Annotated in this window: 48 protein-coding genes (2 of these 48 running past the window's edge); 11 read left to right on the top strand and 37 right to left on the bottom strand. The window is 74.3% G+C overall.

What is annotated here, in order from left to right:
* A protein-coding gene (locus tag AC5K6T_RS08880; RefSeq protein ID WP_493207171.1) for an ROK family transcriptional regulator crosses the window boundary here: on the bottom strand, positions 1-19 show its 5' portion. Its footprint begins 1316 nt before the window's first position; 19 of the gene's 1335 nt are visible here — the first part of the coding sequence; the start codon lies at positions 17-19; the stop codon falls past the left edge of the window.
* A gap of 228 nt (positions 20-247) precedes the next feature.
* Between AC5K6T_RS08880 and AC5K6T_RS08875 the strand changes: the two genes are divergently transcribed.
* Positions 248-1576, top strand: coding sequence for an MFS transporter (locus tag AC5K6T_RS08875; RefSeq protein WP_493207169.1), 1329 nt, complete (start codon positions 248-250; stop codon positions 1574-1576).
* Here AC5K6T_RS08875 and AC5K6T_RS08870 read toward each other — a convergent pair.
* The 3 genes from AC5K6T_RS08870 to AC5K6T_RS08860 all read right to left on the bottom strand — a co-directional run bounded on the left by AC5K6T_RS08870 (position 1533) and on the right by AC5K6T_RS08860 (position 3594).
* Positions 1533-1994 carry an acyl-CoA thioesterase gene (locus AC5K6T_RS08870; RefSeq protein ID WP_493207167.1) on the bottom strand — a complete coding sequence of 154 codons (462 nt, stop codon included), beginning with the start codon at positions 1992-1994 and terminating at the stop codon, positions 1533-1535. The genes AC5K6T_RS08875 and AC5K6T_RS08870 overlap by 44 nt on opposite strands.
* Before the next feature lie 311 nt (positions 1995-2305).
* Complete coding sequence (locus AC5K6T_RS08865; RefSeq protein ID WP_493207165.1) at positions 2306-3202, bottom strand: hypothetical protein; 897 nt, start codon at positions 3200-3202, stop codon at positions 2306-2308.
* Positions 3203-3207: 5 nt separating this feature from the next.
* Positions 3208-3594 carry a hypothetical protein gene (locus AC5K6T_RS08860; protein ID WP_493207163.1) on the bottom strand — a complete coding sequence of 129 codons (387 nt, stop codon included), beginning with the start codon at positions 3592-3594 and terminating at the stop codon, positions 3208-3210.
* 67 nt (positions 3595-3661) lie between these two features.
* On the opposite strand from AC5K6T_RS08860, the gene AC5K6T_RS08855 reads away from it, so the two are divergent.
* Positions 3662-8176 carry a CHAT domain-containing protein gene (locus AC5K6T_RS08855; RefSeq protein WP_493207161.1) on the top strand — a complete coding sequence of 1505 codons (4515 nt, stop codon included), beginning with the start codon at positions 3662-3664 and terminating at the stop codon, positions 8174-8176.
* Positions 8177-8225: 49 nt separating this feature from the next.
* Here the strand turns inward: AC5K6T_RS08855 and AC5K6T_RS08850 are convergent, their stop codons facing one another.
* Entirely contained in the window at positions 8226-9371 is a 1146-nt protein-coding gene (locus tag AC5K6T_RS08850) for a glycoside hydrolase family 6 protein (RefSeq protein ID WP_493207426.1), read from the bottom strand.
* A gap of 173 nt (positions 9372-9544) precedes the next feature.
* On the opposite strand from AC5K6T_RS08850, the gene AC5K6T_RS08845 reads away from it, so the two are divergent.
* Complete coding sequence (locus AC5K6T_RS08845; protein ID WP_493207159.1) at positions 9545-10336, top strand: DUF5995 family protein; 792 nt, start codon at positions 9545-9547, stop codon at positions 10334-10336.
* A gap of 295 nt (positions 10337-10631) precedes the next feature.
* Here AC5K6T_RS08845 and AC5K6T_RS08840 read toward each other — a convergent pair whose 3' ends face one another.
* The 7 genes from AC5K6T_RS08840 to AC5K6T_RS08810 all read right to left on the bottom strand — a co-directional run bounded on the left by AC5K6T_RS08840 (position 10632) and on the right by AC5K6T_RS08810 (position 19399).
* Complete coding sequence (locus tag AC5K6T_RS08840) at positions 10632-12329, bottom strand: flavin monoamine oxidase family protein (RefSeq protein ID WP_493207157.1); 1698 nt, start codon at positions 12327-12329, stop codon at positions 10632-10634.
* Between the two features lie 167 nt (positions 12330-12496).
* Complete coding sequence (locus AC5K6T_RS08835) at positions 12497-13285, bottom strand: carbon-nitrogen hydrolase family protein (RefSeq protein WP_493207155.1); 789 nt, start codon at positions 13283-13285, stop codon at positions 12497-12499.
* A gap of 492 nt (positions 13286-13777) precedes the next feature.
* On the bottom strand, positions 13778-15337 hold the full coding sequence (locus tag AC5K6T_RS08830; RefSeq protein WP_493207424.1) for an HAD-IA family hydrolase: 1560 nt from the start codon (positions 15335-15337) through the stop codon (positions 13778-13780).
* A 124-nt stretch (positions 15338-15461) separates the two neighbouring features.
* On the bottom strand, positions 15462-16547 hold the full coding sequence (locus tag AC5K6T_RS08825) for an ABC transporter ATP-binding protein (protein WP_493207153.1): 1086 nt from the start codon (positions 16545-16547) through the stop codon (positions 15462-15464).
* A gap of 4 nt (positions 16548-16551) precedes the next feature.
* Positions 16552-17364 carry an ABC transporter permease gene (locus tag AC5K6T_RS08820; RefSeq protein ID WP_493207151.1) on the bottom strand — a complete coding sequence of 271 codons (813 nt, stop codon included), beginning with the start codon at positions 17362-17364 and terminating at the stop codon, positions 16552-16554.
* The gene (locus tag AC5K6T_RS08815) at positions 17352-18248 is read right to left on the bottom strand and encodes an ABC transporter permease (RefSeq protein ID WP_493207150.1); all 897 of its coding nucleotides are present in this window, start codon (positions 18246-18248) and stop codon (positions 17352-17354) included. Before AC5K6T_RS08815 ends, AC5K6T_RS08820 begins: the two co-directional genes overlap by 13 nt.
* Positions 18245-19399, bottom strand: coding sequence for an ABC transporter substrate-binding protein (locus AC5K6T_RS08810; RefSeq protein ID WP_493207149.1), 1155 nt, complete (start codon positions 19397-19399; stop codon positions 18245-18247). The genes AC5K6T_RS08815 and AC5K6T_RS08810 overlap by 4 nt, the downstream gene beginning before the upstream one ends.
* A 215-nt stretch (positions 19400-19614) precedes the next feature.
* Here AC5K6T_RS08810 and AC5K6T_RS08805 point away from each other — a divergent pair, with 215 nt between their 5' ends.
* Entirely contained in the window at positions 19615-20355 is a 741-nt protein-coding gene (locus tag AC5K6T_RS08805) for a GntR family transcriptional regulator (RefSeq protein ID WP_493207147.1), read from the top strand.
* 169 nt (positions 20356-20524) lie between these two features.
* On the opposite strand, the gene AC5K6T_RS08800 is transcribed toward AC5K6T_RS08805, so the two are convergent.
* The 4 genes from AC5K6T_RS08800 to rpe form a co-directional block, all read right to left on the bottom strand.
* Entirely contained in the window at positions 20525-20977 is a 453-nt protein-coding gene (locus AC5K6T_RS08800; protein WP_493207145.1) for an Lrp/AsnC family transcriptional regulator, read from the bottom strand.
* A gap of 243 nt (positions 20978-21220) precedes the next feature.
* Positions 21221-22672 (bottom strand): GuaB1 family IMP dehydrogenase-related protein, encoded by a 1452-nt coding sequence (locus AC5K6T_RS08795; protein ID WP_493207143.1) that lies wholly within the window; start codon positions 22670-22672, stop codon positions 21221-21223.
* 356 nt (positions 22673-23028) lie between these two features.
* On the bottom strand, positions 23029-24075 hold the full coding sequence (locus AC5K6T_RS08790) for a sugar-binding transcriptional regulator (protein WP_493207142.1): 1047 nt from the start codon (positions 24073-24075) through the stop codon (positions 23029-23031).
* Between the two features lie 113 nt (positions 24076-24188).
* Positions 24189-24875, bottom strand: coding sequence for a ribulose-phosphate 3-epimerase (gene rpe / locus AC5K6T_RS08785; protein ID WP_493207141.1), 687 nt, complete (start codon positions 24873-24875; stop codon positions 24189-24191).
* 157 nt (positions 24876-25032) lie between these two features.
* Between rpe and AC5K6T_RS08780 the strand changes: the two genes are divergently transcribed.
* Complete coding sequence (locus AC5K6T_RS08780) at positions 25033-27255, top strand: MMPL family transporter (protein WP_493207139.1); 2223 nt, start codon at positions 25033-25035, stop codon at positions 27253-27255.
* A gap of 44 nt (positions 27256-27299) precedes the next feature.
* On the opposite strand, the gene AC5K6T_RS08775 is transcribed toward AC5K6T_RS08780, so the two are convergent.
* Positions 27300-28727, bottom strand: a complete 1428-nt coding sequence (locus AC5K6T_RS08775) for an RsmB/NOP family class I SAM-dependent RNA methyltransferase (protein ID WP_493207137.1) — start codon at positions 28725-28727, stop codon at positions 27300-27302.
* A 610-nt stretch (positions 28728-29337) separates the two neighbouring features.
* Positions 29338-30270 (bottom strand): methionyl-tRNA formyltransferase, encoded by a 933-nt coding sequence (gene fmt / locus AC5K6T_RS08770; protein ID WP_493207136.1) that lies wholly within the window; start codon positions 30268-30270, stop codon positions 29338-29340.
* A gap of 339 nt (positions 30271-30609) precedes the next feature.
* On the opposite strand from fmt, the gene AC5K6T_RS08765 reads away from it, so the two are divergent.
* Entirely contained in the window at positions 30610-31143 is a 534-nt protein-coding gene (locus tag AC5K6T_RS08765; protein ID WP_493207135.1) for a hypothetical protein, read from the top strand.
* 380 nt (positions 31144-31523) lie between these two features.
* Positions 31524-32132: a DUF4158 domain-containing protein gene (locus tag AC5K6T_RS08760; RefSeq protein WP_493207133.1), complete on the top strand. Its 609-nt coding sequence runs from the start codon at positions 31524-31526 to the stop codon at positions 32130-32132.
* A gap of 260 nt (positions 32133-32392) precedes the next feature.
* Here the strand turns inward: AC5K6T_RS08760 and AC5K6T_RS08755 are convergent, their stop codons facing one another.
* The 3 genes from AC5K6T_RS08755 to AC5K6T_RS08745 form a co-directional block, all read right to left on the bottom strand.
* Positions 32393-34285 (bottom strand): ABC transporter ATP-binding protein, encoded by a 1893-nt coding sequence (locus tag AC5K6T_RS08755; protein WP_493207130.1) that lies wholly within the window; start codon positions 34283-34285, stop codon positions 32393-32395.
* Positions 34286-34352: 67 nt separating this feature from the next.
* Positions 34353-35930: an asparagine synthase-related protein gene (locus tag AC5K6T_RS08750; RefSeq protein WP_493207128.1), complete on the bottom strand. Its 1578-nt coding sequence runs from the start codon at positions 35928-35930 to the stop codon at positions 34353-34355.
* Positions 35931-36034: 104 nt separating this feature from the next.
* Positions 36035-36220, bottom strand: coding sequence for a hypothetical protein (locus AC5K6T_RS08745; RefSeq protein ID WP_493207127.1), 186 nt, complete (start codon positions 36218-36220; stop codon positions 36035-36037).
* Positions 36221-36311: 91 nt separating this feature from the next.
* On the opposite strand from AC5K6T_RS08745, the gene AC5K6T_RS08740 reads away from it, so the two are divergent.
* The 3 genes from AC5K6T_RS08740 to mihF all read left to right on the top strand — a co-directional run bounded on the left by AC5K6T_RS08740 (position 36312) and on the right by mihF (position 38411).
* Complete coding sequence (locus AC5K6T_RS08740; RefSeq protein WP_493207125.1) at positions 36312-37688, top strand: NsdA family TPR-like regulatory protein; 1377 nt, start codon at positions 36312-36314, stop codon at positions 37686-37688.
* A 123-nt stretch (positions 37689-37811) separates the two neighbouring features.
* Complete coding sequence (locus AC5K6T_RS08735) at positions 37812-37982, top strand: hypothetical protein (RefSeq protein WP_493207123.1); 171 nt, start codon at positions 37812-37814, stop codon at positions 37980-37982.
* A gap of 114 nt (positions 37983-38096) precedes the next feature.
* A complete protein-coding gene (gene mihF, locus AC5K6T_RS08730) occupies positions 38097-38411 on the top strand; it encodes an integration host factor, actinobacterial type (RefSeq protein WP_493207121.1) in 315 nt (104 codons plus the stop codon).
* Positions 38412-38475: 64 nt separating this feature from the next.
* On the opposite strand, the gene AC5K6T_RS08725 is transcribed toward mihF, so the two are convergent.
* The 15 genes from AC5K6T_RS08725 to pyrR all read right to left on the bottom strand — a co-directional run bounded on the left by AC5K6T_RS08725 (position 38476) and on the right by pyrR (position 56169).
* Positions 38476-38901 carry a hypothetical protein gene (locus AC5K6T_RS08725; RefSeq protein WP_493207119.1) on the bottom strand — a complete coding sequence of 142 codons (426 nt, stop codon included), beginning with the start codon at positions 38899-38901 and terminating at the stop codon, positions 38476-38478.
* A gap of 315 nt (positions 38902-39216) precedes the next feature.
* Positions 39217-41364: a primosomal protein N' gene (locus AC5K6T_RS08720; RefSeq protein WP_493207118.1), complete on the bottom strand. Its 2148-nt coding sequence runs from the start codon at positions 41362-41364 to the stop codon at positions 39217-39219.
* Between the two features lie 154 nt (positions 41365-41518).
* Complete coding sequence (metK, locus tag AC5K6T_RS08715; RefSeq protein WP_493207116.1) at positions 41519-42727, bottom strand: methionine adenosyltransferase; 1209 nt, start codon at positions 42725-42727, stop codon at positions 41519-41521.
* A gap of 232 nt (positions 42728-42959) precedes the next feature.
* Positions 42960-44174 carry a bifunctional phosphopantothenoylcysteine decarboxylase/phosphopantothenate--cysteine ligase CoaBC gene (coaBC, locus tag AC5K6T_RS08710; RefSeq protein ID WP_493207114.1) on the bottom strand — a complete coding sequence of 405 codons (1215 nt, stop codon included), beginning with the start codon at positions 44172-44174 and terminating at the stop codon, positions 42960-42962.
* A 150-nt stretch (positions 44175-44324) separates the two neighbouring features.
* Entirely contained in the window at positions 44325-44597 is a 273-nt protein-coding gene (gene rpoZ, locus AC5K6T_RS08705; protein WP_003977348.1) for a DNA-directed RNA polymerase subunit omega, read from the bottom strand.
* A 278-nt stretch (positions 44598-44875) separates the two neighbouring features.
* The gene (gene gmk / locus AC5K6T_RS08700) at positions 44876-45469 is read right to left on the bottom strand and encodes a guanylate kinase (protein ID WP_493207112.1); all 594 of its coding nucleotides are present in this window, start codon (positions 45467-45469) and stop codon (positions 44876-44878) included.
* Positions 45470-45531: 62 nt separating this feature from the next.
* Positions 45532-45855, bottom strand: coding sequence for an integration host factor (locus tag AC5K6T_RS08695; RefSeq protein ID WP_003977346.1), 324 nt, complete (start codon positions 45853-45855; stop codon positions 45532-45534).
* Between the two features lie 333 nt (positions 45856-46188).
* Complete coding sequence (gene pyrF / locus AC5K6T_RS08690; protein WP_493207108.1) at positions 46189-47043, bottom strand: orotidine-5'-phosphate decarboxylase; 855 nt, start codon at positions 47041-47043, stop codon at positions 46189-46191.
* Positions 47040-48146: a quinone-dependent dihydroorotate dehydrogenase gene (locus tag AC5K6T_RS08685; RefSeq protein WP_493207107.1), complete on the bottom strand. Its 1107-nt coding sequence runs from the start codon at positions 48144-48146 to the stop codon at positions 47040-47042. Before AC5K6T_RS08685 ends, pyrF begins: the two co-directional genes overlap by 4 nt.
* A gap of 56 nt (positions 48147-48202) precedes the next feature.
* The gene (gene carB, locus AC5K6T_RS08680) at positions 48203-51511 is read right to left on the bottom strand and encodes a carbamoyl-phosphate synthase large subunit (protein ID WP_493207106.1); all 3309 of its coding nucleotides are present in this window, start codon (positions 51509-51511) and stop codon (positions 48203-48205) included.
* Complete coding sequence (gene carA, locus AC5K6T_RS08675) at positions 51504-52661, bottom strand: glutamine-hydrolyzing carbamoyl-phosphate synthase small subunit (RefSeq protein ID WP_493207105.1); 1158 nt, start codon at positions 52659-52661, stop codon at positions 51504-51506. The genes carB and carA overlap by 8 nt, the downstream gene beginning before the upstream one ends.
* Positions 52658-53242 carry a PH-like domain-containing protein gene (locus AC5K6T_RS08670; protein ID WP_493207103.1) on the bottom strand — a complete coding sequence of 195 codons (585 nt, stop codon included), beginning with the start codon at positions 53240-53242 and terminating at the stop codon, positions 52658-52660. The genes carA and AC5K6T_RS08670 overlap by 4 nt, the downstream gene beginning before the upstream one ends.
* Positions 53239-54525, bottom strand: a complete 1287-nt coding sequence (locus AC5K6T_RS08665) for a dihydroorotase (protein WP_493207101.1) — start codon at positions 54523-54525, stop codon at positions 53239-53241. Before AC5K6T_RS08665 ends, AC5K6T_RS08670 begins: the two co-directional genes overlap by 4 nt.
* 4 nt (positions 54526-54529) lie before the next feature.
* Positions 54530-55510 carry an aspartate carbamoyltransferase catalytic subunit gene (locus tag AC5K6T_RS08660; protein WP_493207100.1) on the bottom strand — a complete coding sequence of 327 codons (981 nt, stop codon included), beginning with the start codon at positions 55508-55510 and terminating at the stop codon, positions 54530-54532.
* A gap of 86 nt (positions 55511-55596) precedes the next feature.
* The gene (gene pyrR / locus AC5K6T_RS08655; RefSeq protein WP_493207099.1) at positions 55597-56169 is read right to left on the bottom strand and encodes a bifunctional pyr operon transcriptional regulator/uracil phosphoribosyltransferase PyrR; all 573 of its coding nucleotides are present in this window, start codon (positions 56167-56169) and stop codon (positions 55597-55599) included.
* Positions 56170-56423: 254 nt separating this feature from the next.
* Between pyrR and bldD the strand changes: the two genes are divergently transcribed.
* Positions 56424-56924 (top strand): transcriptional regulator BldD, encoded by a 501-nt coding sequence (gene bldD / locus AC5K6T_RS08650; RefSeq protein ID WP_493207097.1) that lies wholly within the window; start codon positions 56424-56426, stop codon positions 56922-56924.
* Between the two features lie 602 nt (positions 56925-57526).
* Here the strand turns inward: bldD and nusB are convergent.
* Positions 57527-57671 carry the 3' portion of a transcription antitermination factor NusB gene (gene nusB, locus AC5K6T_RS08645; protein ID WP_493207096.1) on the bottom strand. Its footprint extends 284 nt past the window's final position, so only the last 145 of its 429 coding nucleotides appear in the window; the start codon falls outside the window, past its right edge; its stop codon occupies positions 57527-57529.

Below are 57671 nucleotides of genomic sequence, written 5' to 3'. Positions count from 1 at the left end.
TGCTCGGGGATGCGGCCATGCCGGGATCCTTCCAGACGCACGGGGCCGCGGGGATCACGGCCGACGGACAGGACGGGGGCGGACCGCGGACCGGAGTGCCGGCCGGACCGCCGACAGGGGCGGGCGCGCCCCTGCCCCACCGTCCCCGGCGGGTGTCCGGGAAGCCCACTACCTATCAGGCAGGCTCCCTGATAGTTTACGGCCTCGACGCCCGCCGCCGGGGCGCGCGTCCGGGGAGGGACAGCCGATGGGTGACGTGGTGTCGGGTGCCGGGGTGCCGGGCGCCGAAGGGCCGGGCGCCGAGGGGCCGGGCGCCGAGGAGGCCGGCGCCGGTGGTCCGGGCCACGGGGCGTCCGGGCACGGCGCGCCGGACGCCGTGGACCGACGCGCGGTGGTCCGCGCCCGCTACGGGGTGGCCGCCGTGTTCGCCGTGCACGGCGCGGCGACCGGCTCGTTCGCGACGCGGGTGCCCTGGATCCAGGAGCACGCCTCGGTCGGCCCGGGTCAGCTCGGACTGGCCCTCGCCTTCCCCGCACTGGGCGCGTCGGTCGCCATGCCGCTCGCGGGCCGGATCAGCCACCGCTTCGGTGCCCGCACCGCGCTGCGCGGGCTGCTCGCCCTGTGGACGCTGGCGCTGGTCCTGCCCTCCCAGGCGCCGGGCGTGGTGTCGCTCTGCCTGGCCCTGTTCGTCTTCGGTGCCACGGCCGGCATGTCCGACGTGGCGATGAACGCGCTCGGTGTGGAGACGGAGAACCGCCTGGGCCACTCGATCATGTCGGGGCTGCACGGCATGTGGAGCGCCGGCGCCCTGCTGGGCTCGGTGGGCGGCACCTTCGCCGCCCATCTCGGCACGGACGCCCGGGTGCACCACGCGGCGGCGGCGGCCGTGCTGACCGTGCTCGGCTTCGCCGCCTGCGCCGGGGTGCTGGACCTGCAGCCCACCGAGGACGAGGAGCCGCCGCCACGGTTCACGCTGCCGCCCCGGTCGGCCCTGCTGATCGGCGCCGTCGGCTTCTGCGCGGTGTTCGCGGAGGGCGCGAGCCTGGACTGGTCGGCGGTGTACCTCAAGGACCGGCTGGAGGCCTCGGCGGGGCTGGCCGCCGCCTGCACGACGGGCTTCACCCTGACCATGGCGGTGGCCCGGCTGGCGGGCGACGCGGTGGTCGACCGGTACGGCGCCGTCCGCACGGTCCGCGCGGGCGGGGTGCTCGCCGGGCTCGGCGGGGTGCTGATCGTGCTGGCCGGCCACCCGGCCGTCGCGATGGCGGGGTTCGCGCTGACCGGGCTGGGCGTCGCGGTCGTCGTCCCGCTCTGCTTCGCTGCGGCCGGCCGCAGCGGACCCAGCCCCAGTCAGGCCATCGCCGGCGTCGCGACCATCACCTACACCTCGGGGCTGGTCGCACCGGGGGCGACCGGCGGGCTGGCCGAGGCGACCAGTCTGACGGTGTCCTTCGCCGTGGTGACCGCGCTGGCGGGATCGCTCGCCCTGCTCGCGGGGGTACTGCGCACCGGGGACCGCGGCCGGCCGAAGGTCACGAGCCGTCCGGCCGAAGCAGTGTCCGGCCCACGGCCCTGAAGCGCTCGCTCCAGGGCGCCGGGCGCAGGGTGGCCGCGTCCAGCCGGACCAGCACACGGGTGCCGTGGGCGTAGGTCGTGGCGCCGTCGGCGGAGCAGAAGCGGAAGCCGTAGGTGAGGCCGGTGGTGCCCAGGCGCTCCAGCCACACGTGGACGGCGTAGGCGCCGGCGCGGGTGACGGGGGCGTCGTAGCCGATGGTCAGCTCCTTGACCGCGCTGCAGACGTCGCCGGCCGCCGCCCAGTCGCCGTCGAACACGAAGCCCTGGCTCTGCCACAGCTCGACCCAGGCCCGTTCGACCAGCAGCGGGTAGCGGGCGTTGTGCAGCAGGCCGAGTGCGTCGAGGTCGTCGAAGTGGACGGTGACCGGGATGAGCCGGCCGTACGAGAGGGCGGGCACGGTCGGGGCTTCGGCGGTCACGGGCGGAACTCCTGTGGTGGACGGATCAACCACCTCATCCTAAGCGGTCGCTCATCCGGTGGTCCGGGCGTCCGGCCGCACCAGGCGCACACTCCGGGCTCGCCCCCGGACACGCACCCCGGGCCCCGGCGAGCGGCCGCCCCGGGCAGCCACTGCGGGGCGCCGCCGCAGGCACCCGCCGCACCGCTCCGGGCCGGCCGCTCCGGGAACGGCTCCGCCGGACGGACCGGACGCACCGGACGCACCGGACGGACACCCGCCCGACACCGGCAGGACGGCACGGCCACCCGCACTCCGCAGGGCGCCGGCGCTCAGACCGGCCCCGCACCCCTCCGGCCCGCCCGGTCCGTCCCGTCCGTCCGGGGCGCCGCGTGGTCCGCCCGGTCCGCCCGGTCCGGGTGAGCTGCCCGGTCCGCCTCGCGCAGGGTGAACGCCGCCTCGGTCGTCCGGCACAGCGTGTGCACCGCGAGCCGCAGGGAGCGCCAGGAGGCCAGGCCGAGGACGGCGCCGGCCGGCGCCGCGGGCCACCACCAGGCACCCAGCACGGTGAAGGCCACGCCCCAGGCGAGTGCCTCGCAGGCCGCGTCGTAGGCGTCCCGGGCCTCGGCCAGCGCGGCCCGCGGCGGATCCTGGGCGCCGAGCAGCAGCGCGGTCCACCCGGCCGCGACATCGCCCCCGGTGTCCCGGGTGACGTTCGCCTCGGTGCGGCGCAACCGGTCGCCCGACCACGTCGGGCAGCACGGCGGGCCGGCGGAACGCGCCAGGGCGGCCCGCGAGTCGAGCCGGTCGGCGCGCAGCCCGCGGCCGTCGGCGCGGGCCCGTACGGCACGCCGGGCCAGCGTGTCGGGCTCCGCCCAGCGCCGCTGCCGCCACGCGGTCACCCGGCGGCCCAGCGGCATCAGCCACCACGGCCAGGCCCCCGACGCCAGCGTGCCGAACGCGGCCCCCGCATACGGCACGGCGAAGGCGGCCGCGACCACCGGCACCGCGAACAGCACGAGCGAGGCGGCGGCGTCCGCGGAGGGGCCGCCGCCCGCCCGCAGCGCGGCGGCGATCCGCTCGTGCGCGAGGGAGACGTCGTTCCAGCGGGACTGGCCGAGCTCCCCGCCGCCGACGGCGGCGACGGTGACGAACAGCGCGGCGGGCAGCAGCCGGCGCAGGAACCAGCCGTCGGGTATCCGCTTCTGGAACTCGATCAGCAGGCCCACCGCGGTCAGCCGTCCACCCGCCGCATGGGCCCGCCGTCCAGCGCGCAGACCGGGTCCGGGGACGCGGCGCCGTCGCGCAGCTCCACCCGCGCGCAGCGCCGCCCGGGGCAGACCCAGCCGGACGACCGCGGGGCGGGGGCGCCGGGCCAGTCACCCACGCCCATGGCGGCGGGCAGCCCGAGCCCGCCGGGCACCCCGGCCGACTCCACGGCCTCGTGCAGCGCGCGTACCGCCTCCCGCCAGGCGGCGTCCGCCGGGTCGGCGTCCCGGACGACGGGGGCGGCCGCGGCCCAGACCCCGGGGGCGATCAGCGGCCGCAGTTCCCCGGCATGCCGGCACAGGTACTCCACGGCGTCCTCCTCCGCCCGGCGCGCCTTCGCCCCGTCCCCCACCACGGCCTCCCCGGACTTCCCCTGAAACCCTGCTCCCTGACTTCTGGTCAGACTAATGTAGGAGGCGATGTCCGAGCTTCGGGAACGCGTGGTCGAACGTCTCGTCGCAGCGCACGGGGCCCGCGACCGTGCGCCACTGCGCACCGCGGACGCGGTGGCCGACGCCCTGTCGCTGCTGCGGGAGGCGACCCCGGACCCGGACGGCCCGGTCGACCTCGCCGCGCTGACGCCGGTCTTCTGGACGTTCTGGCTGCGCCACGAGGGCGCCGGGGATGCGGACTCCGTACTGAACGTGGCCGTCGTGACGGGAACCTTCGGCTTCCTCCAGCCGCGGCTGGAGGAGGACGCGGGCCTCCCCGACCTGCTCAAGGAGGGCTTCGACCCGGCCGACCCCGCCCACGAGGCACGGTTCGCCCACCTGGTGAGCTCGGCGCACGCCGAGACCGCCGGCCCGGCACGGACCGGCCCCCTGCGGACCGCGGCCGCCTGGTCGGACTCCGCCCTCGAACACGTCGCGGCCGAGGACCATGTGGGCTTCGTGGAGCTGGCCGGGCACGCCCACGACGTGCACCTGGGCCGGCTGACCCTCGACGCCGACCCGGACGGGCTGCTCACCGCGGCCCGCTACGGGCGGGCGGTGTGCCTGCGGATCGCCGCCCACCCGGAGCTGTTCGACCCGGACGCGGCGCGGACCACCGCCGCGGCCACCCTGCGCACGGTGGTGGACTGCGCCCGGCTGCTCGGCACCCCCTCCCTCGCCCGCGTCGAACGGCTGGCCGCGGCCGCCCCCGAGGGCAGCGTCACCGAGGAGACCGCCGACGGGCTGCGCTCGCTGCGCCTGCTGGCCGCGCAGCCCGTCGCCTGGCCCGGGGAGCGGGACCTGCGCATCGGCGCGGTGCTCGCCGAGGCGGGTGCCGCCGAGCACGACGCGGGCCGCCTCGCCTGCGCCGTACGGCGGCTGCGCGCGGCCCTGGAGGCGACGCCCGTCGGCCACCTGGAGCACACCGCGGTCACCGTGGCCCTCGGCCGGGCGCTCGCCACGCTCGCCCGCGAGCGCGACGACCCGGACTGCGCCCTGGAGGCCGCCGAACTGATGGCCGGCACGGGGCAGTTGAGCGAGGAGCAGAGCGAGCTGCTGGCGGTCTGCCGCGAACTGCAGGCACTGAGCCGCAGCGACGACCCGGACCGGCTCCGGCGGATCGCGCCGCTGCTCGGGCAGTTCGAGCGCCGGGCCGGGCTGCTGCCCGCTGGTGAGGGGGCTCCGGCCCGCATCGATCTCGAAGTCCTCGCCCTGGCCGCCGGGTTCGAGCCCGACAACAGCGCCGACGGGCGGATCGCCCGCTACCGCGACGCGCTGGCCGCCCTCCCCGCCGGCCGGGCCGGCCGGGCCGCGTATGTCGCCGTCCTGGCGGCCCTCACCGGGCTGCGGGCCGAGGCCCTGCGCCCGGCCGCGCCCGCCCGCGCCGGTCTGCTCGACGCGGAGTGCCGCGACCTGACGGCCGAGGCCGCGGACGGCGCCCCGCCCGGGTCCCCGCTGACGGACCTGCTGCACCGCGGTCTGTTCGCGGCGGCGCTGCCCGTCGCGCTCGCGTCGGCCGTCGCCGCGGGCGGCGAGGACGCGGAACCGCAGGACGGCCTGCCCGACGACCTGGGCACGCTGGTGGCGCAGTTGACGCGCCTGAGTGACATCCGCCTGGACGGCCCCGAGCACCTCGACGCCGACATCGCCGCGCTGCGGGAGCTGCTCGCGCAGACCGGCGAGGACGACAGCGGCGTACGGCCCTACCTGGCGGGCGTGCTCGGCACCGCCCTGTCCGCCCGCACCGGGCACCGTCCGGACCCCGCCGGGCTGCGGGAGATCGTGGAACTGCTGCGCTACGCCCGCGCGCACACCCCCGACCTGCCCGGCGGGTTCGACCGGATCCTCGCCGACGCCCTCACCGCGCTGTCCACCGGCACCTTCGACGCGGAGGACGCGCGGGAGGCGGCGGCCCTGCTCGCGTCCGCACCCGCCCCCGGCCCGCTCGGCCCCGAGGAGAGGGTCCCCTTCGGCGGCACGGCCGTCACGGACACCGACCGGCTGCTGCTGTCGACGCGCACCGAGCTGCACAACGCCCTGCAGAACTACCTGCTCGGCCATGAACCGGCCCAGCTCGAACGGGCCCGCCGGGCCGCCCGCAGCCTGCACGAGACCATCCGCGCCGCGCCCGCGCCCGCCGGCGGGGAGCGGCCGTGGTACGACCTGCTGGGCGAGGCCTGCATCGACCTGGTCGAGACGGTCGGACCGGGCGGCGGCCCGCGCCCCGACCTCGGGGACGACGTGGTCGAGCAGTGCCGCCGCACGTACCGGGCGTGTCCGGACGGGCACCCGATGCGGGCCGTGGTCGCGACGACGCTCGCCCGTGCCCTGTTCCAGCGCGCTCTCGTCCTGCGCGACGGCGAACCCGACCGGGCGCGGGAGCTGTTGACCGAGGCGGAGGCCCTGAGCGCCGAGGTGGCGGCGGTGACCGCGGACGGCTCCCCGCTGAGCGCGGCCGGCCTGCTGGGCGAGGTCGCCCGCATCGCCCGCCTCGGCCGCCTGCCCGAGGCCGTCGAGAGGGCCCCGGCCGTCGGCCACCGCGCCCCGGCCGGCGCGGAGCCGACCGGACCGGACCAGGCCGCCGGGCCCCGGCCGGCCGCCGCGGACGCGGTTCCCGCGGACCCGGTCGGCGCGCTGTTCGGACCCGTACTGGCCCGTCTGCAAGGGCGGGCGGACCCGGACGCCTGGAACGACCCCGCGATCCCGGTGTGGATGCGCGCACACGGACAGATCGGTGCCGCGGCGGGGGCGCTGACCCGGCGGCCCCCGCGGGTGGACGTGGCGCTGGAGCACCTGGAGGGGGCCGTCGAGGCGATGGCCCGCGTCACCGACCGGGGCAGCGACCAGGCCTCCGCGGAGCACGGCCTGTCGACGTTCGAAGGGGACATCCGGTCGGTCGTCGACCTGGTGCTGACCCACCTGGAGGTCCGCGCGGGCATCGCGTGGATGTCCGGGGTGCGGCAACGGCTGGAGGAGGTGCGGCGGAGGGCCGGGTCCGGGCGGTCCCTCGACGGCCTCCCGGGCCTCGCCGCCCCGGACCGCACCCTCACCGGACCCGAGGTCGACCGGACGGCGGAACTGCTCGAACGCGGCCGGGGACTGCTGCTGGCCCGCCGTATCGAGGCGCGCGCCGACCTCGGCGAGCTGTACACCGCGCACCCCGGGCTGGCAGCCGAGTTCGAGCGGCTCACGGACCTGCTCGACACGGCACCCGGGACGGGCGCCGTGACGGGGTCCGGGACAGGCACCCCCGGGGACGCGGAGTGGGCGCGGCTGGCCGGGCTGCGGGCGTCGAGGGAACTCGACGACGTCGTCCGCCGCGTCCGGTCCCGGCCCGGCTTCGAGGACTTCCTGCGGCCGCTGACCGCCGAGCAGGCGAAGGCGCTCGCGGCCGACGGGCCGGTCGTCGTCCTCAACCACGGCAAGCGCTTCTGCCACGCCCTCGTCGTCACCGGCCGCTCGGTCTCAGCGGTGCGGCTGGACGCCGGTGCCGACGAGGTCGCCGGCACGGCCCGGCGGCTGCGGGACGCGGTGGACGCCGTCAACGCCCGGGGCGCCGACCGGCCCTCCCCGCTCCGGCTGGTCGCGGCCGGCGAGGAGGTCCGCTCGGTCCTGGCGTGGACCTGGCACCGGGTCGTACGGCCGGTGCTGGAGTCTTCCGGGCTGCCGGCCGGGGCCGGGCCGCGGGAGGGCGGGTGGCCGCGCGTGTGGTGGGTGCCGACCGGTCCGTTCAGCGCCCTGCCGCTGCATGCCGCGCAGTGCACGGCGGCGGACTGTACCGAGGGCGGCTGCGGAGCCGCCCTCGACTCGGTGGTGTCCTCGTACGTGCCCGGCCTGCGTGCGCTGGCCTACGCCAGGGCGCGGGCCGGGCGGCGCGAGGGCGGCGGCACCGGGGGCGGCACCGGGGGCGGCACCGGGGGCGACGGCCGCGGGGACGGCGGGGAGGCGCTGCTGGTGGCCGCGCCCGAGGAGGACCTGCCGGGCATGGCGGCCGCCGCCGGGCACGCGGCCGGACTCCTCGGCGCGCACCGGCTGCTGATCGGCGCGGCGGCCACCCGGGAGGCCGTGCTGGCCGCGCTGCGGGACGCCTCCTGGGCCCATTTCGGCTGCCACGCGGCGACCGACCCGGCGGAGCCCTCCGGCGCCCTGCTGCATCTGCCGGGCGGGGAGCAGGTCTCGGTGCTGGAGATCTGCCGGGCCCGCCCGCGGGCCGCGCGGCTGGCCTTCCTGGCCGCCTGCGGCACCGCGCGCACCGCCGAGCGCCTCACCGACGAAGCCCTCCACATCACGAGTTCGTTCCTGCTGGCGGGTTTCCCGGCCGCGATCGGGACGCTGTGGACCATCGACAGCACCCACGCGGAGGAGGTGACGCGGGACTTCTACCGCCGGGCGACGGCCGGCCCCGGCGCCGCCCACGCCCTGCACGCGGCGGTCCGCCGGCTGCGCGAACGCGCCCCGGACCGGCCGCATCTGTGGGCGGCCTACGTCCACGCCGGGGCGTAGGCCGGGCCGCAGCGGGAGTCCGGCCCGCCCGGGACCCTGCCGGGCCGGATCAGCGTGCCAGGTCGTAGGCGTACGAGGGGCTGAACGTGCCCGGCTCGCCCCTGCAGCCGTCCGACTCCCCGGGCAGTTTGACCCACAGGTAGGCGTGGATCCGGGCCTCGCCGGTGGCCAGGGTGGGCGTCCGGCCGAGCGTACGGCCGTCGGGGTCGCACCACTCGCCGTCCGGCGGGGCGCCGTTGCCGTTGCGGCTGGTGTCGATCACGGCGCCGAGGCCCGCCGGGCCGCCGAGGGCGTCCAGCACCCGGCGGTCGTAGGCGGCCTCGTCGGCGGTGGCGTGGAAGTTGGACACGTTGCTGAACACGCCGTCGGAGGAGGCCGCCGAGGCCGCGCCCGCCCGGCGCAGCAGGGCCGCCTGGGTGCTCGCGTCGTGCCAGCCGGAGTGGCCCGCGTCGAAGTAGACACGGGCGCGCGGGTTGGCCGCCTTCAGCACGCGTCCGGCCCGGGCGAGCGAGGCGAACCGGCCGGCCCGGGCGGTCTCGGAGAGGCACTCGGACTGGGCGACCGAGTCGGGCTCCAGGATCACCACGACCTCCGCGGAGCCGAGTCCGGCGGCGAAGGCGTCGATCCAGGAGTCGTAGGCGGCCAGGTCAGGGGCCCCGCCCTCGGAGTAGCCGCCGCAGTCGCGGCCCGGGATGACGTACGGCACGACGACCGGAACCCGGCCCTGTGCGGCCCCGCCGGAGGTGACGGCGGCGACCCGGGAGGTGATGCCGCCCGGCGCGTAGTCCGCGAACCAGACGGCCGCCGGGTGTGCGGCGATCCTCGACTCGATCACCGGGCGGCGCGGGTCGCCGGGGTTGTCGCGCACCCACGCGAGCACCTGGGAGTCGGGATGGCGGTAGAGGTCTCCGGACGGGGCCGGTGCGCCGGCGGTCCGGGCGGGGGCGGGGGCCTGGGCGGGGGCGGGCTCGCTCGCCCGCTGCGACGGCCCGGCGGTGGTCGGCGACGGGTCGGGGGACGGCGACGGCACGGAGCGGGACGGCGAAGGCGACGGCAGGAGCGGGATCCGGTCCGGCCGCGGCGACTCGCCGGACGGGGCGGGCCGGGCGTCGTCGGAGGCGGACCGATCGTCGAGCGCGGACACCAGGCCGGCGACGGTGCCGACCACCGCCACCACCGACGCGGCCGCCGCCACGGCGTTGCGCCGGGCGGCCCCTCTGCGGTCGGCGCGGCGCGCGGCCAGTCGGCGGGCGCGATTGCCTGCCACGGTTGTACTCCCCTCCCTGCGCGGCGGGCGCGTTCCCCCGTTCTGGGGAAGCGTCGGGCCCGTCGGCACCGCGGCCAGCCTAGGGCTGGGACGCTGCCGTCATGGCGCAGTTGGAACAGTTGACCACACCCGTCGGCGCACCCGTCACCGCACCCGTCGCCGCACCCGTCGCCGTGTACGTCGATCCCGTCGACGCGCCTGTGGACGCAGCCGCGGGCACCTCCGTCGACGAGGTCGTCCGGCGGATGCGCGCACTGGAGGGCACACTGCCCGCGCGGGACGGGGTCGCCGTCTTCAACCGCGTCTATCTGGCCGTGACCGAGGAGGTCGACCGGCAGATCGACGCGGGCCGGTTCCCCGATCCGGAGGCGGCGGTGACGCTGGACGTGCGGTTCGCGGAACGGTATCTGGCGGCCGTGGACGCGGCCGGCGGAGACGGCCGTCCACCCGCCTGCTGGCGGCCGCTGTTCCAGCTCCGCCGGCATCCCGGCGTACGTCCGCTGCAGTTCGCCCTCGCGGGCATCAACGCGCACATCGGTCACGATCTGGCGCTGGCGGTGGTGGACGCCTGTCGTAGCCTGGGCTGCGAACCGGCCGACCTGGAGGACGAGTTCGACCGGGTGGGCGATCTCCTCGTGGCGCTGGAGGAGCGCATCCGCGAGGACCTCATGCCGGGCCCCGACCTGCTGCAGATCGCCGATCCGCTGACGCATCTGCTGGGCTCCTGGAGCCTGGAGCGCGCCCGGGACGCCTCCTGGGCCGCGGCCCGCGCGCTGTGGGCGCTGCGCGGACTGCCCGACGTCGCCGAGGGGTTCGCGGAACGGCTGGACTCCGCGGTCGGCTTCGCGGGACGCATGCTGCTGACACCGCTGCCGGACCGAGCGCTCCGCTGAGGGTGCCGGGGTATCCGGGGTATCCGGGGTATCCGGGGTATGACGCCGTCCGGTCGCGGCGCCGCCGTGGCCGGTCGCGCGGTTCCCCGCGCCCCTTCAGGGCCCTGCCGGACCGCACTCGGCCTCGCCGGCCTGCTCGGGGCGGTGCGGGGCCGGGGTGCGCAGTGAGCGGCACCGGCCGTGCGGGGCGGGACACGGGCGAGGGCGGGCAGAGTCCCGCTCCGCCCGCCCGTGGGTGCCGTCCGGCCGCGGCCCGTCCGCCGGCCGCCGTGCGCCCGCCTGACGTGTCGCCCGGTCAGTCCTCGGGCAGTTCGACCGGGGCGATCTCGTCGAAGACGTCGCCGGGACCGGGGTTGGTCGCGTCGGTCCGCCCGCCGAAGTGGTGCATGACGCCCCACACGGCGTTGAGCGCGGTCTGGACGGCGCCCTCGGCCCAGCCGGCCGTCCAGGAGATGTCGTCGCCGGCGAGGAAGACGCCGCGCTTGTCCTCGGGCAGCGCGTCCTGCATGAAGTGCGTGTACAGGCGGCGCTGGTAGCGGTAGTGCCCCGGCAGGTTGGCCTTGAAGGCGCCCATGAAGTAGGGCTCGTTCTCCCAGGACACCGTGACCGGGTTGCCGATGACGTGCTTGCGGATGTCGACGCCGGGGTAGATCTCGCCGAGCGACTTCAGCATGACCTCCATCCGCTCGTTCGCGGACAGCGGCAGCCACTTCAGGCTGTCGTCGCACCAGGTGTACGACAGGCAGATCACGGCGGGCCTGTCGGGGCCGTCGTCGAGGAGGTAGGTGCCGCGGGTCATGCGGTCGGTGAGCGTCATCGACATGACGTCCCGGCCCGTCTCCTCGTCCTTGTCCAGCCAGAACGGCCGGTCGACGGGCACGAAGAGCTTGCTGGACTCCATGTAGTGGGTGCGCTCGATCGCCGTCCAGTGGTCGATCGGGAACAGCGCGTCGTCGCAGTCGATCTTGGACAGCAGCATCCAGGACTGGGCGGTGAAGACGGCCGCCGGGTAGGTGCGGATGTCGCCGTTCGCGTCGGTCACCGTGATCCGGTTGCCGGCGGTGCGGTGCAGCCGGGTCACGGCCGGGCGGGGCTCGCCGTCCGGGTGCAGGGACTGCAGCGAGGTGCCGTACGGCCAGTGGACGATCTTCTCCGGCTCGCGCTCCCAGAGCCTGAGCGGCAGTTGCTGGGAGCCGCCGACGATGCCGCGGTGGTGGTCGTCGGCCTCGGTGTAGACGACGCGGAGGATCTCCAGGATGGAGTTCGGGAAGTCGGTGTCCCAGCCGCCGGTGCCGAAGCCGACCTGGCCGAAGATCTCACGGTGCCGGAAGGACCTGAACGCCTCGGAGTCGCACAGGAAGCCGTAGAAGGTCTGGTTGTCGAGCTTCTCGACGAGCCTGGCCCAGATCTCGCGGACGCGCGGCACGTCCCGCTCGCGCATGGCGCGGTTCATGTCGGAGAAGTCGGCGCCCTCCTCCAGGCAGCGGTTCCAGGCCTCGGCGACGTCGCGGTAGACCTGCGGCAGGTCGTCGACGGTCTCCGCGTAGTGGGACTCGCCCTTGAGGTCGACGACGGTGGACGGGGTGGCCTCGGCGAGCGGGTTGGGGAACGGCCGGGTCTCCAGGCCGACCAGGTCGATGTAGTGCTGGAGGGCGGTGGAGGACGGCGGGAAGCGCATCGCGCCCATCTCGGCGGTGAGGGAGGGGTCGCAGCCCTCGAAGCCGACCGTGCGCAGCCGGCCGCCGATCCGGTCGGCCTCGTAGACGACGGGCTTGAGACCCATCTTCATCAGCTCGTAGGCGGCGACGATCCCGGACAGGCCGCCGCCGATGACCGCGACCTCGGTGCCGTGCTCGGTCGCGGGGATCTGGCCCAGGCCCGCCGGGTGCGCGAGGAAGTCGTCGTAGGCGTACGGGAAGTCCGGGCCGAACATGGTGATCGGCGGCTGCTGCTCGTCGGCGTGCTCGACGGCGTTGGGCACGGTGGACGTCATGGGGGTGCGGACTCCTTGCACGGTGCGGTACGGGGCGGGCGGGACGCGGGCGGGGGCGGGACGGGGGCGGGGACGCGGGCGGGGGCGGGACGGGGGCGGGGGCGGGACGGGGGCGGGGCGGCGGCGCGGGCGGGAGGCCCGGGGCGGGAGGGGCGGCGGGGTACGGCTCAGAGCAGGGAGCCGTAGAGGCGGGGGCGGCGGTCCCGCAGATAGGGGTTGTGCTCGCGGGAGGCGGCGAGCAGGGCCGGGTCGGCGTCGGCGAGGACGAGTTCCTCGGTCCGGCCGGCCCGGGTGCGGGCGACGCCGTCGGGTCCGGCCAGGGTGGACAGCCCGACGAACTCGAACTCGCCCTCGACGCCGACGCGGTTGACGTAGGCGACGTACATCTGGTTCTCGAAGGCGCGCGCCGGCACGAGCGTCTCGGCGACGAACTGGAAGGGGTGCATCTGCGCGGTGGGCACGAGCAGCAGGTCGGTGCCGGCCAGCGCGTGGGCGCGGACGTTCTCCGGGAACTCCACGTCGTAGCAGATCATCAGGCCGACGGTGAGGCCGCCCAGCTCGGCCTGTACGACCGGAGTGCCACCCGGGGCGAAGTGCTCGCGCTCGAACGGGCCGAAGAGGTGGGTCTTGCGGTAGTTGGCCAGGCGGGTGCCGTCGGCGGAGATCAGCTGCACGGCGTTGTGGACGGTGTCGCCGTCCCGCTCGGGGTACCCGTAGGCGACGGCCACGCCGTGCCGGGCGGCGAGTCCGGCGATCGCGTCGGCGGACTCGCCGTCCGCGGGCTCGGCGAGCCGGGCGATGTCGTCGCCGATGGCGTAGCCGGTCAGGAACATCTCCGAGGTGACCACCAGCCCCGCGCCCGCGGCGGCGGCCCGGCCCGCGGCGGCGTCGAGGACCCTGAGGTTCTCGGCGGGCGAGCCGGGGCGGCCGGAGCTCTGGAGCAGGGCGGTACGCATGGGTGTTCCTCACCGGGGGGCGGAAGAGTGTGGGGGCCACCTAGACGGTACGGGCGGCCGGACGGCCCGGACAAGGAGAAGCCGTTGCGCGCCGGTGCGCTGATCGTTGCGTGCGGACGCCGCCCCGCGGCGATTCGTTGCGCCGCCCCTTCGCCGTGCCGCACGGCCCGCGCGGGGCCCCTCGGAAGCCCCCCGCGCCCGGGAAACGACCCGCGCCCGGCCCTGCCCGCCGGAACCGCCGGCGAGGCCGGCGCGGCCCGCGGTGCTCCGCCGCACCGGACCGGAGCGTCCGCCGCGGTACGGAGTACCGGGCACCGGCCGGGGAACGCTCCCGGCCGGGGCGGCCCGGCCGAGCCCCGCCGGACGGGAGCCGGGCGGGAGCCGGACGGGAGCCGGACGGGAGCCGGGCGGGAGCCGAGCGGGAGCCGAGCGGGCGGCCCCGAGAGGAGGGAGGACACCGGCGGGCGCCCGGAACGGGCGGGTGACCGGGGCTCACCCCTGGGCGGTGTGTGCCGCGCCCCCGTCGCGGCGGTCCCCGGCGGCCCGTCCCCGGGCCGGTACGGAGCCGGGCGCCGCGCCCCCCGCGGTGGGGAGCGCGAAGCCGGTGATCACCGCCGCGTGGTCCGAGGGCCAGTCGTTGTCGGCGACGTCCGGCCAGAGCCGGGGCGTGCCGAGGACCAGGGTGCGCGAGTCCAGCACGGTCAGGCCGCGGTGCAGGACGAAGTCGATACGGTCCTGCGGTTCGGGGCGGCCGCTGCCGTCCTCGTGCAGGACGTGCACCGGGGACCAGGTGTGCCCGGGGTCGGCGACCGGGTCGGGGTGGGCCTCGCGGTAGGAGTCGCGCAGGCCCGCCTCCTCGGCGGCGAGGGTGACCGGCCACCTCACGTCGGGCCGGTCCAGATGGGAGGGGCAGTTGAAGTCGCCGACGAGCACCACCGGCACGTCGGAGCCCGCGGCGGCGTCGATGCGGCGCAGCGCGTCCCGCATCTGACCGAGCCGGACCTCCTCGTGGGCGACCAGGCCGGACGCGGGGAGCCGGTCGAAGGCGGCCTCGTAGGGCCCGTACGGCGTGTAGTCGAGGTGGGCCGTCCAGATGTCGACCGGGAGGCCGTCGACGTCGATGCGGACGCCGGCGGCGCCGTAGAAGCCGACCTCGGGGTCGCCGAGGCGGTCCGTGATCGGGTGCCGGCTGATGACGCCGAGGTTCTCGCCGGCCCGGTGGTGGTGCCAGCCGAGCGCCTCGGCGAGCTCCTGGGCCGCCGTGCCGGACGTCTCCTGGAGGCCGACCACGTCCGCTCCGCTCTCGGCGACGGCGGCGAGCTGCTTGGCGCGGTGGTCGCGCACCCGGGTGCCGCCCCACCACAGGTTCCAGGTCATCACCCGCAGTGCGCGGGGCAGCAGCGCGCGCAGCCGCTGCGGGGTGACGTCCTCCAGGGTGTCCAAGACGGTCCGTCCCGGTGCGCCGTCGACCGGGGCGAGGGAGGGCACGGCGAGCACCGTGCAGCCCGCCGCCTCCGCGGAGGCGACCCCGGTCTCGGTGTCCTCCACGGCCACGCACTGCGCGGGATCGACGCCGAGGGCGTGGCAGGCGGCGAGGTAGGGGTCCGGGGCGGGCTTGGTGCGGCGGGTGTCGTCGGCGGTGACGGACACCTTGAAGCGGCCGGTGCCGCCGAGGGCGTCGATCACCGTGTCGGCGACCTCCCGCGGGGAGGCGGTCACCAGGGCGGTGGGGATGTTCTCGCGGGCCAGGGCGTCGAGCAGGCCGAGCGCGCCGGGCCGGGGCACGATGCCGGTGCGGACCCGGTCGGCGAACTCCCGGTGCAGGGCGTCCGCGAGCCGGCCGGCGGTGGTTCCGGGGTCCGCAGCGGGCGAGGTGCCGGGGATGCCGGAGGCGCCGGAGGCTCCGGAGGCGAGCCAGGCGGCGGTGTCCTCGACCGCCCGGCCCAGCACCTGGGGGCGGTCCGCCTCGGTCAGCGGCCGGCCCGCCACCCGTTCCACCGCCTCCCACCACAGCCGCTCGGTGTCGACGAGCGTGCCGTCCATGTCGAACAGGACGGCCTGGAGCGGGAGCCGGGTGTCCGGAGCGGAGGAGGCAGGGACGGCGTGGGGGGTGCGGGGGGTATGGGGGGTGCGGGGGGTGCGGGGGGTCACGTAGGTCTCTTTCTTCACTTGTTCTTCACTTGGCGGCGGGGGCGGCCACCAGTACCGGGCGCTCGGGCAGGGAGACGTGCACGGGGGTGCCGGCGGTCAGTCCGGCGGCCCGGTGCGTGGGCAGGTCGGCCTTCACCTCGGTGCCGTCGGCCAGGCGTACGGTCATCCGGACCACGGCGCCGTGGAAGGCGGTGGCCGCGACCCGGGCGCGGCCGTCCTGCGCGGCCCGCACCTCCACGGCCTCGGGCCGGACCAGCACATCGGCGGCGCCGTCGGCCGGGGCCGGGCCGTCGATGGGCAGCCGCTGCCCGAGCACCTCGGCCTCGGCGCCGTGCACGGTGCCCGGGATCCGGCTCATGGTGCCGACGAACTCGGCGACGAACGCGGTGGCCGGCCTGCCGTACAGCTCGGCGGGGGCGGCGCACTGCTCCAGCCGGCCGGCCCGCATCACCGCGACCCGGTCGGCCATGGACAGCGCCTCCTCCTGGTCGTGGGTGACGAACAGGGTGGTGATGCCCAGTTCCTGCTGCAGACGCCGGATCTCCTCGCGCAGCGTGAGCCGCACCTTGGCGTCCAGCGCCGACAGCGGCTCGTCGAGCAGCAGGACCCGTGGGCGCAGGGCCAGGGCGCGGGCCAGCGCGATGCGCTGCTGCTGGCCGCCGGAGAGCTGGTGCGGGTAGCGCTCGCCCTTGTCGGCCAGGCCGACCAGGTCCAGCAGTTCGGCGGCGCGGGCCCGGCGTTCAGCGGTGCGCACCTTGCGCATGCGCAGCCCGAAGGCGACGTTGTCCAGCGCGTTGAGGTGCGGGAAGAGGCTGTAGGACTGGAAGACCATGCCGGCGTCGCGCCGGTGCGCGGGGATGCCGGTGACGTCCTGGCCGTCCACCAGCACCGCTCCGGCGTCGGGGTGTTCGAACCCGGCGAGCATGCGCAGTGCGGTGGTCTTGCCGCAGCCGGACGGGCCGAGCAGGGCGAGGAGTTCGCCGGGGCGGACGGTCAGGTCGAGGCCGTCGAGGGCGAGGGTGGTGCCGAACGCGCGGCGCAGCGCCCGGAACTCGACGGTGGCGGCCTCGGCGTCGGAGGCCTTCTCAAGCGTGGTGGCGGTGACGGTCATGGGTTCATCCCCGGGAGGAGGTACGGGTCCGCCCGCCGAGTCCGGCGAGCACGAGGAGCAGGGCCCAGGTGACGAGCAGGCTGAGCACGGACACGGCGACGGACAGCTGGGCCTGCGAGCCGCTGATGTTGACGATCCAGACGGCGAACGGCCGGAACCCCAGCAGCTGGGCGACGGTGAACTCGCCGAGCACCAGGGCGAGGGTGAGGAAGGAGGCGTTGAGCAGGGCGCCCCGCAGGTTCGGCAGCACGGCCCGGAGCAGGGCCTCGGGCCAGCCGGCGCCGCAGCTGCGGGCCGCCTCGACGAGGGTGCGCACGTCGACCGCGCGCAGTCCCGCGTCCAGGGCCCGGTACGCGAACGGCAGCGCCATCACCACGTAGGCGAGGACGAGCACGACGGGGAAGTCCGGGTTCTGCACGGCGACGAAGGTCTGGAACAGCGGGGTGCGGGACAGGTGCTCGGGGCCCCACTTCAGGACGGTGCCGAGGCCGGCGACGAACGCGATCGGCGGCACCACCAGGGGCAGCGAGCACACCACCTCGACCACCGGCCGGAGCCGGGGCGCGCCGAGCCGCAGGGCCACCATGGCGGGCACCATGAGCAGCAGCACCGCGGCGATGGTGGCGGCGGCCAGGCCCAGCGAGAGCAGCAGGCTGGAGACGAAGCCCTCGGTGGACAGGATCCGGGTGTAGGCGTCGAAGGTGACGCCCTGTCCGGGGACGTCGAGGGTGAAGACCACGGACGCGGCGAGCGGCACCAGGAAGTACAGGGCGGCGAGGCCGAGCACGCCCCACCGCCACAGGTTCAGGCGAGCCATCGGGCACTCCGTCGTTGCAGGGGCAGGTACACCGCCATGACGAGGCCGGCGACCAGGACCATGTCGAGGCTGAGCGCGAGCGCCACGTTCTCCTGGCCGACCAGGACGTTCCCGGAGATCGCGTCGGCGATCTGGAGGGTGACCAGCGGGATGGAGCTGCCGACCATGGCGGCGGCGGTGGCGTACGCGGCGAACGCGCTGCCGAACAGCAGTACGAACCCGCCGAGCAGGGTGGGCAGCAGCACGGGCAGGCCCACGTGGCGCCAGTACTGCGCGGGGGTGGCTCCGTTGTTCTGCGCGGCCTCGCGCCACTGGGAGCGCAGGCCCTGGAGGGCGGGGGTGATGGTGAGCACCATCAGCGGGATGAGGAAGTACAGGTAGACGAGGACGAGTCCCCAGAAGCTGTACAGGTCCCAGCCCTTGTCGCCGAGGCCCAGGTGGCGGGTGAGGACGCCGGCGTTGCCGAGCGTGGCGACGAAGGCGAAGGCGAGGGGTACGCCGCCGAAGTTGGCGAGGACGCCGGAGGCGGTGAGGACGGCTTCGCGCAGCGCGCGGAACCGGGAGGTGACGACCGCCTGCGCCAGCGGCAGCCCGAGGAGCGCGCCGAGCGCGGCGGCGGTGGCGGACAGCCGGACGCTGCCGAGCAGGGCGGTGAGGTAGGCGCCCTGCAGGGAGTGCGTCAGGTTGCCGGTGGTGTACGAGGTGGCGCCGGTGGCGGGGTCCTTGACGGTGAAGGCGCCGTTGAGCATGGCCAGGGCGGGCACCCCGAAGGCGAATGCGGTGAAGGCGAGGAGCGGGACGACGGCGACCCAGCCGAGGGAGCGGCGCCGCCGCCGCGGAGCGGCGGCGGACACCGTGTCGACCCTGGTGAGGGCGGTCGTCATCCGGCGATGGCCTTCGCCCAGCCCTCGCCGAGGACCGTCTTGGCCTCGCCCTGCTGCTCCTCGGTCGGGAAGCTGGGCGTGCCCAGGACCTCGGGCAGCTTGGCGGCGGCGGCCGCGTCGAGGGTGCCGGCCTTGTCCAGCGCGGGCATCAGGACGGGCCGCGCGTAGCCGGCCAGCCACAGGTTCTGGCCCTCGGCGCTGTAGAGGTACTCCTGCCAGAGGCGGGCGGCCGCGGGGTGCGGGGCGTCCTTGTTGATGGCCTGGGAGTAGAACTGGGAGAACTGTCCGTCCTCGGGCACCGACACCTTCCAGTCGACGCCCTTGGAGGCGAACTCCTCGGCGTAGCCCGCGTTGAGGTAGTCCCAGTCGATGCTGATGGGCGTCTCGCCGTTCTCGACGGTGGCCGGGGTGGACTCCACGGGCGTGTAGTTGCCGTTCTTCTTCAGCTCGGCGAAGAAGTCGAGGCCGGGCTGGATGTCGTCGAAGGAGCCGCCGTTCGCGAGCGCGGCCGCCCAGACGCCGCCGAAGGCGGAGCCGGACTTGGTGGGGTTGCCGTTGAGGGCGACCTGGCCCTTGTACCGGGGCTTGAGCAGGTCGGCGAAGGTCTCGGGGCACTCCTTGACGCGGGCGGCGTCGCAGCCGATGGAGATGTAGCCGCCGTAGTCGTTGTACCAGCGGCCCTGGGCGTCCTTCTGGCCCTCGGGGATGTCGGCGAAGGCGGTGACCTTGTAGGGGGCGAGCAGGCCCTGCTGGGCGGCGCTCAGGGCGAAGGAGCTGCCGAGGTCGAGGACGTCGGGGGCGCGGTCCTGGCCCTTGCGGGAGGTGACCGCGTTGATCTCGTCCTGGCTGGAGCCGTCGGGGTTCTCGACCTCCATCTTGATGCCGTACTTCTTCTGGAAGCCGTCGATGAGGGCGCCGTAGTTGGCCCAGTCGCGGGGCAGCGCGATGGCGTGCAGCGTGCCTTCCTTCTTGGCCGCCTCCACGAGGCCCTCCATGCCGCCGAAGTCGGCGGCCGAGGTGGCGGTGGCGGCGTTCTTGCCGTCGGGGGTGGTGGAGGCGTTGTCGGAAGCGGCGCCGCAGGCGCTCAGGGCGAGCGCGGCGACGGCGGCCAGCGCGGCGGTCGGCGCGGTTCTCGACAGGGACACGGTCACGGTTTCTCCAGGGGACGCGCGAGGGTGCAGGAGATCTACAGAACAAACTTGTCTGAACAAGTCGACCTCAGTACGCCCGGTGCGAGTGTCCGGTCGGTGAACGCAGCGGTAACCCCGAACCCAGTTTGCGTGCACACTCTCAGCCGTCCCGAGGCACTCGGAGCTCTCGTTTAAGCTGGTCACGCTGTGCACAGCAACCGACTCAGAGGGGACGCATGGCGGCACGACATGAGGAGATCGCCGAAGCGCTGCGCCGGGCGATCGACCGCGAGGAGTACACCGTGGGCAGTCTGCTGCCCGCCGAGACGGACCTCGCGGCCCAGTACGGTGTCTCGCGCGGCACGGTCCGCCAGGCGGTGGCCGCCCTCACCTCCGAGGGCCTCATCGGATCCCGCCAGGGCGCCCGGCGCGTGGTGCTGGCCGGCCGCCGCAGCCAGAGCTTCGCGGAGCTGCGCAGCTTCGCCCAGTGGGCGCGCGCGATGGGCCGGGAGGCGACCGGCCGGGTGGTCGCCCAGGGGTACCGGCCCGCGTCGAAGGAGGACGTCGTGCGCCTGCAGGTGCGCGAGGGCACGCCGGTGCTGCACGTGCTGCGCGTGCGCGGCCTGGACGGTGAGCCGGTGCTGCTGGAGCGCACGGTGTACGCGGACTGGATCTCCCCGGCCGTGGAGGTGATCGAGCCCGGCTGTCCGTCGGTCACCCAACGGCTGTACGACGACACGGGGCTGGTCTTCGCCTACGGCGAGCACGTCATCGACGCGGTGGCGGCGGGCGCTCAGGACGCGGAACTGCTGGGCATCCGCCGCACCAGCCCGCTGCTGCGGGTCCGCCGGGTGACCACCACCCGCGAGGGGCGGCCGGTGGAGTGGTCGGACGACCGCTACCGCTCGGACGCGGTGAGCTTCAGCGTGCACAACTCCATCGGGAACAACGCGCTGGCCCGCAAGACGGCCGGCTGACGCCGCTGCGGGTGAGCCGGCCCCGCCCGGCCTCCCGCCGCACCGCCGGCCCGCGCCGGGGCGCCGGCGCCGGCCGGCCCCACCGGCGACCGCACCGGCCCGGCGGGCGGCGCGTCACCGGCGCGACGGCGGCGGACCAGCGGCGGATCAGCGGCGGTCCGGCTGCGGATCAGGTCGGCGAGCCCGAGGAGAACCGTCGCAGCAACGGCGACAGCACCAGTACGGACTTGGTGCGCTCCACGAAGGGCTCCCCCGCGATGCGTTCCAGGACGCGTTCGAAGTGGCGCATGTCGGAGGCGAAGACCTGGGCGATCGCGTCCGCCTCGCCGGTGACCGTGGAGGCCGCCACCACCTCCTGGTAGCGCTCCAGGCCTCGCTGGATCGTCTCCGGCGAGGTGTTGCGCCGGCAGTGGATCTCGACGAAGCCCTCGGTCTCCCAGCCCAGCGCCGCCGGGTCCACGCGCACGGTGAAGCCGGTGATGGCTCCGGTGGCGCGCAGCCGGTCCACGCGCCGCTTGACGGCGGGGGCGGACAGGCCGACGAGCTGCCCGATGTCCGCGTAGGAGCGGCGGGCGTCCTCGGCGAGGGCGTGCACGATGCGTTCGTCGAGTTCGTTCAGCACTGCGGGCGGTTCACTTCACTTCCACGGACGCCTCGGGCGTCGCGAGCCGGGAACGGCAGAGGCCGTACAGGAAGTAGACCACGGGACCGGCGGCCGTCCGGCACCCGAGGGCCCGCCGGTGGGGCGGTGTCGGGGCGGTCGTACGCCGGCCGCGGTGCCCGGTGCCCGCCCCCGCCGGTGGGGCGTGCGCCGGGCACCGCGGCCGCGGGAACCGGCGGACCGGGCCGTCGGGCCGAGCGGGTGTCAGCTCCAGCTGGCGTGCAGCGGCTTGCCCTCGGCGTAGCCGGCCGCGCTCTGGACGCCGACGATGGCCTTGTCGGCGAACTCCTCCAGGGAGTTGGCGCCGGCGTAGGTGCAGGAGGAGCGGACGCCCGCGATGATCGAGTCGATCAGGTCCTCGACGCCCGGGCGGGCCGGGTCGAGGAACATCCGGGAGGTGGAGATGCCCTCCTCGAACAGCGCCTTGCGGGCGCGGTCGTAGGCGGACTCCTCCGAGGTGCGGTTGCGCACGGCGCGCGCGGAGGCCATGCCGAAGGACTCCTTGTAGGCGCGGCCCTGGGCGTCGTGCTGGAGGTCGCCGGGCGACTCGTAGGTGCCGGCGAACCAGGAGCCGACCATCACGTTGGACGCGCCCGCCGCGAGGGCCATGGCCACGTCGCGCGGGTGGCGGACGCCGCCGTCGGCCCACACGTGCTTGCCGTACCTGCGGGCCTCGGCGGCGCACTCCAGCACCGCGGAGAACTGCGGCCGGCCCACGCCGGTCATCATCCGGGTGGTGCACATCGCGCCGGGGCCGACACCGACCTTGATGATGTCCGCGCCCGCGTCCACGAGGTCCTTCACGCCCTCCGCGGAGACGATGTTGCCCGCGACGACCGGCACCTGCGGGTCGAGGGCCCGCACCACCCGGATCGCGCTGATCATCGACTCCTGGTGGCCGTGCGCGGTGTCGATGACGACGGTGTCGACACCCGCGTCCAGCAGTTGCTTGGCCTTGCCGGCCACGTCGCCGTTGATGCCCACGGCGGCGGCGATCCGCAGGCGGCCGTGCGCGTCCACGGCCGGCGTGTACAGCGTGGCCCGCAGGGCGCCCTTGCGGGTGAGGATGCCGGCCAGCCTGCCGTCGGCGTCCACGGCCGGCGCGTAGCGGCGGTTGGCGCCGTCGAGGATGTTGAAGGCCTCGCGCGGGTCGATGTCGGCGTCGAGCAGCAGCAGGTCCTTGGACATGACGACCTCCAGCTGCGTGAAGCGGTCCACGCCGGTGAGGTCCTGGTCGGTGACGACACCGATCGGGCGCTGCTCCTCGTCGACGACCACGCCCGCGTTGTGCGCCCGCTTGGGCAGCAGCGCGAGAGCGTCGGCGACCGTCTGGTGCGGCGCCAGCACGATCGGGGTGTCCAGCACGTGGTGGCGGCTCTTGACCCAGGTGATGACGTCGGTGACGACCTCGATCGGGATGTCCTGCGGCACGACCACCAGACCACCGCGGCGGGCCATCGTCTCCGCCATGCGGCGGCCGGCGATGGCGGTCATGTTGGCGACGACGAGCGGGATGGTGGTGCCCGTGCCGTCCGGGGAGCTGAGGTCCACACCCTGCCGGGAGCCCACCGCGCTGCGGCTCGGCACCATGAAGACGTCGTCGTACGTCAGGTCGTACGAGGGCTGGATGTCGTTGAGGAAACGCACGTGCTGCACATCCCAGTCGATCAGAAGCGGCCCCCGGACAGGTCAGCCGGGGGGAGGGAGCACGTACTTCATTGTCCCATGACGACCGGATCGTGATGCACGGTCCGTTCGTCCAGCGCGGCCGGACGGCGGTGGGACGATCCTCCAAGCGGCCCGGATCCGGCCGGTACGCCGCCCGCACCCGGGCAGGGACGCATGCGCCGGCCGCGCCCGGCCGCCGGCGCTGCGGCCACGGCCGGCCCGGGCCTGCACCGCACACGGGCACCGGCCCGGCAGGTGCCCGCGGCCGGGCACGGGCACGGCCCGACGCACGGAGGGCGGGCCGGGGCACCGTGCCGCGGTCCGCCCTCCGGGTGCGGGAGGGGTCAGACCCCGTCCGGGTCGGACCGGTTCAGGGCCGGCTTCGGAGCCGGGCCCGCCGCCATCAGGTGGTCCGCCGCCGAGGTGTCGGTGACCAGGGACGTGACCAGTCCGGAGCGCAGCACCGCGTCGATCGCGGCCGCCTTGCGCTGCCCGCCCGCGATCGCCACGACCTCCGGGATGCGGCGCAGCTGGTCGGTCTTGACCGTGATGCAGCGCTCCCCGAGGTCACGGCCGATGCGGCGGCCCTGCGCGTCGAACAGGTGCGCGGACATCTCGGCGGCGACACCGAGCGAGGCGTAGTGCGCCCGCTCCTCGTCGCTGAGCATGTCGTGCACCGTCGAGATGCCCGGCTCCCACGATCCGATGGACACGCACGCCACCGTGACCTTGTCGAAGTACTCGAAGGCGCGGGCGATGCCGGTCTGGTTGCGCAGCGCGGCCGCGGTGGCGGCGTCCGGCAGCAGCATCGGCGCGTAGATGGGGTGCGCGTCACCGCCGGAGACCTGCGCGGCCCGCCGCACGGCCTCCACCGAGCCCCGCTCGGCGGTCCCGGCGTCGTAGACACCCGTCAGCTGCACGACCGTGCACGGCGGCAGCCGGTCGAGGGCAGCCGCCATGTGGATGGTGGAGCGGCCCCAGGCCAGGCCCAGCACATCGCCCTCGTTGACGAGCTCGCCGAGCAGGTCGGCGGCGACCACGCCGAGGTTCTCGGGGTCGGGCGTCTCCTCGGCGTCGGCCGGGGACTCCACCACGACCGCGTGCCGCAGCCCGTAGCGGGCGCGCAGCGCGTCGGACCGCTCCGCGTCCAGCTCGGCCGGCACGCGGATCTCGATGCGCACGAGATCCCGTTCGAGCGCGGTCTCCAGGACCCGGGCCACCTTGAAGCGGCTGACGCCGAACTCCTCCGCGATCTGGATCTTGGACTTGCCCTCAAGGTAGAAGCGGCGGGCCATGGCCGCCGCCTGCACCAGCTCAGCGGGTCCCATCCGCATGGCTGACCGGCCGCCCGCCGACATACCCGACACGGCGATCTCCTCACTGCTGTGCACACTCTGGATTCGCCGTTCATCCTTGCAGATACCGGCGTGCTTGATCCGCCCTGGTGGGCGCCGTTCACGTTTCCTTGGCCGAGTGGACGCCTGCCCACTCGCCACGGTCTCACTCAGTGTCCGCAGAACCAGGAGGCCCGGTCCGTCGCCTCCTCCGCCTGGGCGCGCAGCGCGCGGACGGCCCCGGCCGGGTCCGCCGCGCCGTAGACCGCGGAACCGGCGACGAAGACGTCGGCGCCGGCGTCCGCGCACCGCTCGATGGTGGACGCCGAGACGCCGCCGTCGACCTGCAGCCACAGTTCGAGGCCGTGCTTGCTGATCAACTCGCGGGTGCGGCGAATCTTGGGGAGCATGATGTCGAGGAAGGCCTGGCCGCCGAAGCCCGGTTCGACGGTCATGATCAGCAGCATGTCGAGCTCTGGCAGCAGATCCTCGTACGGCTCGATGGGCGTCGCCGGCTTCAGCGCCATGGAAGCCCTGGCGCCCTTGGCCCGGATCTCCCGCGCGAGCCGCACCGGAGCGGCGGCCGCCTCGACGTGGAAGGTGACGGAGGAGGCACCCGCCTCCACGTACTGCGGTGCCCAGCGATCGGGGGCCTCGATCATCAGATGGCAGTCCAGCGGAGTGTCCGTCGCACGGGCCAGGGATTCCACGACCGGCACGCCGAGCGTGAGGTTCGGGACGAAATGGTTGTCCATGACGTCGACGTGGAGCCAGTCGGCTCCCCCCACCGCACGCGCCTCGTCCGCGAGGCGGGCGAAGTCGGCGGACAGGATGCTGGGATTGATCTGCACGGCCATGTCCCCAGCCTATGTGCTGCGGCGAGCCTGAGCGGCCACGGTCCGGCCCGCGGACGGCGGCGCGGACCGCCCGGCCGGTGCCGGCCGCCGTCCCCCGGCGCCGGCCGCTCGCCGCGTCCGGTGCCGTGCCCCCCGGGTCGTCGGTGCGGAGGTGTCCATGGCGGGTGACCGGACGGGAGAGCGAGCGGAGGACCGGGCGGGGGGCCGGGCAGGCGGCCGGGGTGTCGGACACCTGGTCTGCGGCCGTCGGTCCAAGTGGATCGTGCTCGGGCTGTGGCTGGTGCTGCTCTTCCTGACCGCACCCTTCGCACAGAAGCTCAGCGACGCGCAGGACAACGACGCGGCCTCCTGGCTGCCGGGGTCGGCGGAGTCCACCCAGGTCCTGGAGCTGTCCGAGGGCTTCAGGCCCGAGCAGATCCCCGCCGTCGTGATCTACGCACGCGACAGCGGGCTCACGGCCGCCGACCGGGCCCGCATCCAGGAGAACGCGGCCGAGCTGAGACGGCTGACCGACCACGGCATCATCGGGGACCAGACCCGGGGGCCGGTCTTCGACCGGGCGGCCGACCCGCAGGCCGCGCAGGTGTACGTGCCGGTCACGGTGGACGAGCAGGGCTGGGAGCAGATCGCCCCCGCGGTGGACTCCATCGCGGCCGTGGTCGGCGCACCCGACGACGGCAGCGGCACCGGCGCCGGCGAGGACGCCGGACTCGCCGTGTACGTCACCGGCCCGGCGGGCACCTCCGCGGACTTCTCCGAGGCCTTCGAGGGCATCGACTCCACGCTGCTGCTGGCGGCGATGGGCGTCGTGATCGTGATGCTGCTCATCACGTACCGCAGCCCCACCCTGCTGCTGGTGCCGCTGCTGTCGGTGATCGCCGCGCTGTTCACCGCACAGGCGCTGATCTACTTCCTGGCCGAGCACGCGGGGCTGACCGTGAACGGCCAGAGCGCGGGCATCCTCACCGTGCTCGTGTTCGGCGCGGGCACCGACTACGCCCTGCTGCTGGTGGCCCGCTACCGGGAGGAACTGCGCCGGCACGCGGACCGGCACGAGGCGATGGCGCTCGCCCTGCACCGGGCGGGTCCCGCGGTCATCGCCTCCGGCGCGACCGTCGTACTGAGCATGCTGGTGCTGCTGGCCGCGGAGATGAACTCCACCCGCGGCCTCGGCCCGGTCGCCGCGATCGGCGTGGCGGTCGCACTGCTGGCGATGATGACGCTGTTCCCCGCCCTGCTGGTGATCTTCGGGCGGTGGCTCTTCTGGCCGGTGATCCCGCACCTGGGCACCGGGAACCCGACCGAGCGGGGCGTGTGGGCCCGTACGGGCCGGCGGATCTCCGCCCGGCCGCGGACGGTCTGGGCGGTCACGGTGCTGATCCTGGCCGTCTGCTCGCTGGGCCTGATCCAGCTGCGCGCGGAAGGGATCTCCAACGCCGACGCCTTCACCGACACACCGGAGTCGATCACCGGCCAGCGCGTGTCCGAGCAGTACTTCCCCGCAGGCAGCGGAGACCCGCTGGTGATCATCTCCGACCAGGGGCAGGCCCGCGCGGTGGGCGAGGTCGTGGCCGGCACCGAGGGGGTCGTGCCCGGATCGCTGAGGCTGCCGCCGGGCACCGTGCCCGTCCACGACGGCAGAGTGCTGTTCGAGGCCACGCTGACCGACCCGGCCGACAGCGAGGCCGCGAAGCAGACCGTGGACCGGGTCCGGGACGCCGTGCACGAGGTGCCCGACGCGGACGCCCTGGTCGGCGGCGGTACGGCCGCGCTGCTGGACATGGACCGGGCGACCACCCGCGACAACGTGGTGATCATTCCGCTGGTGCTGGTGGTCGTGCTGCTGACCCTGTGCGTGCTGCTGCGCGCGCTGATCGCGCCGCTGCTGCTGGTCGGCACGGTGATCCTGTCGTTCGCGGCGGCCCTCGGCATCAGCGCGCTCGCGTTCCGGCACGTCTTCGACTACGCGGGCGAGACGACGGACTTCCCGTTGTTCGTGTTCGTGTTCCTGGTTGCCCTGGGCATCGACTACAACATCTTCCTGACCACACGCATCCGCGAGGAGGCGACCCGGCAGGGCACCCGTCCCGGCGTGGTGACGGCGCTCGCGGCGACCGGCGCGGTCATCACCTCGGCCGGCCTGGTCCTGGCGGGCACCTTCGCCGCCCTGGGCACGCTGCCGCTGGTCGCGTTCGCGGAGATCGGCTTCGCGGTCGCGCTGGGCGTCCTCATCGACACCTTCGTCGTCCGCTCGGTGCTGGTGACGTCCCTGTTCCTGGACATCGGCCCGACGGTGTGGTGGCCCCACCGGCTCGCCCGGGAGGACGGCGGCCCGTCCGGCCGGGCGGCCGCCGGCTCCGCCGGCCGCCCGGCCGGCTGAACGCCGGTCCCGGCGGGTGCGCGGCCGGACGGAGCCCCGGTCCGTCAGCCGGTCCTGCGGATGAGCGCCAGGTACATCGCGTCGGTGCCGTGCAGGTGCGGCCACAGCTGGATGTCCGGGCCCTCTCCCAGGGCGGGCACGCCGGGCAGCAGCGGCCGGGCGTCGACCAGTTCGGCCCCGGGGAACCGCTTGAGCACGTCCGCGACGACCGCACGGGTCTCCGCGAGCAGCGGCGAGCAGGTGGCGTAGCCGACGACCCCGCCGACCCGCACCGACTCCAGGGCGGTGCGCAGCAGGGCCCGCTGCAGCGGGCCGAACCCGTCCAGGTCCTCGGGCCGGCGCCGCCAGCGTGCCTCGGGCCGGCGGCGCAGCGCGCCGAGGCCGGTGCAGGGCACGTCGACCAGCGCCCGGTCGAACACGCCGGGCCGCCACGGCGGCCGCGTGCCGTCCGCGGCGATCACCTGGCAGGGGCCGGGATTGCCGTCGAGGGCGCGGGCGACCAGGTTCGCCCGGTGCGGCTGCTTCTCGCTCGCCAGCAGGGTGGCGCCGCGCTCCGCGGCGAGCGCGGCGAGCAGGGCCGCCTTGCCGCCGGGTCCGGCGCAGCCGTCCAGCCAGCGGCGGTCGGGCCCGTCGAGGGGGGCGTTCGCCAGGGCGAGCGACACCAGCTGGCTGCCCTCGTCCTGGACCCCCGCCCGGCTCTCGCGCACGGCCTCGATCGCCCCGGGTTCGCCGCCCTCGGTGAGGCGTACCGCGTACGGCGACCAGCGTCCGGGCTCCGCGGCCTGCTCGGCGAGCAGTTCACCGGTGGTGGCGCGGCCGGGCCGGGCGACCAGCGTCACCTCGGGCCGCTCGTTGTCGGCGGCCAGCAGTTCCTCGATTCCGGCGCGGCCGCCGCCGAGGGAGTCCCAGAGCGCCGAGACGACCCACCGGGGGTGGGAGTGGACGACGGCCAGATGCTCCTCCGGGTCCTCGTCGTAGGCCGGGGCGACCCGGGCGAGCCAGCCGTCCAGGTCGTCCTGCGCGATCTTGCGCAGGACGGCGTTCACGAACTTCGCGCGGCCGTCGCCGAGGACCACCCGGGCGAGTTCCACGGAGGCGGACACCGCCGCGTGGGTGGGGATGCGGGTGCCGAGCAGCTGGTGCGCGCCGAGGCTGAGCACGTCCAGAACCGGCGGGTCGACCTCCCGCAGCGGCCGGTCCACGCACTCCGCGATGATCGCGTCGTACGTCCCCTGCCGGCGCAGCGTCCCGTACACCAGCTCGGTGGCCAGAGCGGCGTCCCGGCCGTCGAACCGCTCCGGGCCCTCCTTCTCCCGCGCCTTGCGCAACAGCGGCGGCAGCACCAGGTTGGCGTAGGCGTCCCGCTCGTCCACCGCGCGCAGCGCGTCGAAGGCGAGGATGCGGACGGGGTCCTTCTTGGGGCGCCGGTAGGGCTTGCCGGACGTGCGGGGCCGACGGGGGGTGTCGCTCACGAAAAGGTGCTCCGGTTTTCTGTGTACGGTCTGCGCTCAGCGTACGCCGACGGCGTCGGAGCACGCCGAGCGACGGCGGCGGACGGCGGAGGCGGACGGCGGACGGCGGACGGCGGACGGCGGCAAGGACGCGAGGCCGAGGACGACGGGCGCCGCCAGGGGGCGTGCACGCGGAGACGGCGGGCGGCCGCCGGGCGGAAGTCAGGGGCGCGGGCGGCGGCGTCCGGCGGGCGGCGCACGCGGCCGCGGGGCACCGTGGACCGCGGGGCCGCGGCCCGTCCGGGCGCGACGGGGTACGAGACCGGCCCGCTGCGAGGACGCGCGGGCACGGGCGGACGGACCTGTGCGGACCGGCACGGGCGGACCGGCACGGGCGGACGGACCTGTGCGGACCGGCACGGGCGGACCGGCACGGGCGGAGGGGCCCGAGCGGACGGACACGAGCGGACGGGCCCGAGCGGACGGGCACGGGCGGAGGGACACGGGAGCCGGCGGTCCGCACCGTCGCGGCCCGTCAGCCGGACCGCCCGGACCCGGACCGCCCGGACGGCCGGACCGTCGCCGGGCCTGAGCGTCGCCGGGCCTGACCGTTCACCCGGCGGGGCGGCGCTCAGGTCCCGACGCACTCCCCCGCCGCGATGCGCACCCCGCGCGCCCAGTCGGCGGCCCTCATCGGCTTCTTTCCCTGCGCCTGCACCCACTGCAGTTCCACGGCGTGCGAGCCGGTGCCGACGTGGACGCTGTTCTTGCCGACGGCGAGTTCGCCGGGTGCGAGGTCCGTGCGGCCGGGCGCGGGCGCGACCTGGACGAGCTTGAGGCGTTCGCCGCGGAAGGTGGTCCAGGCGCCGGGCGCGGGCGTGCAGCCGCGCACCACCCGGTCCACCCGCAGCGCGGGCGCGGTCCAGTCGACGTGGGCGTCCTCGACGGTGATCTTCGGGGCGAGGGTGACCCCGTCGGCGGGCTGCGGCACGGCCTGCAGGGCCCCGTCCTCGATGCCGTCCATGGTCGCGGCGAGCAGTCCGGCACCCGCGAAGGCCAGCCGGGTGAGGAGGTCGCCGCTGGTGTCGGTGGGGCGGACGGGTTCCGTGACGGTCCCGAAGACCGGGCCGGAGTCGAGTCCCTCCTCGATCTGGAAGGTGGAGGCACCGGTGATCTCGTCGCCCGCCATCAGGGCGTGCTGCACGGGTGCCGCGCCGCGCCACGCGGGCAGCAGCGAGAAGTGCAGGTTGACCCAGCCGCGGGCCGGCACGTCGAGGGCGGCACGCGGCAGCAGCGCGCCGTAGGCGACCACCGGGCAGCAGTCCGGGGCGATCGCGCGCAGCCGGTCCAGGAACTCCGGGTCGCGCGGCTTCACCGGCTTGAGCACCTCGATGCCGGCCTCCTCGGCCCGTTCCGCGACGGGACTCGCGACCAGCCTGCGGCCCCGGCCGGCCGGCGCGTCGGGCCGGGTGACGACGGCGGCCACCTCGTGCCGCCCGGAGGCGAGCAGAGCGTCCAGCGCGGGAACGGCGACCTCGGGGGTGCCGGCGAAGACAAGCTTCATGGGTGGGTCGGGGCCTCTCGGGCGGGGGCGGACGGGCAGCACACCAGTCTATGCCGCCCGGTGTCGCCGGACGCCGGAGCGCGGCAACGCCCACAGCACCGGCACCGGCACCCCTACCCGCACCCTCGCCCGCGCCCGCGCCCGCACCCGCGCCGGGAAGGGACACACACCAGTCCGGCGGGTGGTGAGGGCGGGACGTGACGGCGTACGCATATGCCTGCGCGCCCCCACCCCGTGACCAGCGGAGCGCAGACGCGTTGGTCAAGAAAGAGTTGACCACACGGGGCCGTTCCGACGACCCGACTCCTTCTCCTCAACGCCGGTTCGAGAGGCTTGTTCATGGCCGACCACGCAACCCACGACGCCCAGGCTCGGGCCAGCCTGCACTTGCTGGTGCGGGACATCGAGCGGGTCCGCCGGCAGGTGGACGCACTGCGCACGCTCACCGCCCAGCTGGGCAACGTCTACCGCCCGCGCCGTTCCGGCCCCTCCACGGGCTTCGTCGTCTACGGGCGCGCCCCCGCTCCCACGGTGCGCCTCGCCCAGGAACTGCGGGACAGCGTCGAGACGTTGGTCACGGCCGCGGTCGACTTCGACCGTTCGCTGGGCTTCTCCTGGGACGCGGTGGGTTCCGCACTCGGCGTCACCAAGCAGGCGGTGCACCGCCGTTACGGTTCACGCCGCGCCGCGACGCAGTCGGCCGCCGAGGCCGAGCGCGCGGCGGAGCCGTCGGGTACGCGCACGGTCAACGTGCCCGCCGCACTGCCGACGGTGCCCGCGGCCCGCTCCATGCCGGCCCAGCCGACCGCGGCCGGCTCCGCCCTCCGGGACGAGGCCCGGCCGACCGCCTTCCCCGGCCCGCGCAACGGCTGACCCGGCACCGCGCCGGCCCCGCGCCCCGACCGCGCCGCCACCCTCCGAACGCCCTCCCGCCTCGCTCTCGGCCGGAGGGCGGCGGCGTACCCCCATGCTTCCCCGCAGCGGGCCGGGCGGACCGGGAGCCGGCCCGGGCATGCGGACAGGCCCCGGAGCGGAACCCGCCGCCGCCGGAAGGGGCGGCCCCGCCGCCCCGGGGGCCGGCACCGCGCACGGACCCGGCTCGCCCCGGGACCGCCCGGGCAGGGGTGTGACCCAGATACGCGTCAAAGGGGCAATGAGTTGATCTTGAAGCCTTGAGCGTCCGGCCCGTCACCCGTTCGGCCCAGCGTCGTTGGTGGTGATGTTGAGCATCGTCTTGGGGCCTGGGGTGGGTTGTGACCTCGATCGAGCGGACCGCGTATCCGCGGTTCAAGCGGCTGATCACCGCGCATGAGCTGCATCTGTTCTTCTCGCCGACTCGCGATGAGCTGGAGTGGGCGGCTGGGGCGACGGACGGGGACGAGCATCTGCTGGCCCTGTTGCTGATGCTGAAGTCGTATCAGCGCATGGGGTGCTTTCCGGCCCTGGAGGACGTGCCGGAGCAGGTGGTGGAGTTCGTGCGGCGGCAGGTGGAACTGCCGGAGGGCACGCTGCCGGTGTACCGGGCGGAGCGGACCGCGAAGCACCACCGGGGCCTGGTCCGCAAGCGGGTCGGTGTGGCGTACGACCAGGCGGAGGCCCGGCGGATCGCCGAGCAGTCGATCCGCAAGGAGGCCGCGGCGAAGAACCGGCCGGCGGACCTGATCAACATCGCGCTGGAGAAGGTGGTGGAGGCCGGGCTGGAGCTGCCGGGGTTCTCCACCTTCGACAAGATGGCCTCGAAGACCCGCACCGAGGTCAACGCCTCGATCTGCGAGGGCAAGATCGACGGCGTGAGCGTTCTCGACCTCCGCGACGTCGTACGCGCCGTGCAGGACGCCGGGGACGGCGGCGGGGCATCCTGAGCGCCATGGACGAGTCGCGCGAACCCCTCCTCACCGAGGACGAGGTGAACGACCTCCTCAGCGACGACGACCGCGACGCCGGCGGGGAGGACGACGAGTACGAGTGGGTGCGCTGAACGTGCCAGGTGCCCGGGCGGGGGCCGTCACGCTCCCCGCCCGGGCGCCCGGAGCGTACGAGTCGGCCCCGGCCGCCGCCCTACGGGGGAAAGGGCGGCAGCCGGGGCCGACGGTGTGCACGTTAGCGCGCTGACCAGTGGTTCTCACCGGTCTTGCGCGAGTTTGTACAACTCGGCGAACAGGCCGGCCGCATCCAGCAGGGACTCGAAGGTCCCCGACTCCACGATCCGGCCGCCGTCGAGGACGACGATGCGGTCGGCGATGCGGGCGTTGTCCAGGTTGTGGGTGACGAACACGGCGGCCTTGCCCGTGGCGAGCTCCTTGAACCGGCGGATCACCAGGTGCTCGGCCCGTGGGTCCATCGCGGAGGTCGGCTCATCCAGCACCAGCACGGCGGCGTCGCGGTAGAACGCGCGGGCGACCGCGATGCGCTGCCACTGCCCGCCGGACAGGTCGGTGCCGCCCCAGTTGGAGCTGGCGACCAGGGTGTCGAGCCCGTACGGGGCCTTGTCGATGACGCTGTCCGCGCCGGCCGCGCGCGCGGCCTGGAGCAGCGGGGCGTCGTCGGCGGTGCGGGGCTGTCCGAGGTGGATGTTGGCGCGCAGGTCCATGGGCCAGCGGGTGTAGTCCTGCGGCACGAGCCCGACCTTCGACCACACCCCGGCCGGGTCGGCCTCGGCCAGGTCGGTCCCGTCCCAGGTCACCGTGCCCCCGGAGTTGGGCAGGTAGAGGCCGGTCAGGAGGCGGGAGAGGGTGGTCTTGCCGGAGCCGTTCTCGCCCACCAGGGCGATCAGTTCGCCCTGGCGCAGGGTGAGGCTGACGCCGTCGACCGCCGGGGCGTCAGCGCCCGGGTAGGCGTAGGTGATGTCCTTCGCCTCGATCACGCGCGGGGCGCCAGCCGGGATCGCCTTGGTGCCTCGCTCGGCGCGCAGGGCTTTCGCCCGGCGCAGGAAGCTCTGCCAGTCCTCCAGGTACAGCGAGGTGCGGAAGGTGCGGGCGGCGGCCATCACGAGCGACGTCAGCGCGCCGGTCGACGTGCGTACGGCGACCACGGCGGTCGCGGCGACGGCGAGGTCCATCCGCCCGGTCGCGGCGAGCCACCCGAGCGCCGCCCACGTGGCGGCCAGCATGAGCCCGCTGGCGGCGGAGCCCGCCAGGGTCACCCGCAACACCCTCGGGGCCGCCGCCCGGTGGGTGGCCTTGATCCGGTCGGTGATCTCCCGGTACCAGGTCATCAGGAAGCCGGACATGGTGGCGGCGCGGACCTCGGCGGCGGTGCGGCGGTCGGTGGAGTAGTACCGCAGCAGGTAGCGCAGGTGGTTGTCGGAGATGTTCTGGAAGTCCGCACGATGCTGGATGCGGGCGGTGGTCACCGCGGCGGCGCCCTTGGGCACCACCGCCAGCAGGAGCAGGGGCAGCAGCAGCGGGTGCAGCACCGTCAGCACCGAGGCGGCGGCGACGAGCTGGGCGAGCGCGGAGACCATGGCCTGGGCGTCGCCGATCAGGTCCTCGGTGGCCTCCGCGCCCTTGCCGGCGGCCTGGAGGCGGTCGGTGAACCCGGGCCGGTCGTACGCCTCCAGCTCGACCTGCGGGGCGGCGGCGAGGATCTGGAGGTCGGCCTCGGTGGCGACCTCGGGCGCGAGGCGGGCGGCGGCGTAGACGGCGAGCGCGTCCGCCCCGGCCCGTACGGCGGTCGCCACGGCGGCGACGACGAGCGCGGGGGTCGCGGCCGTCACGCGTGCGGCGACGTCCCCGCCGCTGAAGAGGTGGTTCATCGCGCCGGGCAGCGCGGCCAGGGCGACGGCGGCGGAGGCGGCGACGACGAGCTGGGTGAAGCCCAGCCAGAGCATCGCCGGGCGGTCGGCGGCCCAGCCGAGTCGTACGGCGGCGGCGAGGGTGTGCGGGAGGCGGGAGGCCATCCGCCACCAGGTCGCGCTGGCGATGTCCTCGGCGTGCGGGTCGGATTGGTAGCCGACCTGCTGCGGCGGGGCGGTGGGGGGTTTCGGGGCGGGTGAGGAGTCGGTCACCCGCCCCATCCTTGCGGGGCTGGCGGGGCGTACGGGGCCGATTGCGCCGAAGTCGCCCAGCCGGTGGAGGAGGCGTCTACAGCGCCCGCAGGCCCAGCTCGACGGCGGTGATCAGGTAGAGGCCCGTACGGTACGGCGCCGCGTCCTCGGGGCTGAGGGCGGCCCGCTCGACGGCCTCGGTGAGGACTGCGGCGTCCACGAAGCCCTGCTCGATGAGGTGGAGCTCCTTGCCCCATCCGCGCAGCAGCCCGGTGGCGTGATGGTGGGCGGCGGTGTTCATCAGATGGCCGAAGTTCTCCCGCAGCGGCGGGTTCACCACCTCCTCCGGCAGGCCGCGGGCGGCAAGCCGCCGGTGCAGCAGGTGCTTGTCCGCCTTCCACTCGGTCGGCAGGCGGTGCCCGAAGCGGACCATGTCCGCGTCGGTGAACGGCGCGACGGTCCACAGCCCGCGCCGGGCCATGAGTGGGGTGGCGACCTCCAGGGCGATCAGCGCGGTCTCCGGCGCCACGGTCGCCGGCGAGATCCCCGCATCCACCTCGCCCAGCAAGTCGCGCACCCGCTCGCCGCACCAGGACGGCGCGGTCGGCGTTCGCGCGGGCCCGCCGGCGGTGCGGCGGGCCCGCGCGACCTCGTCGCCACCGAACCCCGCCGCCACCGTGTGGATGCCGCGGGCGCGCAGGGCCTGGGCGAGCGCGTCTGCCGCCTCCAGGTGCGGCTCGTCGAGCGGGCTGACCGCCTCCGCCCGGGAGCGGCGCAGGCCGCCCGGGGACAGCACCGGGTGGTCGGCCGCCCGCACGGCCACGTCGGCGGCGAACCCGGTCTGCTCGATGACCGCCCGGCGCCGCGCCTCCTGCTGCGGCCCTGCCTCGCCGCCGATGAGCATCGCGCACGGCGTGATCGCCCCCGGGTGGGCCAGGGCGAGGGAGATGGCGAGGTTGGTGGAGTCCATGCCCCCGGACAGCTGGGCCGCCGTCCGCTCCGGGGCGACGGGCCGCTTGGCGAACACGTGGTCCGTCAGGGCCTCGAAGGCGCCGACGAGTCCGGCCTCACCGATGTGGTCGGCGAGCTCGCCAGGCTGGGCGTGCTCGGCCGCCGCCGGGTACACCAGGCGCAGGCCCTCGGCGTCCGCGTACGCGGTGGAGCGCTCGGAGAGCCGCTTGACCGTGGTGAACAGCGTGTCGTGCCCGTAGCGGGGGAAGCCGGTCAGCAGCCGCATCACCTCCCGCTCCTGAAGCCGGTCCGCACCGAGCTGGTGGCGCAGGTCCATCAGCTGCCACGACCCGGCCAGCCGCCCGCCGTCGTGGGCGAGGTACAGCGGGCACACCCCGCCGAGCCCCGTCTGGAGCCGGAGCCCGTCCGGGCCGGCCTCGACCCAGATGCCCTGGAGCGGGAAGTCCTGGCACTCCTTCACCGCGCGCTCGTACACCGCGGTGTCGACCCGGGCCGGGGAGATCGAGCGCAGCAGCGAGGGGCGGCCGGCCGCCTTCTCCCGTACGACGAGCAGCGTGCGGGTGCCGTCGGTGACCGCCCGCGCCTCCAAGGCCGGGTGGTCCAGCGGCCGGATACGGTCCGCACCGCGGCCCCAGCCCTCTTCCTCTCCTCGCCATTCCCACGGCCCCGAACCGGTCCGCAGGTCGACCGACAACGTCAACATCCCACTTCTCCCTTCTCGCCGGACATGCGACGGGGCCCGCGCGGCTTTCGGCCGGGCGCGGGCCCCGGTGACGCTGGTGGTGCTGGACGGGCGGTGCCGGTGGATCAGTCCTCGAAGCGGCCCTGGTCCGAGGTCTCGGCGGCCTTGTCGTCGTAGCGGGCGGTGTCACTCGGCGGGGCGGTGATCTCCGGGCCGGCGAACACGGACTCCCACGGACGCGTCGTGTCCTTCATGGCGAACCCCTTCTTCTCGACCGAGCCCGATGACGGAATGTCATCGGGCTTGCTCAATCAGTGAACCGGGCAAGGGGGTTGGCGGGTACCGTGTCGAGCGCGCGGAGCCGTATATCGGGTATACGCCTGACGACGAGGGCAGGACGCCATGACCCAGCGCACTGCGAACCACCAGCTCAAGGCACTGATCGAGGAGTCCGGGCTGCCGTACGACGGCGTCGCCCGTGCCGTGAAAGCCGTGGCGTTAGAGAGCGGCCAACGGCTGGGGACGAACAAGTCGGCCGTCCACCACTGGGTGCAGGGCGCCGAACCGTCCGGGACGACACCGGGGTACCTGGCCGAGGCGCTGTCCCGCCGCCTGGGGCGCCGGATCACCCGCGAGGACCTCGGACTCGGTTCCCCCGGCGGCGGTGAAGATGACAGCATCGGGCTGACGCTGGACTTCGATCCCATCGAGACGCTCACCGCCATCGGGGAGGCCGACGTGAACCGCCGCCGATTCCTGGCCGCCTCCGCCTACTCCATGGCCGCGGCGACCCTCCCGCTCCAGACCGTCCAGGAAGCCGCCGCCCGCACCCGCACGGTCAGCGGCGGCGGAATCGCCGGCCACGCCGACGTCGCCGCCGTGCGCGACATGGTGAAGCTCTTCATGGACATGGACGAGCGCCACGGCGGCCAGCACGGACGGGCGGCCTTCGTGCAGTACCTCGTCACCGACGTCGCGCAGCTGTGCCGGGGCCGGTTCGCCGGCGACGACGTCCGCGCCGAGGCGCTCTCGGTCGCCTCGGCGGCGGCTCACCTGTGCGGCTGGAAGGCGTACGACAGCGGCGAGCAGGGCCTCGCGCAGCGCTACTACCTTCAGTCCCTCACCCTCGCGCGGGCGTCCGGTGTCCCGGGGCAGGACGGCTTCGTGATGCGCACGATGTCGCAGCAGGGTATGAAGCTGCACCGGCCCGAGCACTGCCTGGCGCTCGCCGGATCCGGCTGGGGCCGCGCCAGGGGCCGCGTCGGCCAGCAGGTCGAGGCGCTGTTCGCCGTCACCCACGCGCACGCGCTCGCCAAGACCGGCCAGACCCGTCGCGCCCTCGACGACGTCCAGCTCGCCGAGACCGCGCTGGCGGCCGGGGCCGGGGACGAGGTGCCGTTCTGGGCGCTGGTGTGGGGCCCGCCCGCGGCCACCGTCCACTCCCGTACGGCGAAGGTCTTCGAGACGCTCGGCGACCGCCCGAACGCCGCCCACCAGTACGCGACCGCAGCAGCGAGCCGGCCCGGGGCGACGTACGCGCGGATCATCGCCCTCGACCTGGTCGCCCAGGCCGAGCAACAAGCCAAGCAGGGCAGCATCGAGCAGGCATGTGGCACCTGGGGCCGGGCGATCGACACCATGGCCGGGGTGAAGTCCACCCGCACCCTCAAGGCCGTCCGCTCCCTGCGCTCCGACCTGCGCCCCTACCGGGCCCGCGGCGTACGGGTCGCGGCCGAGCTCGACGATCGCGCCCGGGTCTTCCTCGACCACCACCGCTGACCCGCGCGCAGGCGGCACGGGGCCAGCCCGGCGGCCCGGGTGCGGGCATCGCCGCCGGGCGTACGGTGAAACCATGGCCGCCGAGCGGGCGTCGACGACACGGTCACCGCCGCGTTCGGCGAGGTGACGCTGCCTGCGCTGACGCTGTACGTCCACACCATGGCCCGCGCCGACCAGATCCTCCAGCAGGGCATGGGCGACCTGCCCGAAGGACTCCAGGCCCGTACCGGTGCCGAGCTGCACTGGCGTATCACCGCAGCCTGCTGGCTCGCCTGCGAGCGCGGACTGGCGTAAGTGCCTCGGCCGGCGGCACCAGGCCGTGCGACGGAATCCGCAAACCCGCTGGTCAACCGCTATGCGGCAGGGCGATGATGGCCAGTCGCAACGCCGTACGAGAAGAGGTCCCCGATGGATCTGCCCACACTGACCGCCGAGGCCCGCGCCGAAGCCCTGAAGAAGGCCGCCGCCGTCCGCAAGGAGCGCGGCGAGATCCTCGCCCAGCTCAAGGACGGCAAGGTCGCCTTGAAGGACGTCCTCGCACGCGAGGACGCCGTGGTCGGCAAGGTGTTCGTCCGCCGCCTGCTGGAGTCGCTGCCGGGCATCGGCAAGGTCCGCGCCGCCCAGCTCCTGAACGAGCTCGAAATCTCCGAAAGCCGCCGAGTCCAGGGCCTCGGGCCCCGGCAGAAGGAACGCCTGCTCGAAATCTTCGCGCCAGCGGCCTGACCAGCGCGAACACCAAGGCCCCGGCCGCCAAGCTCATGCTCGGCCGTGGCCCTCTGCTGTCCGTCTACCGCTCCCGCAGCTCGTACGGGTTGATCTCCGCGTACCGGTCGTCCGCCTCGGTCAGGTCGAAGCCTTCCTCCCATGCCGAGGTCTCCAGCCAGTTCACCGGCCCGCCGGCCCGGAACTGCGGATGCTCCCAGCGCGGTTCGCCCACGCAGAACGCGTGCACCTGAGGCTGCTCGTCGCCGTCCCGGCGGACGAACTTCTCGTCGTAGATGAGGAAGTGGCCCATGTCGTCGCGGTCCTCGCGTATCTCTTCCGGGAGCGTGACCACCCGGGTCACCTTGTCGTCGTCGCAGTCGACCTCGACCATCACCGGCATCACGTACCGAACCCACCGCTTCGCCACCGCGGCCCCGCCCTTCACATCGCGTAGTCGGCGGCACGCCACCGGGAACGTGCCCACCCAGGGGACCGAAGGCCAGAGCATCACCCTCGTACGAGGCCGTGGCCTCCTTCCGGGGCACTTCCGGCTGCCCGTCAGGGCTTCAAGATCAACTCATTGCCCCTTTGGCGCGTATCTGGGTCACGCCCCGGGCAGAACCCCCGGCACCGGCTTCCGGCCCGCACTCCGCCGTCCGCGTCGTAACCGCATCCGCGCTCGCGAGCCGGACCGGACCCGGCGCAGCCCCGGAGTCCCGCAGACCCGCAGTCCCGCAGTCCCGCAGTCCCGCAGGTCCTTGAGGCCGCCGCGCCTCGCCGCGGGCGACCGGCGGACCCGGCCGGAGACGTCGTCAGACCGGCGTCACCCGATGTCCGGCGGGTCGATCCGGACCCGGACCACCGCTTCGCCGCCGCGGGCCAGACGGGCGGCCTGGGCGGCTTTCAGCGCGGCGGCGAGGGCGGCCCCGCCACCGGCGGGGACGCGGACCAGGGCGCGGTCCCACCGCTCCCCCGGCGGTGGCGCGCCCGGCCGGCGCGGACGGCCGGGCAGGGTCGCGGGCAGGGGCACCGGACCGAGCACCTCGGCCCCGGCCGGCAGGTCGGCCGCACCGAGGAAGCCGGCCACCGCCTCGGGCGTCCCGGACACCGCGGCCATCCGGGAGACCGGCGGGAAACCCAGTTCCGCCCGCTCGGCGAGCTCGCGCACCGCGTGCCCGACGGGGTCCCAGCGCACCAGCGCCTGCACCGGCCGCAGGGTGGGATCGGCGACCACGGCCACGGTGCCGCCCGCCGACTGCTCCCGCACCAGGGCGGCCGCGCCGATCCAGCGGCGCAGCGCGTCCTCCGCGGCGCGCAGGTCGGGCCGTCCGAGCATGGCCCAGCCGTCCAGCAGCAGCGCCGCCGCGTAGCCGCCCTCGGCGACCGGCTCGGCGCCCGGGGTGCTGACCACCAGGGCGGGCGCGGCCGGCACGGTGTCCAGCACGTGCTCGCGCCCGGAGGTACGCACCGGGACCCGCGGGAAGGCCCGGCCGAGTTCCTCGGCGGTGCGCCGCGCCCCCACGATCTGCGCCCGGAGGCGGAAGGAGCCGCACTCGGGGCAGTGCCAGGAACCGTCCTCCCGGCCGCACCAGTCGCACCGCAGCACTCCGGTCTCGCTGCCCTGGAGCGGGCCGGAGCAGTGCCCGCAGCGGGCGGGCGCACGGCACTGCGCACAGGCCATCCGCGGCACGTACCCGCGGCGGGGCACCTGGACCAGCACGGGCCCGTGCCGCAGCCCCTCCCGTACGGTCTGCCAGGCCAGGGTGGGCAGCCGGGCGGCGCGGGCGGCCTCGTCGCGGGCCAGGTCCAGATCGCCGACGGTGCGCACCAGCGGGGCGAGGGCCCGCACCCGTTCGCGCGGGGCGGCCAGCGGCCGGGCCCAGCCGCTGGCGACCAGCTGCGCGGCCTCCACGGTGCAGCCGAGCGAACCCAGCAGGAAGCCGCACCGGTCCTGCGCGGCCCGCAGCAGCAGCACCTCGCGCGCGTGGGGCTGCGGCGCATGGGGCTCGCTGTGGCTGTCGTCGCCGTCGTCCCAGAGCGCGACGAGGCCGAGGTCGCGGACGGGCGCGAACATGGCGGCACGGGTGCCGACCGCCGCCCGCACCGAACCGCGCCGCACGGCCAGCCACTCCCGGTACCGCTTCTCCGGCCCGGCGTCCGCCGTCAGCAGGGCGTGCCGCCCCTCGCCCAGCAGCGCGGTCAGCGCGGCGTCGACGCGGGCCGCGGTCCGCCCGTCGGGGACGACGACCAGCGCACCGCGCCCGGACGCGAGGGTCGCGGCGACGGCGCGGGCGGTCTCCTCGCTCCAGGCGGGGCCGGGCAGCGCGTTCCACACGGCGCGCGGCGACCCGCCGGAGGAGAGCGCGTCCAGGAAGGCCGGGCCGTGCTCGTACCGCGTCCAGGGGCCGGGCGCGGGGCGCGGCGGGGGCGGCAGCGGGTCGGGCGAGGGCCGCCGCTCGGCCCGTGCGCTGCGCGGGGGTACGGCGAGCTGGAGGACGTCGGCGAGGCTGCCGGCGTACCGGTCGGCGACCGAGCGGGCGAGGGCGAGCAGCTCCGGGGCGAGCACCGGTTCCGGGGACACCACCTGGGCCAGCGCGGCGAGCGGCCCCGAGTACGCGGACTCGGCCACCCGCTCGACCAGGAACCCGTCGACCAGGCCACCGCCCTCACGGCGCCCATCGCGGACCCGGTGGCGTCCGGCCCCGAACCGCACCCGCACGCGGACGCCGGGCCGGGCGTCGGCGTCCATCTCCTCGGGGACCGCGTAGTCGAAGTACCGGTCGAGGTGCAGCATCCCCTTGTCGACCAGCACCCGGGCCACGGGCAGCTCGGCGGCCAGCGGGGCGCCCCGCCAGGTGCGGGGTCTGGCCCGCGGTGTCTTCGCCCGGCGCACCGATTCGCGGATGAGCGCGAGCTGCTCGGGCGGCGCCCCCTGGGCGCCGTCCCGCTCCGGCTCGTTCTCCCCGCTCACGACTGCATTCTTACCAAACGGCACCGACAGCGCCCCGCCCCGCGCGGCCCGGTGACCCGGCCGGCGGGCCGCGCGGAGTCCTCGGCGGGCGTCCGGACCTTCGAGGGCGGACGGCGGACGGGACGGCCACGGCACGCGCCGGGGCGCGGGCGGCCTACAGGCCGACCGCCGCGCGCAGCGCGTCCACGCGGTCCGTGCGCTCCCAGGTGAAGTCCGGCAGTTCACGGCCGAAGTGGCCGTACGCGGCGGTCTGGGCGTAGATCGGGCGCAGCAGGTCCAGGTCGCGGATGATCGCGGCCGGGCGCAGGTCGAAGACCTCGTCGATGGCCTTCTCGATCTTCTCGGTCTCGACCTTGTGGGTGCCGAAGGTCTCCACGAACAGGCCGACCGGCTCGGCCTTGCCGATCGCGTAGGCGACCTGGACCTCGCAGCGGGCGGCGAGGCCCGCGGCGACGATGTTCTTCGCGACCCAGCGCATGGCGTAGGCGGCGGAGCGGTCGACCTTGGACGGGTCCTTGCCGGAGAAGGCGCCGCCACCGTGGCGGGCCATGCCGCCGTAGGTGTCGATGATGATCTTGCGGCCGGTCAGACCGGCGTCGCCCATCGGGCCGCCGATCTCGAAGCGGCCGGTCGGGTTCACCAGCAGGCGGTAGCCGTCGGTGTCGAGCTTGATGCCCTCGTCGACCAGTGCCTGCAGCTCCGGCTCCACGACGAACTCGCGGATGTCGGGGGCCAGCAGGGACTCCAGGTCGATGTCCGAGGCGTGCTGGGAGGAGACCACGACGGTGTCCAGGCGGACCGCCTTGTCGCCGTCGTACTCGATGGTGACCTGCGTCTTGCCGTCGGGACGCAGGTAGGGGATGGTGCCGTTCTTGCGGACGTCGGAGAGCCGCTTGGACAGGCGGTGCGCCAGGAAGACCGGCAGCGGCATCAGGGTGGGCGTCTCGTCGGAGGCGTACCCGAACATAAGGCCCTGGTCGCCCGCGCCCTGGCGGTCGAGGTCGTCGCCGGCGCCGCTGATCCGCGACTCGTAGGCGGTGTCGACGCCCTGGGCGATGTCCGGGGACTGCGAGCCGATCGACACCGACACGCCGCAGGAGGCGCCGTCGAAGCCCTTCTTCGACGAGTCGTAGCCGATCTCGAGGATCTTCTCCCGGACCAGCTGCGGGATCGGCGCGTAGGCCTTGGTCGTGACCTCGCCGGCCACGTGGACCAGGCCCGTGGTGATGAGGGTCTCCACGGCGACGCGGGACGTGGGGTCCTCGCGCAGCAGGGCGTCGAGGATGGTGTCACTGATCTGGTCAGCGATCTTGTCGGGGTGACCCTCGGTCACGGACTCCGAGGTGAACAGGCGACGGGACACAACGCTCCCTGGGTTTGCAGCGGCTGCTGGCTGATCATGGGCGGACGGGCCGGGGGCTGCGCCCGGCGTCGTCCGAGAACAGTTTATCGGTCGCGCTCGGCCACCGGCTCAGGTGTCTCGCCTCTCGGGAGCCCTGTGACCTGCGGCACTGGCATTCTGCCCAATGCCGCACGGGGTTGGCCAGGGGCGCCACACCCGAATCAAGCCGAGCTCCGGAGGGACGGGCCGCCGGTCAGGCACGCTCACCCATCCGGTGCGCCACCAGGTCCCACACGATGTCGGCCAGTGCCTCCTTGGGGCCGCGCGGCACGGGTGTCTCGGAGCCGTCGGCGCCGAGCACCACGGCCTCGTTCTCCTCCGAACCGAAGGTCTTGCGCTCCCCCACCTCGTTGACGACGAGCAGGTCACAGCCCTTGCGGTGGAGTTTGGCGTGGCCGTTGTCGAGGACGTCGTCGGTCTCGGCAGCGAAGCCGACGACCACCTGTCCGGGGCGGGCCCGGTCGGCGGAGATCTCGGCGAGGACGTCCGGGTTGCGGACCAGCGCGACGGGTTCGGGCTCCCGGCCGTCCTGCTTCTTGATCTTCCCGGGGGCGTACACCGCGGGGCGGAAGTCGGCGACGGCCGCGGCCATCACCACGGCGTCGGCGTCCGCGGCGGCCTTCAGCACGGCCTCCCGCAGCTGTACGGCCGTGCCCACCGGCACCACGTCCACCCCGGCGGGGTCGGGCAGCCCCGCGGTGTTCGCGGCGACCAGCGTGACCCGGGCCCCGCGGGCCGCGGCGGTGCGGGCGAGGGCGTAGCCCTGCTTGCCGGAGGAGCGGTTGCCGAGGAAGCGCACCGGGTCGAGCGGCTCGCGGGTGCCGCCGGCGCTGATCACGACGTGCCGCCCCGCGAAGTCCGGCGCGACGGCGCCGCGGGCCAGGACGCGGCGGCAGACCTCGAAGATCTCGGCCGGGTCCGGCAGCCGGCCCTTGCCGGTGTCGGCGCCGGTGAGCCGCCCGACGGATGGCTCGATCACGACGGTGCCGCGGCGGCGGAGCGTGGCCACGTTCTCCCGGGTGGCCGGATGCTCCCACATCTCGGTGTGCATGGCGGGCGCGAGCACCACGGGGCAGCGTGCGGTCAGCAGGGTGTTGGTGAGCAGGTCCCCGGCGAGCCCGTGGGCCGCCTTGGCGAGCAGGTCGGCGGTGGCGGGGGCGACCACGACGAGGTCGGCGTCCTGTCCGATGCGGACGTGCGGCACCTCGTGGACGTCGTCCCAGACCTCGGTGGGGACGGGGTGCCCGGACAGCGCCGACCAGGTGGCAGCGCCCACGAACTCCAGGGCGGCCCCGGTGGGGACGACCCGGACGTCGTGGCCGGACTCCGTCAGCCTTCTGAGCAGCTCGCAGGCCTTGTAGGCGGCGATGCCGCCGCTGACCCCCAGCACGACCTTCGGCTTGTCCACCGTCTCTCCCCGGGCTCGGAAACGTACACGCCAATGACACACCACAGGCCCGCCAGGTGCTCTCCCCGCTGTCGCCGGGCGATGTCCCTGTCGGGCCTGTGGAAGGAATGCTGCGGGCGGACCGTACGGCCGTCCGCCCCGCCGGGCCGCCTACTGGGCCGGGCCCTCGATGGCCTCGGACGTGAGCAGACCCGCGTTGATCTCGCGCAGGGCGATCGAGAGCGGCTTCTCGTGGACGTGGGTGTCGACGAGCGGACCGACGTACTCCAGGAGGCCCTCGCCGAGCTGCGAGTAGTACGCGTTGATCTGGCGAGCCCGCTTGGCCGCGTAGATCACGAGGCTGTACTTCGAGTCGGTGGCCTCGAGGAGCTCGTCGATCGGCGGGTTGATGATGCCCTCGGGCGCGGAGATGGAAGAGGACACGCTCTACCTTCCGATGGATGGGAAAAGTGCGGAGGCGACCGTGCGGTCGGCCGGGCGGTTCGTGAGCACGGAGTGCTCAGGTCGCCGGAGCACCGGCCGGACGGTCACGGTCTGACGGTCGTCTTCGGGCCGTCACGGTCTGATGAGTCACGATCTCATGAGTCACGGCTGGGTGCGCCGCGATCCCACGAGTCACGATCCCACGAGTCGCGACCGGACGATCACGGTCCGACAGTCGGCGATCACGTGTGTGATCAGCCGTGCGACCACCTGGGTGATCACACGACATCCATCAAGGCTAGCAGCTCGCGCGCCACATCCTCGACGGAGGTGTTGACCAGGGTCTCGTGGAACTCGGGTTCGGCCGCCAGCTCGACCTTCGCGGCCGCCAGCCGGCGCTCGATCACCTCGGGTGCCTCGGTGCCCCGGCCGGTGAGCCTGCGCACCAGCTCCTCCCAGGAGGGGGGAGCCAGGAACACCAGCTGCGCCTCGGGCATCGACTCCCGGACCTGCCGGGCGCCCTGGAGGTCGATCTCCAGCAGCACGGGCTCGCCCGCCTCCAGCCGCTCCAGCACCGCGGCCCGCGGCGTTCCGTAGCGGTTGCCGGCGAACTCGGCCCACTCCAGCAGCTCGCCGTTGGCGATCAGCTTGTCCATCTCCTCGTCGGTGACGAAGAAGTAGTGGACCCCGTGCCGCTCGCCGGGACGGGGCCTGCGGGTCGTCGCCGACACCGAGAGCCAGACCTCGGGATGCTCCTTGCGCATATGGGCGACGACCGTGCTCTTGCCGACCCCGGAGGGGCCGGAGAGCACGGTCAGCCGCGGACGTACGTCCGGGGGCTCGGGGGTCGTCCCCCGGAATGTTGCAGCCATGCAGCGATTATTCCAGCAATCGCGGGGTGCCCGGGACGGCGGCCCCGGTCAGGCCCGGTACGTCAGGAACCGGTGCTGCCGAACTCGCGCTCCAGCGACGCGATCTGGTTGGACCCGAGACCGCGCACCCGGCGGCTCTCGGAGATGCCCAGTCGCTCCATGATCTGCTTGGCGCGGACCTTGCCCACGCCCGGCAGGGACTCGAGAAGGGCGGAGACCTTCATCTTGCCGATGACGTCGTTCTCCTGGCCCTGCTTGATGACCTCGTGCAGAGAGGCGCCGGAGTGCTTCAGTCGATTCTTGACCTCGGCCCGCTCCCGGCGAGCCGCGGCGGCCTTTTCGAGCGCGGCTGCGCGCTGTTCGGGGGTAAGGGGCGGAAGAGCCACGCCTACGTCACCTCGGATGTCGAACTGTCGGATACGGACCGGTGAGGAACCTAGTCGCCCCACACCAGAGGAGCCACGAGCAACACGCTTGCCCGTTCTCCCCCGCGGCCTTGACGGCGTGGGGGGTGCCCTCACTCGTCGGAGACTAGCGGTCAAGTCCGTCAGAGTCAGCGAGAACAGAGGAAAAGTCCTGGTCAGCCTCCGTCAGGACCGGATATTTCAGACATACTGCCCTGGATTCGGGGAAGTATCCAGACCGGATTCCCTTTCCGGCCCGCACGGGATCGGGTTCCGGCCCGCCCCGAAGCGGTCGTACACGCGTCCGGAAGAGCCTCAGCCGGCGGTCACGGCCCGCCGGATCTCCTCCGCGAACCGGTCCGCCGCCGCCCGCAGCGCGCTGACGTCGGGTCCGTGGCGCAGCAGCCCCCGGCTCACGTTCGGCACGACGTTGCGCAACGCGGACCCGAACACGCCGGGAAGGTCGGCCGGGGCCGCTCCCTGGGCCCCGATGCCGGGCGCGAGGAGGGGCCCGTTGATGTCGAGGTCGTAGCGGGACAGATCGCCGAGCGTGGCACCGACGACCGCGCCGAAGGAGCCCAGGGGCTCCTCCCCCGCGTTCTCGGCGGCCAGGTGCCGGAGCATCGTCGCGCCGACGTCGCGGCCGCCCCGGTCCTCCACCCGTACCGCGTGCTGGACCTCGCCGCCCTCCGGGTTGGAGGTCAGCGCGAGCACGAACAGGCCGCAGCCGCTCTCCCGGGCCAGCGCCACGGCCGGCGACAGCGAGCCGTAGCCGAGGTACGGCGAGACGGTCAGCGCGTCGGAGAACAGCGGGGCGTCCTGGCGCAGGAAGGCCTCCGCGTACGCGGCCATGGTCGAGCCGATGTCGCCGCGCTTGGCGTCCATCACGATCAGGGCGCCGGCCGCACGGGCCTGGGCCACCGTCCGCTCCAGCACGGCGACCCCGCGCGAGCCGAAGCGCTCGAAGAACGCGCTCTGCGGCTTGAGCACGGCGACCCGGTCCGCGGTGGCCTCCACCACCGTGCGGCTGAACCGCTCCAGTCCGGCCACGTCGTCGTCCAGGCCCCACTCGGCGAGCAGCGAGGCGTGCGGGTCGATGCCCACGCACAGCGGGCCGCGTTCGTCCATGGCCCGCCGCAGCCGGGCGCCGAAGGGTTCCAGAGCGGTCATCGGGACTTCCTCACGTCGGCGCCGACCGCGTCGGCGAGGGTGGCGTAGGGGCTGGTGCGCAGCCGGGCGGCGAGGCCCTTGTGGACGGCGCGGCTGTAGAACGGCCCCTCGTAGACGAAGGCGCTGTAGCCCTGGACCAGCGTGGCGCCGGCCAGGATGCGCTGCCAGGCGTCCTCGGCGTTCTCGATGCCGCCCACGCCCACCAGGGTGATCCGGTCGCCCACGCGCGCGTAGAGGCGGCGCAGCACCTCCAGGGAGCGGGCCTTGAGCGGGGCGCCGGACAGTCCGCCGGTCTCCTGGACGAGGGCGGGCCCGGAGCGCAGGCCCAGTCCCTCGCGGGCGATGGTGGTGTTGGTGGCGATGATGCCGTCCAGGCCCAGCTCGACGGCGAGGTCGGCCACGGCGTCGACGTCCTCGTCGGCCAGGTCCGGGGCGATCTTGACCAGGAGCGGCACGCGGCGGGTGGTGACCGTGCGGTCGGCGGCCTCGCGCACGGCCGTCAGCAGCGGGCGCAGCGACGCGGCCGCCTGCAGGTCGCGCAGGCCGGGCGTGTTGGGCGAGGAGACGTTGACGACGAGGTAGTCGGCGTACGGGGAGAGCCGCTCGGCCGACTTCACGTAGTCGGCGACGGCCTCCTCCTCCGGGACGGCCTTGGTCTTGCCGATGTTGACGCCCACCACGGTCCGCAGCAGCGGGTCGCGGGTGGCCAGGCGGGCGGCGACGGCGAGGGAGCCGTCGTTGTTGAAGCCCATGCGGTTGATCAGGGCCCGGTCGGGGACCAGGCGGAACAGCCGCCTCCTGGGGTTGCCGGGCTGCGGCTCGCCGGTGACGGTGCCGACCTCGACGTGGTCGAAGCCCATCATCGCCATGCCGTCGATCCCGGCGGCGTTCTTGTCGAAGCCGGCCGCGAGGCCGAAGGGGCCGTGCATGCGCAGCCCGAACGCCTCGGTGCGCAGTTCCCGGTGGCGGGGGGCGAGCACGGCGGCCAGCAGGGTGCGCAGGCCGGGTACGCCGACGGCCCGGCGGATCCAGCGGAACGCGAGGTGGTGGGCCCGCTCGGCGTCCATCCGGCGGAACACCAGGCGGAAGAACAGCTTGTACATGGATTCCGTCCTCATGGAGAGGGGGACACCGCGGGCGGTGTCCCCCTCGTCGGCCGCTAGTCGCGGGCCGCGGTCAGGTGCTGGGCGTGTTCCTGGAGCGATCGCACGCCCACGTCACCGTGGTGGAGGGCGTCGATGCCCTGGACGGCGGCGGCGAGCGCCTGGACCGTGGTCAGACACGGGACGGAGCGCGCCACGGCGGCCGTACGGATCTCGTAGCCGTCGAGGCGGCCGCCGGTGCCGTACGGGGTGTTGACGATGAGGTCGACCTCGCCGTCGTGGATGAGCTGCACGACGGTGCGCTCGCCGTTCGGGCCGGTGCCCTCGGACTGCTTGCGCACCACGGTGGCGTGGATGCCGTTGCGCCTGAGGACCTCGGCGGTGCCGGAGGTGGCCATCAGCTCGAAGCCGTGGGCGACCAGCTGGCGCGCCGGGAAGATCATCGAGCGCTTGTCGCGGTTGGCGACGGAGATGAACGCGCGGCCCTTGGTGGGCAGCGGCCCGTAGGCGGCGGCCTGCGACTTGGCGTACGCGGTGCCGAAGACCGAGTCGATGCCCATGACCTCGCCGGTGGAGCGCATCTCCGGGCCGAGGACGGTGTCGACGCCGCGGCCGCGGACGTCGCGGAAGCGCGACCAGGGCATCACGGCCTCCTTGACGGAGATCGGCGCGTCCAGCGGCAGCTCGCCGCCGTCACCGGAGGGCGGGAGCAGGCCCTCGGCGCGCAGCTCGGCGACGGTCGCGCCGAGCGAGATGCGGGCGGCGGCCTTGGCCAGCGGCACCGCGGTCGCCTTGGAGGTGAAGGGGACCGTGCGCGAGGCGCGCGGGTTGGCCTCCAGGACGTAGAGGATGTCGCCGGCCAGGGCGAACTGGATGTTGATCAGGCCGCGCACGCCGACGCCCTCGGCGATGGCCTCGGTGGAGGCGCGCAGCCGCTTGACGTCGAAGCCGCCGAGGGTGATCGGGGGCAGCGCGCACGCCGAGTCGCCGGAGTGGATGCCGGCCTCCTCGATGTGCTCCATCACGCCGCCGAGGTAGAGCTCGTGGCCGTCGTAGAGGGCGTCGACGTCGATCTCGATGGCGTCGTCGAGGAACCGGTCGACGAGCACCGGCCGGGTGGGGCTGATCTCGGTCGACTCGGCGATGTACGCCGCCAGGCGCGTCTCGTCGTAGACGATCTCCATGCCGCGGCCGCCGAGCACGTACGACGGGCGGACCAGGACGGGGTAGCCGATCTCGTCGGCGATGTCCTTGGCCTCGGCGAAGGTGGTGGCGGTGCCGTGCTTGGGGGCCGGCAGGCCGGCCTCGGCCAGCACCCGGCCGAAGGCGCCGCGGTCCTCGGCGGCGTGGATGGCCTCCGGGGAGGTGCCCACGATCGGCACGCCGTTGTCCTTGAGCGCCTGCGCGAGGCCCAGCGGGGTCTGTCCGCCGAGCTGCACGACGACGCCCGCGACGGGGCCCGCCTGCCGCTCGGCGTGGACGATCTCCAGGACGTCCTCCAGGGTGAGCGGCTCGAAGTAGAGCCGGTCGGAGGTGTCGTAGTCGGTGGAGACGGTCTCCGGGTTGCAGTTGACCATCACGGTCTCGTAGCCGGCGGCGGAGAGCGCGAAGGAGGCGTGCACGCAGGAGTAGTCGAACTCGATGCCCTGGCCGATGCGGTTGGGGCCGGAGCCGAGGATGATGACGGCCGGCTTGTCGCGCCGGGCGACCTCGGTCTCCTCGTCGTAGGAGGAGTAGAAGTACGGCGTGCTGGCGGCGAACTCGGCGGCGCAGGTGTCGACCGTCTTGTAGACGGGGCGGATGCCGAGGGCGTGGCGGACCTCGCGGACGACGTCCTCGCGCAGGCCGCGGATCTCGCCGATCTGGTGGTCGGAGAAGCCGTGCCGCTTGGCGTCGGCGAGCAGCTCGGGGGTGAGCTCGGCCGCCCCGGTCAGCTCGTCGGCGATCTCCTTGATGAGGAAGAGCTGGTCGACGAACCAGGGGTCGATCTTCGTCGCGTCGAAGACCTCCTCGGGGGTGGCGCCCGCGCGGATGGCCTGCATGACGGTGTTGATGCGGCCGTCGGTGGGCCGGACGGACTCGGCCAGCAGGGCGTCCTTGTCGCCGGGCTCGCCGACGAAGGTGAACTGGCTGCCCTTCTTCTCCAGCGAGCGCAGCGCCTTCTGGAAGGCCTCGGTGAAGTTGCGGCCGATGGCCATGGCCTCGCCGACGGACTTCATCGTGGTGGTGAGGGTGGAGTCGGCCTGCGGGAACTTCTCGAAGGCGAAGCGGGGGGCCTTGACGACGACGTAGTCGAGCGTGGGCTCGAAGGAGGCCGGGGTCTCCCGGGTGATGTCGTTGGGGATCTCGTCGAGGGTGTAGCCGACGGCGAGCTTGGCGGCGATCTTGGCGATCGGGAAGCCGGTGGCCTTGGAGGCGAGCGCGGAGGAGCGCGAGACGCGGGGGTTCATCTCGATGACGATGACCCGGCCGTCCTCGGGGTCGACCGCGAACTGGATGTTGCAGCCGCCGGTGTCGACGCCCACCTCGCGGATGACGGCGATGCCGATGTCGCGCAGGACCTGGTACTCGCGGTCGGTGAGGGTCATGGCCGGGGCGACGGTGATGGAGTCGCCGGTGTGCACGCCCATCGGGTCGAAGTTCTCGATGGAGCAGACGACCACGACGTTGTCGTGCTTGTCGCGCATCAGCTCCAGTTCGTACTCCTTCCAGCCGAGGATGGACTCCTCCAGGAGCACCTCGGTGGTCGGGGAGAGCGTGAGGCCCTGGCCGGCGATCCGGCGCAGCTCGTCCTCGTCGTGGGCGAAGCCGGAGCCGGCGCCGCCCATGGTGAAGGAGGGGCGGACGACGACGGGGTAGCCGCCGAGGGTGTCGACACCCTGGAGGACCTCGTCCATGGAGTGGCAGATGACCGAGCGGGCGGACTCGCCGTGGCCGGTCTTCTCCCGGACCGCCTCGACGACCAGCTTGAACTGGTCGCGGTCCTCGCCCTTGTGGATCGCCTCGACGTTGGCGCCGATCAGCTCGACGCCGTACTCGGCGAGGACGCCGTTCTCGTGCAGCGCGATCGCGGTGTTGAGCGCGGTCTGGCCGCCCAGGGTGGGCAGCAGCGCGTCGGGGCGCTCCTTGGCGATGATCTTCTCGACGAAGTCCGGGGTGATCGGCTCGACGTAGGTAGCGTCGGCGATCTCCGGGTCGGTCATGATCGTCGCCGGGTTGGAGTTCACGAGGATGACCCGCAGGCCCTCGGACTTCAGCACCCGGCACGCCTGGGTGCCGGAGTAGTCGAACTCGGCGGCCTGGCCGATGACGATCGGGCCGGAGCCGATGACCAGGACGGACTGGATATCGGTGCGCTTAGGCACGCTGGCCCTCCATCAGGGAGACGAAGCGGTCGAACAGGTAGGCGGCGTCGTGCGGGCCGGCTGCCGCTTCGGGGTGGTACTGGACGCTGAAGGCCGGCTTGTCGAGGAGCTGGAGGCCTTCCACCACGTTGTCGTTGAGGCAGACGTGGGAGACCTCGACGCGGCCGTAGGGGGTGTCGGAGACCTGGTCGAGCGGGGCGTCCACGGCGAAGCCGTGGTTGTGCGCGGTGACCTCGACCTTGCCGGTCGTACGGTCCTGCACGGGCTGGTTGATGCCGCGGTGGCCGTACTTGAGCTTGTAGGTGCCGAAGCCGAGGGCCCGGCCGAGGATCTGGTTGCCGAAGCAGATGCCGAACAGGGGCGTGCCGCGGTCGAGGACCTCCCGCATCACCGCGACGGGGTGGTCGGCGGTGGACGGGTCGCCGGGGCCGTTGGAGAAGAACACGCCGTCGGGTCCGACGGCGTAGACGTCCTCGGCGGTGGCGGTGGCGGGCAGCACGTGCACCTCGATGCCGCGCTCGGCCATGCGGTGCGGGGTCATGCCCTTGATGCCGAGGTCGACGGCGGCGACGGTGTACTTCTTCTCACCGATCGCGGGGACGACGTACGCCTGCCCGGTGGCGACCTCGGCACAGAGGTCGGCGCCCGCCATCTCGGGGGCCTGGCGGACCTCGGCGAGCATGGTGCCCTCGTCGGGCAGCGCGTTGCCGGAGAAGATGCCGACGCGCATGGCGCCCCGCTCGCGCAGGTGGCGGGTGAGCGCACGGGTGTCGACGCCGGAGATGCCGACGACGCCCTGGGTGCGCAGCTCCTCGTCGAGCGAGCGGCGGGCGCGCCAGTTGGAGGGCACCCGCGCGGGGTCGCGCACGACGTAGCCGGCGACCCAGATCCGGCGGGACTCCGGGTCCTCGTCGTTGACGCCGGTGTTGCCGACGTGCGGGGCGGTCATCACGACGACCTGGCGGTGGTACGACGGGTCGGTGAGGGTCTCCTGGTAGCCGGTCATGCCGGTGGAGAACACGGCTTCGCCGAACGTCGCCCCCACGGCCCCGTAGGCGCGGCCGCGGAACATCCGGCCGTCCTCCAGGACGAGTACGGCGGGAGCCGCCCGGTGCCTCGGTGAGGCGGTCCCCTTGCTGGAGGTCGTCATCGTTCGGCGCCTTCCGTGCTGTTGTCTTCGATGCTGTTGTCTTCGATCATGGAGTTGATGGCGGTGACCCAGGCTCCGTGCTCCGCTGCGTGGTCGGAGCGGAACCCGGAGTCGATCAGCCGGTCGCCGTGCGACCAGGTCACCACGAGCAGTCCGCCCTCGGTGAGGACCTTGCCGGCGATGCCCTTGTCGAGCCGCGCCTCGCGCAGGGCCGCACGGGGGACGAAGAAGTCCGTCGCGCCCGGACGTACGACGTCCAGTCCCGCGTCCGTCAGGGTGAGCTCGACCCGGCTGCGGGTGCCCAGGCCGTGCGCCACGATGCGGTCGAGCCACTGCCCCGCGGTGGTGGAGCCGTGGTAGCGGCCGCTCATGCCCAGTGTCGCCGGGCCCGGCCGTTCGGGCGCGCCGGGGAGCTCGGGCAGGTCACCCTGGAGCGTGCCGCGCCACTTCCAGCCCTGGCGCATCAGCCAGTAGACGAGAGCGACGAACAGGGTGAGTCCGACGACCCAGCCCACCCGGGCGGCCCAGTCGGTGACCTCGGCCGATTTCTTCTCGGCGGCCAGCAGGATGAAAGGTGTCACGTGAGCTTCCCGTCGACGAGGGTGGCCTTGCCCCGGAGCCACGTGTGGGTCACACGGCCCGGCAGCTCGCGCCCCTCGTAGGGGGTGTTGCGGCTGCGCGAGGCGAAGGTCCCGGGGTCCACCGGCCCACGGTATGCCGTGTCGACGAGGGTGAGGTTGGCGGGTTCACCGGCCGAGACGGGCCGCCCGTGTCCGGTGGCCCGGCCGATCTCGGCGGGCTTGACGGACATCCGGTCGGCGACGCCGGCCCAGTCCAGCAGGCCGGTGTCGACCATCGTCCGCTGGACCACCGACAGCGCGGTCTCCAGGCCCACCATGCCCATGGCGGCCGCGGCCCACTCGCAGTCCTTGTCCTCGTGGGGGTGCGGGGCGTGGTCGGTGGCCACGATGTCGATGGTGCCGTCGGCGAGCGCCTGGCGCAGCGCGGTCACGTCGCGCTCGGTGCGCAGCGGCGGGTTCACCTTGTAGACGGGGTTGTAGGAGCGCACCAGTTCGTCGGTGAGCAGCAGGTGGTGCGGGGTGACCTCGGCGGTGACCTGGATGCCGCGGGACTTCGCCCAGCGCACGATCTCGACGGACCCGGCGGTCGACAGGTGGCAGATGTGCACGCGGGAGCCGACGTGCTCGGCGAGCAGCACGTCGCGGGCGATGATCGACTCCTCGGCGACGGCCGGCCAGCCGCCCAGGCCCAGTTCCGCGGAGACGACGCCCTCGTTCATCTGGGCGCCCTCGGTCAGCCGGGGCTCCTGCGCGTGCTGGGCGACGACGCCGCCGAAGGCCTTCACGTATTCCAGGGCGCGGCGCATGATCACGGCGTCGTCGACGCACTTGCCGTCGTCGGAGAAGACGGTGACGCCGGCGGCGGACTCGTGCATGGCGCCGAGTTCGGCGAGCTTGCGGCCCTCCAGGCCGACGGTGACGGCGCCGATGGGCTGCACGTCGCAGTAGCCGTGCTCCCGGCCGAGCCGGTAGACCTGCTCGACCACGCCGGCGGTGTCGGCGACGGGGAAGGTGTTGGCCATGGCGAACACGGCGGTGAAGCCGCCGGAGGCGGCCGCCCGGGTGCCGGTGAGGACGGTCTCGGAGTCCTCCCGGCCGGGCTCGCGCAGGTGGGTGTGCAGGTCGACCAGGCCCGGCAGCAGCACCTTGCCGTCCGCCTCGACGACGTCGGCGCCGTCCGCGGACAGGCCGGTGCCGACCGCTTCGACGGTCTCGCCGTCGATCAGTACGTCCTGCGGCTCGCCGCCGAGGATCCTCGCGCCACGGATCAGGGTCTTGCTCATGGTCTTACTTCTCCTCAGCGGTGCGGGCGTGGGTGACGGCGGGCTCGTTGCCGCCGAGCAGCAGGTAGAGCACGGCCATCCGGATGGACACGCCGTTGGCGACCTGTTCGACGGCGGTGCAGCGGTCGGAGTCGGCGACCTCCGCGGTGATCTCCATGCCGCGGACCATCGGGCCGGGGTGCATCACGATGGCGTGCTCGGGCAGCCTCGCCATGCGCTCGCCGTCGAGGCCGTAGCGGCGGGAGTACTCGCGTTCGGTGGGGAAGAAGGCCGCGTTCATGCGCTCGCGCTGGACCCGCAGCATCATCACCGCATCGCTCTTGGGCAGCGCGGCGTCGAGGTCGTAGTTCACCTCGCAGGGCCAGGTGTCGACGCCGACCGGCACCAGGGTGGGCGGCGCGACCAGGGTGACCTGGGCGCCGAGGGTGTGCAGCAGGTCGACGTTGGAGCGGGCGACCCGGCTGTGCAGGACGTCGCCGACGAGGGTGATGCGCTTGCCGGCCAGGTCGCGTCCGAGGCCCTCGTCCCGGCCGACCAGGCGGCGGCGCATGGTGAAGGCGTCGAGCAGGGCCTGGGTGGGGTGCTGGTGGGTGCCGTCGCCGGCGTTGATGACGGCGGCGTCGATCCAGCCGGAGGTGGCCAGCCGGTAGGGGGCGCCGGAGGCACCGTGCCGGATGACGACGGCGTCGACGCCCATCGCCTCCAGGGTCTGGGCGGTGTCCTTCAGGGACTCGCCCTTGGACACGCTCGATCCCTTGGCGGTGAAGTTGATGACGTCCGCGGAGAGGCGCTTCTCGGCGGCCTCGAAGGAGATGCGGGTGCGGGTGGAGTCCTCGAAGAACAGGTTCACCACGGTGCGGCCGCGCAGGGTGGGCAGCTTCTTGATCGGCCGGTCCGCGACCCGGGCCATCTCCTCGGCGGTGTCGAGGATCAGGACGGCGTCGTCGCGGGTGAGGTCGGCGGCCGAGATGAGATGACGCTTCATCGGGCAGGCTCCGTAAGACAGTTCATGACTTTTCGGGCAGACGGGTGCACACGTCGGCACCCGTGAGGCGGGGTGCGCCCGCTCTGCTACTGGGCGGCCGGCTTCACACCGAGCAGGACCGTGTCACGGCCGTCCTCCTCGGCGAGCTGGACCTTGACCGTCTCCCGCAGCGACGTGGGGAGGTTCTTGCCGACGTAGTCGGCGCGGATCGGCAGTTCACGGTGGCCGCGGTCGACGAGGACCGCGAGCTGCACGGCCCGGGGGCGTCCGATGTCGTTCAGCGCGTCGAGGGCGGCACGGATGGTACGGCCGGAGAACAGCACGTCGTCGACGAGGACGACGAGCCTGCCGTCGATGCCGTCACCGGGGATCTCGGTGCGGGCGAGGGCGCGCGGCGGGTGCAGGCGCAGGTCGTCGCGGTACATGGTGATGTCCAGCGAACCGCAGGGCAGCGCCCGCTCGGTGATCTCTTCGAGCTTGTCGGCCAGCCGCTGGGCGAGGAAGACGCCACGGGTCGGGATGCCCAGGAGCACCACGTCGTCGGCGCCCTTGGCGCGTTCGACGATCTCGTGGGCGATGCGGGTCAGCACCCGCGCGATGTCGGGGCCTTCGAGTACCGCCCGCGCATCGGACGCCTGCGCGTCATACTGCGTGTCCATACGAAACGGACCTCCTTCTCCGCCTCACGGGACGGACCTTAAAGGACGTCGGGATTGCGCCGTCCACGGTATCAGGCCCCGGCTGCCGCCCGGGCTCACCCCCCTGGCGCAACGGGCCCCGCCGGCCTCGGAGGAGCCGGTGCGGACCGTTCGGCTTGACGCAGCAGAGTAACGCTGCGTAACCTCACAGTGAGTTACCAGCCGCGCGGCACGGAAACCCACCCGGCCGCGTCGACCCAGTGCCGGGGAGCTATATGTCCAGCGAATACGCCAAACAGCTCGGGGCCAAGCTCCGGGCCATCCGCACCCAGCAGGGCCTTTCCCTCCACGGTGTCGAGGAGAAGTCCCAGGGGCGCTGGAAGGCCGTCGTGGTCGGTTCGTACGAGCGCGGGGACCGCGCCGTCACCGTGCAGCGTCTCGCCGAGCTGGCGGACTTCTACGGCGTCCCGGTGCAGGAGCTGCTGCCGGGCACCACTCCTGGCGGCGCCGCCGAGCCTCCGCCCAAGCTGGTCCTGGACCTGGAGCGGCTGGCCACGGTGCCGGCCGAGAAGGCGGGCCCCCTCCAGCGGTACGCGGCCACCATCCAGTCCCAGCGCGGTGACTACAACGGCAAGGTCCTCTCCATCCGCCAGGACGACCTGCGCACCCTCGCCGTGATCTACGACCAGTCGCCCTCGGTCCTCACCGAGCAGCTGATCAGCTGGGGCGTGCTGGACGCGGACGCGCGCCGCGCGGTCACGCACGAGGAGGTCTGAGCCGCAAGCGGCTCCCGCTTCTGCAGAAACGTACCGCCGGGGTGGTGGGGAACTGATCGTTCCCCACCACCCCGGCGGTTTCCGTGTGCGGTGTGCCGTCGCAGGGCCGGCAGCAGCGGCGCCGCAGGCGGTCTGCGGGCCCTCGGGCGGCGACGGGGCCGCAAGGGCCGCCAGGGGACCCGGGAGGCGCCGGAGGGCGCGGGAAGCGAAGGGGCGCTGGGAAGGCGCGGGAAGCGCGGGAAGACGCGGGACGCCGGGGAGCGCGGGACGCCGGGACGGCGAAGGGGGCGCCGGGAAGGCGCAGGACGCCGGGAAGGCGCGGGAAACGCGGGAAGGCGCGGGAAACGCGGGAAGCGCGGGAAGGCGCGGGACGCCGGGGAGCGCGGGACGCCGGGACGGCGAAGGGGCGCCGGGAAGGCGCAGGACGCCGGGAAGGCGCGGGAAACGCGGGAAACGCGGGAAGGCGCGGGACGCCGGGGAGCGCGGGGCGCCGGGACGGCGAAGGGGCGCCGGGAAGGCGCGGGCCGGACTGCGGCGTGGGCCGCCCCGGTCTGCGCGCCGCTCCCGGCGCCCCTTCGGCGGGGTGTCGGACACCCCGGGGGCTACGCGCGGCGCAGCGTCGGCTTGAGCTCCTTGAGCCGGGCCAGCAGGCCGTTGACGAACGAGGGCGACTCGTCCGTGGAGAACTCCTTGGCCAGCTGCACCATCTCGTCCAGCACGACGGCGTCCGGCGTCTCGTCGACCCAG

The sequence above is a fragment of the Streptomyces sp. B8-7 genome, assembly GCF_058833805.1.
The sequence above is the reverse complement of the archived record's forward strand: the minus strand, read 5'-3'. Positions and strand labels throughout refer to the sequence as shown.

Excerpts from the sequence above, each read along its gene's own strand:
- AC5K6T_RS08875 (WP_493207169.1), top strand. The coding sequence starts at position 248 with ATGGGTGACGTGGTGTCGGGTGCCGGGGTGCCGGGCGCCGAAGGGCCG.
- AC5K6T_RS08855 (WP_493207161.1), top strand. The coding sequence starts at position 3,662 with ATGTCCGAGCTTCGGGAACGCGTGGTCGAACGTCTCGTCGCAGCGCAC.
- AC5K6T_RS08845 (WP_493207159.1), top strand. The coding sequence starts at position 9,545 with ATGGCGCAGTTGGAACAGTTGACCACACCCGTCGGCGCACCCGTCACC.
- AC5K6T_RS08840 (WP_493207157.1), bottom strand. The coding sequence starts at position 12,329 with ATGACGTCCACCGTGCCCAACGCCGTCGAGCACGCCGACGAGCAGCAG.
- AC5K6T_RS08835 (WP_493207155.1), bottom strand. The coding sequence starts at position 13,285 with ATGCGTACCGCCCTGCTCCAGAGCTCCGGCCGCCCCGGCTCGCCCGCC.
- AC5K6T_RS08825 (WP_493207153.1), bottom strand. The coding sequence starts at position 16,547 with ATGACCGTCACCGCCACCACGCTTGAGAAGGCCTCCGACGCCGAGGCC.
- AC5K6T_RS08820 (WP_493207151.1), bottom strand. The coding sequence starts at position 17,364 with ATGGCTCGCCTGAACCTGTGGCGGTGGGGCGTGCTCGGCCTCGCCGCC.
- AC5K6T_RS08815 (WP_493207150.1), bottom strand. The coding sequence starts at position 18,248 with ATGACGACCGCCCTCACCAGGGTCGACACGGTGTCCGCCGCCGCTCCG.
- AC5K6T_RS08805 (WP_493207147.1), top strand. The coding sequence starts at position 19,615 with ATGGCGGCACGACATGAGGAGATCGCCGAAGCGCTGCGCCGGGCGATC.
- rpe (WP_493207141.1), bottom strand. The coding sequence starts at position 24,875 with ATGGCCGTGCAGATCAATCCCAGCATCCTGTCCGCCGACTTCGCCCGC.
- AC5K6T_RS08780 (WP_493207139.1), top strand. The coding sequence starts at position 25,033 with ATGGCGGGTGACCGGACGGGAGAGCGAGCGGAGGACCGGGCGGGGGGC.
- fmt (WP_493207136.1), bottom strand. The coding sequence starts at position 30,270 with ATGAAGCTTGTCTTCGCCGGCACCCCCGAGGTCGCCGTTCCCGCGCTG.
- AC5K6T_RS08765 (WP_493207135.1), top strand. The coding sequence starts at position 30,610 with ATGGCCGACCACGCAACCCACGACGCCCAGGCTCGGGCCAGCCTGCAC.
- AC5K6T_RS08755 (WP_493207130.1), bottom strand. The coding sequence starts at position 34,285 with ATGGGGCGGGTGACCGACTCCTCACCCGCCCCGAAACCCCCCACCGCC.
- AC5K6T_RS08750 (WP_493207128.1), bottom strand. The coding sequence starts at position 35,930 with ATGTTGACGTTGTCGGTCGACCTGCGGACCGGTTCGGGGCCGTGGGAA.
- AC5K6T_RS08740 (WP_493207125.1), top strand. The coding sequence starts at position 36,312 with ATGACCCAGCGCACTGCGAACCACCAGCTCAAGGCACTGATCGAGGAG.
- mihF (WP_493207121.1), top strand. The coding sequence starts at position 38,097 with ATGGATCTGCCCACACTGACCGCCGAGGCCCGCGCCGAAGCCCTGAAG.
- AC5K6T_RS08725 (WP_493207119.1), bottom strand. The coding sequence starts at position 38,901 with ATGCTCTGGCCTTCGGTCCCCTGGGTGGGCACGTTCCCGGTGGCGTGC.
- gmk (WP_493207112.1), bottom strand. The coding sequence starts at position 45,469 with ATGGCTGCAACATTCCGGGGGACGACCCCCGAGCCCCCGGACGTACGT.
- pyrF (WP_493207108.1), bottom strand. The coding sequence starts at position 47,043 with ATGACCGCTCTGGAACCCTTCGGCGCCCGGCTGCGGCGGGCCATGGAC.
- AC5K6T_RS08685 (WP_493207107.1), bottom strand. The coding sequence starts at position 48,146 with ATGTACAAGCTGTTCTTCCGCCTGGTGTTCCGCCGGATGGACGCCGAG.
- carA (WP_493207105.1), bottom strand. The coding sequence starts at position 52,661 with ATGACGACCTCCAGCAAGGGGACCGCCTCACCGAGGCACCGGGCGGCT.
- AC5K6T_RS08665 (WP_493207101.1), bottom strand. The coding sequence starts at position 54,525 with ATGAGCAAGACCCTGATCCGTGGCGCGAGGATCCTCGGCGGCGAGCCG.
- AC5K6T_RS08660 (WP_493207100.1), bottom strand. The coding sequence starts at position 55,510 with ATGAAGCGTCATCTCATCTCGGCCGCCGACCTCACCCGCGACGACGCC.
- pyrR (WP_493207099.1), bottom strand. The coding sequence starts at position 56,169 with ATGGACACGCAGTATGACGCGCAGGCGTCCGATGCGCGGGCGGTACTC.
- bldD (WP_493207097.1), top strand. The coding sequence starts at position 56,424 with ATGTCCAGCGAATACGCCAAACAGCTCGGGGCCAAGCTCCGGGCCATC.